Source organism: Streptomyces sp. NPDC090798 (assembly GCF_044768965.1).
Taxonomy (GTDB): domain Bacteria; phylum Actinomycetota; class Actinomycetes; order Streptomycetales; family Streptomycetaceae; genus Streptomyces.
The window spans coordinates 11,489-60,788 of record NZ_JBIVXA010000011.1 but is presented as its reverse complement, the minus strand read 5'-3'; the positions used below and the strand labels follow the sequence as shown (position 1 = coordinate 60,788).

44 protein-coding genes and 3 pseudogenes are annotated in these 49,300 nt (G+C 71.3%); 24 read left to right on the top strand and 23 right to left on the bottom strand.

Annotated elements, in window-relative coordinates; translation table 11 throughout:
• A pseudogene (locus tag ACIQTP_RS24100) lies at positions 1-284 on the top strand (hypothetical protein); the annotation flags it as partial.
• 139 nt (positions 285-423) lie between these two features.
• Positions 424-1,098, top strand: coding sequence for a class F sortase (locus ACIQTP_RS24095; RefSeq protein ID WP_403402880.1), 675 nt, complete (start codon positions 424-426; stop codon positions 1,096-1,098).
• A gap of 18 nt (positions 1,099-1,116) precedes the next feature.
• On the opposite strand, the gene ACIQTP_RS24090 is transcribed toward ACIQTP_RS24095, so the two are convergent.
• The 3 genes from ACIQTP_RS24090 to ACIQTP_RS24080 form a co-directional block, all read right to left on the bottom strand.
• The gene (locus ACIQTP_RS24090) at positions 1,117-1,866 is read right to left on the bottom strand and encodes a polysaccharide deacetylase family protein (RefSeq protein WP_402034384.1); all 750 of its coding nucleotides are present in this window, start codon (positions 1,864-1,866) and stop codon (positions 1,117-1,119) included.
• Positions 1,863-3,374 (bottom strand): glycosyltransferase, encoded by a 1,512-nt coding sequence (locus ACIQTP_RS24085; protein WP_403402877.1) that lies wholly within the window; start codon positions 3,372-3,374, stop codon positions 1,863-1,865. Before ACIQTP_RS24085 ends, ACIQTP_RS24090 begins: the two co-directional genes overlap by 4 nt.
• 164 nt (positions 3,375-3,538) lie before the next feature.
• Positions 3,539-4,375: an undecaprenyl-diphosphate phosphatase gene (locus ACIQTP_RS24080; RefSeq protein ID WP_403402874.1), complete on the bottom strand. Its 837-nt coding sequence runs from the start codon at positions 4,373-4,375 to the stop codon at positions 3,539-3,541.
• A gap of 141 nt (positions 4,376-4,516) precedes the next feature.
• Here ACIQTP_RS24080 and ACIQTP_RS24075 point away from each other — a divergent pair, with 141 nt between their 5' ends.
• From ACIQTP_RS24075 to ACIQTP_RS24060, 4 genes are all read left to right on the top strand, one after another.
• Complete coding sequence (locus ACIQTP_RS24075; RefSeq protein ID WP_360263257.1) at positions 4,517-4,930, top strand: BlaI/MecI/CopY family transcriptional regulator; 414 nt, start codon at positions 4,517-4,519, stop codon at positions 4,928-4,930.
• Between the two features lie 18 nt (positions 4,931-4,948).
• Positions 4,949-5,950 carry a M56 family metallopeptidase gene (locus ACIQTP_RS24070; protein ID WP_403402871.1) on the top strand — a complete coding sequence of 334 codons (1,002 nt, stop codon included), beginning with the start codon at positions 4,949-4,951 and terminating at the stop codon, positions 5,948-5,950.
• Between the two features lie 105 nt (positions 5,951-6,055).
• Positions 6,056-6,829 carry a transglutaminase domain-containing protein gene (locus ACIQTP_RS24065; protein WP_403402868.1) on the top strand — a complete coding sequence of 258 codons (774 nt, stop codon included), beginning with the start codon at positions 6,056-6,058 and terminating at the stop codon, positions 6,827-6,829.
• A 104-nt stretch (positions 6,830-6,933) separates the two neighbouring features.
• Positions 6,934-7,497: a hypothetical protein gene (locus ACIQTP_RS24060; RefSeq protein ID WP_402034377.1), complete on the top strand. Its 564-nt coding sequence runs from the start codon at positions 6,934-6,936 to the stop codon at positions 7,495-7,497.
• 28 nt (positions 7,498-7,525) lie between these two features.
• Here the strand turns inward: ACIQTP_RS24060 and ACIQTP_RS24055 are convergent, their stop codons facing one another.
• Positions 7,526-8,401, bottom strand: coding sequence for a PhzF family phenazine biosynthesis protein (locus tag ACIQTP_RS24055; protein WP_403402866.1), 876 nt, complete (start codon positions 8,399-8,401; stop codon positions 7,526-7,528).
• A gap of 132 nt (positions 8,402-8,533) precedes the next feature.
• Here ACIQTP_RS24055 and ACIQTP_RS24050 point away from each other — a divergent pair, with 132 nt between their 5' ends.
• Entirely contained in the window at positions 8,534-10,519 is a 1,986-nt protein-coding gene (locus ACIQTP_RS24050) for an APC family permease (RefSeq protein ID WP_403403399.1), read from the top strand.
• Between the two features lie 22 nt (positions 10,520-10,541).
• Here ACIQTP_RS24050 and ACIQTP_RS24045 read toward each other — a convergent pair whose 3' ends face one another.
• Positions 10,542-12,077 carry a hypothetical protein gene (locus tag ACIQTP_RS24045; protein ID WP_403402863.1) on the bottom strand — a complete coding sequence of 512 codons (1,536 nt, stop codon included), beginning with the start codon at positions 12,075-12,077 and terminating at the stop codon, positions 10,542-10,544.
• 469 nt (positions 12,078-12,546) lie between these two features.
• Between ACIQTP_RS24045 and ACIQTP_RS24040 the strand changes: the two genes are divergently transcribed.
• The gene (locus tag ACIQTP_RS24040) at positions 12,547-14,514 is read left to right on the top strand and encodes an amino acid transporter (protein WP_403402861.1); all 1,968 of its coding nucleotides are present in this window, start codon (positions 12,547-12,549) and stop codon (positions 14,512-14,514) included.
• 106 nt (positions 14,515-14,620) lie between these two features.
• On the opposite strand, the gene ACIQTP_RS24035 is transcribed toward ACIQTP_RS24040, so the two are convergent.
• From ACIQTP_RS24035 to ACIQTP_RS24020, 4 genes are all read right to left on the bottom strand, one after another.
• Positions 14,621-16,090 carry an ATP-binding protein gene (locus ACIQTP_RS24035; RefSeq protein WP_403402858.1) on the bottom strand — a complete coding sequence of 490 codons (1,470 nt, stop codon included), beginning with the start codon at positions 16,088-16,090 and terminating at the stop codon, positions 14,621-14,623.
• Positions 16,091-16,831, bottom strand: a complete 741-nt coding sequence (locus ACIQTP_RS24030) for a response regulator transcription factor (protein ID WP_403402855.1) — start codon at positions 16,829-16,831, stop codon at positions 16,091-16,093. It abuts the gene before it with no gap.
• 237 nt (positions 16,832-17,068) lie between these two features.
• Positions 17,069-17,746, bottom strand: coding sequence for an FMN reductase (locus ACIQTP_RS24025; protein ID WP_403402854.1), 678 nt, complete (start codon positions 17,744-17,746; stop codon positions 17,069-17,071).
• Positions 17,743-18,828, bottom strand: a complete 1,086-nt coding sequence (locus tag ACIQTP_RS24020) for an LLM class flavin-dependent oxidoreductase (protein ID WP_403402852.1) — start codon at positions 18,826-18,828, stop codon at positions 17,743-17,745. Before ACIQTP_RS24020 ends, ACIQTP_RS24025 begins: the two co-directional genes overlap by 4 nt.
• 117 nt (positions 18,829-18,945) lie before the next feature.
• Here ACIQTP_RS24020 and ACIQTP_RS24015 point away from each other — a divergent pair, with 117 nt between their 5' ends.
• Together ACIQTP_RS24015 and ACIQTP_RS24010 are read left to right on the top strand one after the other, a co-directional pair.
• A complete protein-coding gene (locus ACIQTP_RS24015) occupies positions 18,946-19,764 on the top strand; it encodes a DUF6597 domain-containing transcriptional factor (RefSeq protein WP_403402850.1) in 819 nt (272 codons plus the stop codon).
• Between the two features lie 182 nt (positions 19,765-19,946).
• Complete coding sequence (locus ACIQTP_RS24010) at positions 19,947-20,246, top strand: hypothetical protein (protein ID WP_403402847.1); 300 nt, start codon at positions 19,947-19,949, stop codon at positions 20,244-20,246.
• A 101-nt stretch (positions 20,247-20,347) separates the two neighbouring features.
• On the opposite strand, the gene ACIQTP_RS24005 is transcribed toward ACIQTP_RS24010, so the two are convergent.
• Positions 20,348-21,241 (bottom strand): NADP-dependent oxidoreductase, encoded by an 894-nt coding sequence (locus tag ACIQTP_RS24005; protein WP_403402844.1) that lies wholly within the window; start codon positions 21,239-21,241, stop codon positions 20,348-20,350.
• A 134-nt stretch (positions 21,242-21,375) separates the two neighbouring features.
• Between ACIQTP_RS24005 and ACIQTP_RS24000 the strand changes: the two genes are divergently transcribed.
• Positions 21,376-21,822 carry a winged helix-turn-helix transcriptional regulator gene (locus ACIQTP_RS24000; protein WP_403402842.1) on the top strand — a complete coding sequence of 149 codons (447 nt, stop codon included), beginning with the start codon at positions 21,376-21,378 and terminating at the stop codon, positions 21,820-21,822.
• Between the two features lie 3 nt (positions 21,823-21,825).
• Here ACIQTP_RS24000 and ACIQTP_RS23995 read toward each other — a convergent pair.
• A pseudogene (locus tag ACIQTP_RS23995) lies at positions 21,826-22,044 on the bottom strand (MarR family winged helix-turn-helix transcriptional regulator); the annotation flags it as partial.
• A gap of 75 nt (positions 22,045-22,119) precedes the next feature.
• On the bottom strand, positions 22,120-22,635 hold the full coding sequence (locus ACIQTP_RS23990; RefSeq protein ID WP_402035968.1) for a hypothetical protein: 516 nt from the start codon (positions 22,633-22,635) through the stop codon (positions 22,120-22,122).
• A 143-nt stretch (positions 22,636-22,778) separates the two neighbouring features.
• On the opposite strand from ACIQTP_RS23990, the gene ACIQTP_RS23985 reads away from it, so the two are divergent.
• The 5 genes and pseudogenes from ACIQTP_RS23985 to ACIQTP_RS23965 all read left to right on the top strand — a co-directional run bounded on the left by ACIQTP_RS23985 (position 22,779) and on the right by ACIQTP_RS23965 (position 25,031).
• Complete coding sequence (locus tag ACIQTP_RS23985; RefSeq protein WP_403402839.1) at positions 22,779-23,117, top strand: YnfA family protein; 339 nt, start codon at positions 22,779-22,781, stop codon at positions 23,115-23,117.
• A gap of 92 nt (positions 23,118-23,209) precedes the next feature.
• Positions 23,210-23,986 (top strand): SDR family NAD(P)-dependent oxidoreductase, encoded by a 777-nt coding sequence (locus ACIQTP_RS23980; RefSeq protein ID WP_403402836.1) that lies wholly within the window; start codon positions 23,210-23,212, stop codon positions 23,984-23,986.
• 23 nt (positions 23,987-24,009) lie between these two features.
• Positions 24,010-24,192: a hypothetical protein gene (locus ACIQTP_RS23975; RefSeq protein ID WP_403403396.1), complete on the top strand. Its 183-nt coding sequence runs from the start codon at positions 24,010-24,012 to the stop codon at positions 24,190-24,192.
• A 37-nt stretch (positions 24,193-24,229) separates the two neighbouring features.
• A pseudogene (locus tag ACIQTP_RS23970) lies at positions 24,230-24,319 on the top strand (protein-tyrosine-phosphatase); the annotation flags it as partial.
• A gap of 97 nt (positions 24,320-24,416) precedes the next feature.
• A complete protein-coding gene (locus ACIQTP_RS23965; RefSeq protein ID WP_403402833.1) occupies positions 24,417-25,031 on the top strand; it encodes a tyrosine-protein phosphatase in 615 nt (204 codons plus the stop codon).
• 198 nt (positions 25,032-25,229) lie between these two features.
• Here the strand turns inward: ACIQTP_RS23965 and ACIQTP_RS23960 are convergent, their stop codons facing one another.
• Positions 25,230-26,423, bottom strand: coding sequence for an RtcB family protein (locus ACIQTP_RS23960; RefSeq protein WP_403402830.1), 1,194 nt, complete (start codon positions 26,421-26,423; stop codon positions 25,230-25,232).
• A gap of 223 nt (positions 26,424-26,646) precedes the next feature.
• Here ACIQTP_RS23960 and ACIQTP_RS23955 point away from each other — a divergent pair, with 223 nt between their 5' ends.
• From ACIQTP_RS23955 to ACIQTP_RS23945, 3 genes are all read left to right on the top strand, one after another.
• The gene (locus ACIQTP_RS23955; protein WP_403402827.1) at positions 26,647-27,486 is read left to right on the top strand and encodes a DUF3558 domain-containing protein; all 840 of its coding nucleotides are present in this window, start codon (positions 26,647-26,649) and stop codon (positions 27,484-27,486) included.
• Positions 27,487-27,633: 147 nt separating this feature from the next.
• Positions 27,634-28,524 carry a DUF3558 family protein gene (locus ACIQTP_RS23950; protein WP_403402824.1) on the top strand — a complete coding sequence of 297 codons (891 nt, stop codon included), beginning with the start codon at positions 27,634-27,636 and terminating at the stop codon, positions 28,522-28,524.
• A 203-nt stretch (positions 28,525-28,727) separates the two neighbouring features.
• A complete protein-coding gene (locus ACIQTP_RS23945) occupies positions 28,728-30,065 on the top strand; it encodes a DUF2637 domain-containing protein (protein ID WP_403402821.1) in 1,338 nt (445 codons plus the stop codon).
• Positions 30,066-30,136: 71 nt separating this feature from the next.
• Here ACIQTP_RS23945 and lysS read toward each other — a convergent pair whose 3' ends face one another.
• Complete coding sequence (lysS, locus tag ACIQTP_RS23940; protein ID WP_403403393.1) at positions 30,137-31,879, bottom strand: lysine--tRNA ligase; 1,743 nt, start codon at positions 31,877-31,879, stop codon at positions 30,137-30,139.
• A gap of 146 nt (positions 31,880-32,025) precedes the next feature.
• On the opposite strand from lysS, the gene argS reads away from it, so the two are divergent.
• The 3 genes from argS to ACIQTP_RS23925 all read left to right on the top strand — a co-directional run bounded on the left by argS (position 32,026) and on the right by ACIQTP_RS23925 (position 35,938).
• Positions 32,026-33,795: an arginine--tRNA ligase gene (argS, locus tag ACIQTP_RS23935; RefSeq protein WP_403403390.1), complete on the top strand. Its 1,770-nt coding sequence runs from the start codon at positions 32,026-32,028 to the stop codon at positions 33,793-33,795.
• Positions 33,796-34,253: 458 nt separating this feature from the next.
• A complete protein-coding gene (locus tag ACIQTP_RS23930; protein WP_403402818.1) occupies positions 34,254-34,838 on the top strand; it encodes a lamin tail domain-containing protein in 585 nt (194 codons plus the stop codon).
• 179 nt (positions 34,839-35,017) lie between these two features.
• A complete protein-coding gene (locus ACIQTP_RS23925) occupies positions 35,018-35,938 on the top strand; it encodes a DUF4253 domain-containing protein (protein WP_403402815.1) in 921 nt (306 codons plus the stop codon).
• 13 nt (positions 35,939-35,951) lie between these two features.
• Here ACIQTP_RS23925 and ACIQTP_RS23920 read toward each other — a convergent pair whose 3' ends face one another.
• The 3 genes from ACIQTP_RS23920 to ACIQTP_RS23910 form a co-directional block, all read right to left on the bottom strand.
• Complete coding sequence (locus tag ACIQTP_RS23920; RefSeq protein ID WP_403402812.1) at positions 35,952-37,154, bottom strand: PLP-dependent aminotransferase family protein; 1,203 nt, start codon at positions 37,152-37,154, stop codon at positions 35,952-35,954.
• A gap of 253 nt (positions 37,155-37,407) precedes the next feature.
• Positions 37,408-38,310, bottom strand: a complete 903-nt coding sequence (locus ACIQTP_RS23915) for an SAM-dependent methyltransferase (protein ID WP_403402809.1) — start codon at positions 38,308-38,310, stop codon at positions 37,408-37,410.
• A gap of 81 nt (positions 38,311-38,391) precedes the next feature.
• On the bottom strand, positions 38,392-39,687 hold the full coding sequence (locus ACIQTP_RS23910; RefSeq protein ID WP_403402806.1) for a helix-turn-helix domain-containing protein: 1,296 nt from the start codon (positions 39,685-39,687) through the stop codon (positions 38,392-38,394).
• A gap of 210 nt (positions 39,688-39,897) precedes the next feature.
• Here ACIQTP_RS23910 and ACIQTP_RS23905 point away from each other — a divergent pair, with 210 nt between their 5' ends.
• Complete coding sequence (locus ACIQTP_RS23905; protein WP_403402803.1) at positions 39,898-40,608, top strand: DUF4232 domain-containing protein; 711 nt, start codon at positions 39,898-39,900, stop codon at positions 40,606-40,608.
• 14 nt (positions 40,609-40,622) lie between these two features.
• On the opposite strand, the gene hemB is transcribed toward ACIQTP_RS23905, so the two are convergent.
• From hemB to ACIQTP_RS23875, 6 genes are all read right to left on the bottom strand, one after another.
• On the bottom strand, positions 40,623-41,615 hold the full coding sequence (gene hemB, locus ACIQTP_RS23900; protein ID WP_403402800.1) for a porphobilinogen synthase: 993 nt from the start codon (positions 41,613-41,615) through the stop codon (positions 40,623-40,625).
• Positions 41,616-41,905: 290 nt separating this feature from the next.
• On the bottom strand, positions 41,906-43,627 hold the full coding sequence (locus tag ACIQTP_RS23895; protein ID WP_403402797.1) for a uroporphyrinogen-III synthase: 1,722 nt from the start codon (positions 43,625-43,627) through the stop codon (positions 41,906-41,908).
• The gene (gene hemC, locus ACIQTP_RS23890) at positions 43,624-44,646 is read right to left on the bottom strand and encodes a hydroxymethylbilane synthase (protein ID WP_403402794.1); all 1,023 of its coding nucleotides are present in this window, start codon (positions 44,644-44,646) and stop codon (positions 43,624-43,626) included. The genes ACIQTP_RS23895 and hemC overlap by 4 nt, the downstream gene beginning before the upstream one ends.
• Entirely contained in the window at positions 44,643-46,412 is a 1,770-nt protein-coding gene (locus ACIQTP_RS23885) for a glutamyl-tRNA reductase (RefSeq protein WP_403402791.1), read from the bottom strand. The genes hemC and ACIQTP_RS23885 overlap by 4 nt, the downstream gene beginning before the upstream one ends.
• Complete coding sequence (locus ACIQTP_RS23880; RefSeq protein ID WP_402034308.1) at positions 46,409-47,173, bottom strand: redox-sensing transcriptional repressor Rex; 765 nt, start codon at positions 47,171-47,173, stop codon at positions 46,409-46,411. The genes ACIQTP_RS23885 and ACIQTP_RS23880 overlap by 4 nt, the downstream gene beginning before the upstream one ends.
• 352 nt (positions 47,174-47,525) lie before the next feature.
• The gene (locus ACIQTP_RS23875) at positions 47,526-47,825 is read right to left on the bottom strand and encodes a glutaredoxin family protein (protein WP_075033738.1); all 300 of its coding nucleotides are present in this window, start codon (positions 47,823-47,825) and stop codon (positions 47,526-47,528) included.
• A 128-nt stretch (positions 47,826-47,953) separates the two neighbouring features.
• On the opposite strand from ACIQTP_RS23875, the gene ACIQTP_RS23870 reads away from it, so the two are divergent.
• Complete coding sequence (locus tag ACIQTP_RS23870) at positions 47,954-48,904, top strand: HAD family hydrolase (RefSeq protein ID WP_403402786.1); 951 nt, start codon at positions 47,954-47,956, stop codon at positions 48,902-48,904.
• Positions 48,905-49,300: the final 396 nt, after the last annotated feature.

The window sequence follows — 49,300 nt, the reverse complement described above, 5'->3', positions numbered from 1 at the left end:
GCGCCCTCAGCGCCGTGCGCAGCAGCGGCGACGACTGGAACAAGGACGACGAGAAGTTCAACCCGGAGACCTACAAGGACAAGGGCAACGACGACTCGGGTTCCGGCCGTGGCAAGGACGACTCCTCGGACTCGGAGCGCGACAAGCCCCGCGGCGGCATGCACACGGGTGGCGGTGCGCTCGCCACGCCGGGTACGACGGCCGGTGGGCTGGCGGTCCTGGCTCTCGCCGGTGCGGGCGTCTACGTGGTGCGCCGCAAGCGTGCGGCGAACGGCCTGTCCTGATCCGTGCCTGACGACATAGCAGCCCGGGCCGCCTCCTGCGCACAGCGTGGCGGCCCGGCTGGTTGTCCCCGTGCCGCGCCGGCTCCGCCGCCGTAATCCAGTGAGTTGTTCCGTACGTGTTCCAGTGAGGTGGTGCCCGATGGCATCCCGGTTGTCCTCCCCTGTCGAGCCCCAGTCCGTGACGCCGCTCCAGGGCCCGCGGTCCGGCGTGCCGTTGTTCGTGTGGTGCGCCGGAATCCTGGTCCTGGCGCTGAGCCTGTTCGGCGGCCATGGCAAGCCCTCCGGCCCATTCGACCCCTCGGCCAAGCCCCATGCCGCGGGGCTCGCACCGTCGTCCGCGGCCCGGCCGGCGGGCAAGCATCTGCCGCGGTCCGAGCCGACGCGGCTGCTCATCCCGAAGATCGACGTGGACGCCCCGTTCACCGAACTGGCCGTCGACGCCGAGGGCAAGCTCCAGCCTCCGACGGCCGACGACACGAACCTGGTCGGCTGGTACGCCAAGGGCGTGTCCCCCGGTGAGCCGGGGGCCGCGATCATCGCCGGTCACGTCGACACGACCACTTCCGCGGCCGTCTTCGCCGACCTCAGGGAGCTGGAGCCGGGCGACCGGTTCACCGTGAAGAGGGCCGACGGGCGCAAGGCCACCTTCGTGGTCGACAACGCCGACACGTTCGCGAAGGACGACTTCCCCGACAAGCGCGTGTATGCCGACACCCGCGACGCCGAGGTCCGGCTGATCACCTGCGCCGGCGACTACGACCATTCGGCGAAGGACTACACCGAGAACCTGGTGGTCTTCGCCCACCTCGTCTGACCTGGCGGCCGTGACGTGTCAGAGGCCCGGGACTCCGTGCTCGCGCAGGGGCCCGACGCGCCAGCCGTGCGTCTCGCAGGTGTCGAGGACGCGGGGCAGGGCGGCGAGGGTGGTGCGCCAGGAGTCCGGGGCCGAGGTGCAGTCGGAGTCGTGGAGCAGGATCGTGCCGCCGCCGGACAGATCGCGGGTGACGGTGCGGTGGACGGAGTCCGGGGTGGCCCGTTTGCGCCAGTCCTCGCCCCAGGCCGTCCACAGCGTCGGGGTCAGCCCGAGGCGGCGGCAGGTGAGGTGGGCGGCGGTGTTCATCACCCCGTACGGCGGCCGGAACAGCGTGGGCGGGCGGCCGGTGACGTCGGCGACGGCGTCGCGGGCCCGGGCGAGGTCGTCGTACGTGGCGCGCGGGCCGCGCAGCAGCAGGGGGCGGTGGTGCCAGCCGTGGATGCCGATCTCGTGCCCGGCGGCCGCCATCTCCCTGGCCAGGCCGGGCGAGCGGGCCAGCATCGAGCCCAGCAGGAAGAAGGTCGCCCGGATGCCCCGGGCGTCCAGCAGCCGCAGGAAGTGCGGGGTGGACAGGTGGTCGGGCCCGTCGTCGAAGGTGAGCGCGACATGGTCGGGGCGGCCGCGGCCGGCGAGGCGGGGCATGGCCCGGTTACGCAGCGGACCGAAGGTGGAGATCACCGGCGCGGCGTGCGCGGCGGCGAGCACGGGCAGGGCGGTCGCCCCGGCCCGCCGAACGGTACGGGCCAACCGGCCCGGGCCTGACCTCATCGGTCGTCGTCCTCCAGGTAGTGGGTGAGCGCACCGAAGTGGTGGCCGGGGGACTCCCCGTAGGCGTAGGCGAGCGGGGCGCCGATACCGAGGGAGAGAGTGGCGGCGACGGCGGCGACCATGAGGACCGTACGGCGCCGGGCCTGCCGTGACCTGGCGGCGAGCCGCGCGGCGACGGGGAGGCGCAGCGCGTCGGCCGGTACGGCGGTCAGCGTGTCGGACGGTACGCCGGTCGAAAGTCCGGACGCGTCGAAGGCGACGGCGGGCCGAACGCCGGCCCGGGGCACGGGGGTCCCGGGCCGGCCGTCGGCGGGGCGGCGCCGGGACGGTACGGCGGCGGACGGGTCCGGCGTCCCGGCCGGTACCGCGGTCAAGGAACCCCGACGTCCCGGGCGTACGGCGGACAGCGGGCCGCGGGCCATCGCCGTGACGGCCGGTACGGGACCGGGCGCCGCGGTGAACAGGTTCAGGCCCGCCTCACGCTGCGCCCGGCCGCGCGGACCGTGGAGGAGCTCGGTCAGGACCGGCGCCAACTGGTCCGGCTCGCGGATCCAGGGGGCGAGGCCCGCCTCGTCGAGTGCGGCGGCGTTGGTCTGGCCGTGCCCGGGTATGCAGCGGTAGCTGACGACCGGGAGTCCGCCCGCGAGCGCCTCCAGCGAGGTGAGCCCGCCCGCGTTCTGGACGAGGACGTCGCACGCGTGCATCAGGCCGGGCATGTCGTCCACCCAGCCGTGCACGTGGGCGATGCCGTCCGTACGCAGCCGTTCGGCCAGCGCGTGGTTGCGTCCGCAGACCACGACCGGCAGCGCGACCCCGGTGTCGAGAATCTCGGCGGCGGCCTCCCGGACGGGTCCCACTCCCCACGAGCCCGCGACCAGCAGGGCGAGCGGTGTGTCCTGGGGAAGGCCGAAACGGGCGCGGGCGGCACGCCGTTCGTCCTCGTCGGCGGGGGTGAAGCGCGGGTCGGTCATCGGGCCGGTCACGGTGACGCCCGCCGCGCCCTGCTCGTGCGCCTGAGCGGCGGGGATCGCGTGGGCGGCGAGGTGGGCGTCGATGCCGGGCGCCACCCACAGGGAGTGGACGGAGAAGTCGGTGAGGTAGGTCAGGGCCGGTATCGCGAGCCGGCCACGCAGCCGCAGGGCCCCAAGGACCTGGCTGGCTCCGGGGTAGGTCGAGACGACCGCGCGGGTGTCGGGGGTGACGGTGGCGAGGGTGCGGCGTTCGGCGCCGCGCAGCAGGGCCCGTACGGCGGGGTTGGGGCGTCGTTCGTGCTCGGTGGCGGCGTAGATGCGCTGGTAGCCCGCGGGAGCCCAGGTCAGCAGCCGGAGGTAGGCGCCGGAGAGCAGCTTCCCGACGCGGGCGGGCAGCAGGTCGAGGAAGTCGTGGCGGTCGACGAGGAAGCCCGCCGCCGTGAGGTGACGGGTGAGTTCGGTGGCGGCGCCGTCGTGCCCGGCCCCCATGCTCGCGGAGATGACGGTGATGCGGGTGGGACTGTCGGAGTGGGGCACAGCGGATCAGCCTCCAGAGTGGTGAGGGCATGACGGGGGACGTCACCGACTCGCCGGAACAATGGCGAAGGAACCAAACACAGGGGGACCGGGGTCGCCGCCGCCGGCGTCGGCGACGGCGACCGGCTCGGCGGTCAGGCGGGGAGCACTCGGACGTCGAGCACTCAGGCGTTGAGCGCTCCCGCGCCCAGCAGCCCGAGAAGCAGCACGCCGACGACAATCCTGTAGATGACGAAGGCGTTGAAGGAGTGCTTGGCGACGAACTTCAGCAGCCAGGCGATCGACCCGTAGGCGACGACGAAGGAGACGGCGGTGCCGACGGCCAGCGGTGCGGCGCCCACGCCCGCGCCGACGGCGTCCTTCAGCTCGTACACGCCCGCGCCGGTGAGGGCGGGGATACCGAGGAAGAAGGAGAGCCGGGTGGCGGCGACCCGGTCCAGGTCGAGGACGAGCGCGGTGGACATCGTGGCGCCGGAGCGGGAGAAGCCCGGGAAGAGCAGTGCGAGGATCTGTGAACAGCCCACCAGCATCGCGTCCTTGAAGGACGTGTCGTCCTCACCGCGCTTGTGGCGCCCCATCTGGTCCGCCGCCCACATCGCGCCACTGCCGACGATCAGCGAGACGGCGACCACCCACAGGGAGCCGAGCGCCCCGTCGATGAGCGGCTTGGCGGCGAGGCCCACGATCACGATCGGGATGGTGGCGTAGATGACCCACCACGCGAACTTGTAGTCGTGGTGCTGCCGCTCCTCGCGGTCGCGCAGCCCCCGGCCCCACGCCGAGACGATCCGCACGATGTCCTTGAAGAAGTACACGAGTACGGCGGCGATCGCGCCGACCTGGATGACGGCGGTGAAGCCGACCACGGCCGTGTCGTCGACCGGGATCCCCATCAGCCCTTCGGTGATCTTGAGGTGGCCGGTGGAGGAGACGGGGAGGAACTCGGTCACTCCCTCGACGACTCCGAGTACGACGGCCTGGCCGACGCTGATAGCACTCATGGGATCCATCTCTGCGGTGAACAGGGCGAGCACGTGTCCCCCGGGGCACGGGCGCACGGCAACACATGGCAGACTCGGACCACGGCAGCATTTACACCGCCGTAGAAGCTCAAGTTTTACACGACTGTAGAAGATGGACGGGTGAACGACAAACCCATGGGCCGCGATTCAGGCGATTCACAGGCTCGGGGCTCCAAGCGGGCCAACGGCGAGCGGGAGTCCGAGATCCTCGGCGTACTCCAGCGGGCCGAGGCCGCGCTCACCCCGGGTGAGGTCGCCGAACGGCTCGGGGGCGAGCTGACGTACAGCAGCGTGGTCACGATCCTCACCCGGATGCACACCAAGCAGCTGCTCACCCGCACCCGGCGCGGACGGGCGTACGCCTACGCGCCCGTCACCGACGACCCCGGGTTCGCCGCCCGCCGGATGCGCACCGTGCTCGAGGAGCGCCCCGACCGCGAGGCGGTGCTCGCCCGCTTCGCCGACAGCCTGTCCGACACCGACGCGGACCTGCTGCGCCACCTGCTGGGACCCGACGCGGACCCCGACCGGTAGGACAAGGAGCCCGCCCGGATGCGTATCGCCGTCTATCTGCCGCTGCTGCTGTCCGTGATCGCGCCCCTCGGCGCCCACCCGCTCTCCGAACGCTGCGAACCGCGCCTGGCCACCTGGCTGCTCACCGCCTCCGCGCTGATCCTGGGCGTGGCGACCACCATCTCGCTGGGACTACTGGCGATCACCGGCCTGATAGACGTCCCGTTCCTCGCCGGTCTCGGCCACTGGTCGGCGCGCACCGCGCAGCTCAACGACCCCGCCGAACCGCCGGTCGCGCTCCTCGCCGGCCTCCTGCTGGGCGGCGCGCTGCTGACCGCGGCGCGGATGCTGTGGCGCCGCGCCCGCTCCATCGCCTCCGCCATCTGGGACGCCGCGTGCATGCCCACGCCGGACGGCCTCGTCATCGTCGAGGACGAGGCGCCCGACGCGTACGCGCTGCCGGGGCTGCCCGGACGGGTCGTCGTCTCCACCGGCATGCTGCGCACCCTGGACAAGGCCGAGCACGACATCCTGCTCGCCCACGAGCGCGCTCATCTCGCCGCACACCACTACCTGTTCGTGGCCCTGGCCGGCCTGGGCGCCGCCGCCAACCCCCTCCTGCGGCCCTTCGCCACCGCCGTCACCTACACCGTGGAACGCTGGGCCGACGAGCAGGCCGCCCGCGCCACCGGCGACCGCCGCCGGGTCGCCCGCGCGGTCGGCAAGGCGGCCCTGGCCGCCCACGGCACCCCGGCCCCGCGCCTCTCCACCCTCGGCTTCCGCGGCGTCCTCGGCCGCCGGGGCCCGCTCGCCGGCGCGGGCCCGGTCCCCCGCCGGGTCGCCGCCCTCCTCGCCCCACCCCTCGCCCGCCGTCCCGGACTCGCCCTCGTCACGATGGCGTGCCTGGCCCTCACCATGGTGTCGACCGTCACCGCCACCCACGACCTGCACGACCTCCTCGAGGAGGTCGGCATCGCCCACCACCACGGGCCGCATCACCTCGACCCGGACAGCCGGCACCTCATCGCTTCCGTGGGCTGAGGCTCCGGCCATGAGACGCCTCCCCCCACCGCCCTGCATGCCCTGCTCGAAACTGTGAGGCGTCGAGGCGTAGCCTGAGAGGAAGACGGGGGAAAGGGGCGGGCCATGACCAGTCGTCTGCTGATGCCGTGCCGACGTGCGGGAGGCGACCCGGTCGCCCCGGGGACCGAACCCGTACCCGGCTCCACGCACCCCACCCCGATCCTCGACCGGACCCATCCGAACGTCACCGCCCTCGTCCAGCGGATCCCCACGGACGACACCGCCCGCGACTCACTGCGCGTGGCGCACGGGATCATCGCGCGTGAGGTGCGCCCGGTGTACTCGGTGGACGACCTGCGGAGCGCCTCGCGGACGCTGGCGCTCGGACGGGGCTCGTGCAGTCAGCGGATGGCGGTGCTGGAGGCCGTCGCGCGGGCCATCGCCGTACCCACGCGCGTACGAGGGCTGCTCGTCGACGGGGTCTTCTGGTATCCGCGCTTCCCCCGGTTCAAGCCGCTGGTCCCGGAACGGGTACTGCTCGCGTGGCCCGAGTTCCTGCTGGACGGCGAATGGGTACCGATCGCCGAACTGTTCGCAAGCCCGGACGAGATGAGCGCGGCCTCGGGCGGCTTCACCAACAAGGGCGGCGAGACCCTCTTCGACGCCGTGGCCCGTACGACGGTCGACTGGGACGGCCACGCCGCCGCGAGCTGCGACGGCGGCCCGGGAGCCGTCTGCGACCTGTCCGACCACCTCCGCCTCGACCTCGGCCACTTCACCTCCCGCGACGAACTCTTCGCCCGCCACGGCCAGACCCTGTGCCTCCCGGCCCGCACCCTCGCGGAGCCGGTGCTGGGGCGATGGGCCGCGGGAGGCCGGGCCGCTCGGGCCTCCTAGGCCTGTCGGTGGCCGACGCTTCTTGTCGCATCCTTGACGCCCGAGTCATCAGAGACCCGTCAAGCATGCTGCCCCCGGCCTCCCCGGTCTCTACCGTCAGTCCTATGGAACGCCGCAACCGCCGCGACAACGCGCGCACCGCGGTCGACGCACCCGCCCCACCCTCCGCGGAAGTCGCGCGCGACCACCTCTGGGCCCAGGACGTACGCAGCTCGATCCGCTGCGCGGCCGTGCTCCTCGCCCTTCTCCTTCTCATCGACTGGGGAGTCGGCACCCTCTCCGCGCCGCGCGCCACCCTGTGGGCCGCGCTCGCGGTGCTGCTGTTCCTCGTGCTGTATCCCACCCGGGTCTCCGCGGGCGAGGGCTGGCTGGTCTCACGCGGGCTGCTGCGCGCGCGGCGGGTGCGCACCGACCACCTGGTGTCGGTGCGCTGCCTCGACGGTGTCGGCCAACGGCTCGTGCTGCGGGACACGTTCGGCGCGCGCGTCGAGATCGACCCCCGGGTCCTGGTCGCCAATCCGCCGCTGTGGCGCCGCCTCGACGAGGACGCGCGCCTGTCCGCTCTGCGCTCCACGCTCTCGTGCGGGGAGACCGCGCTGCACCGCGTCTCGGAGCGGATCGACCGCGAGACGGCACTGACGGTCTTCAAGGTGTCGGGGCTGGAGTAGAGCCCGCACCACCGTCCTGGCCGACGCCTCAGCTGATACGAGTTCCCGCGCCGCCGACACGGACGCGCGCGTCTCCCGCGCGCAGTGTCACCGTGAGCTCGCCGGGGCGGCCCAGGTCCTCGCCCTGATGCAGGGTGAGGACGGCGTCCTCGGGGACCAGGCCGAGTTCACGCGCGTACGCACCGAACGCGGCGGCCGCGGCGCCGGTCGCCGGGTCCTCGACGACGCCGCCGACGGGGAAGGGGTCACGGACATGGAAGACGGTGGCCGACTCCCGCCACACCAACTGGATCGTGGTCAGGTCCAAGCGGTGCATCAGGGCTTCGAGGCGCGCGAAGTCGTATGCGAGATCTGCGAGGCGGGCGCGCGTCGCCGCCGCGAGAACGAGATGGCGGGCGCCGGCGAAGGCGATACGGGGCGGGAAGGCGGGGTCGAGATCGGCGTCCGGCCAGCCGAGCGCGGCGAGCGCCTCATCGAGGTCGGCGCCGGTGATCTCCTCGATGTGCGGCTCGACACTGGTCAGCGTGGCCCGGAGCTTCCCGCCCTCCTCGGCCACCTCCACCGGCACGGTGCCCGCGGGTGTCGCGAACACGAGCTGCCCGGGGCCTATCCGATCGGCGAGCGCGACGGCGGTCGCGACGGTGGCGTGCCCGCAGAACGACACCTCGGCCTTGGGGCTGAAGTAGCGGATGCTGTACGCCCGTCCCTCCTGACCGCCGAGGCCCTCAGGAGGCGCGGTCAGGAACGCGGACTCCGAATATCCGAGGTCGGCGGCGATGGCCAGCATGTCGCTGTCGTCCAGGGCAGTGGCGTCCAGAACGACGCCGGCGGGGTTTCCGCCGTCGGGAGCACTGGAGAAGGCGGTGTATCGCAGCACCTCGGGCCTCGGCGTATTCGTCGTCATGCCCGTGACAACGCGGGGCGGGCCAGTGATGTTCCCTGAGTGTCGGGCCCCCTCCCGGCCCCTCCCCCGGCTTACCCTCCGCCCGTGTTCAACGTCACGGGGATCCTCAAGCGGCTGGTGATCGGCCGGGCCATGCGCAGCGAAGAGCTGCACGACACGCTGCTGCCCAAGCGGCTCGCCCTGCCGATCTTCGCCTCGGACCCGCTGTCCTCGGTGGCGTACGCGACCCAGGAGATCCTGCTGGTCCTCACCCTGGGCGGCCTTGCCTACCTGCACTTCACCCCGTGGATCGCGGCCGCGGTCGTGGCGCTGCTGACGGTCGTGGTGCTGTCGTACCGCCAGGTGGTGCACGCCTACCCGAGCGGCGGCGGCTCCTACGAGGTGGTGTCGACGAACCTCGGCCCGACCGCCGGACTGGTCGTCGCCGCCTCGCTGCTCGTCGACTACGTCATGACGGTGGCCGTCTCGGTCGCCTCCGGCGTCGACAACATCATCTCCGCCGTCCCACGCCTCGCCGACCACCGCGTCCTGATGGCGATCGGCTTCGTGGCGGTCCTGACGGCGATGAACCTGCGGGGCGTCCGGGAGTCGGGACGCGCCTTCGCCGCACCGACGTACCTCTTCATCAGCGGTGTGCTCGTCATGGTGGTCACGGGCCTGATCCGCTATGCCCTCGGGGACGCGCCGGTCGCCGAGAGCGCCGGGTACCGCGTCACGCCGGACCCTTCGGACGCGAACCTGACGGGTCTCGCCCTGCTGATGCTGGTGCTGCGCGCGTTCTCCTCCGGCTGTACGGCGCTGACCGGGGTGGAGGCCATCTCCAACGGCGTACCGGCCTTCCGCAAGCCCAAGTCGAGGAACGCGGCCGAGACACTGACCGCGATGGGCGCCCTCGCGATCGTCATGTTCGTGGGCGTCACCGCGCTGGCGCTGATCACCAGGGTGCACATCACGGACGACGCGTGCCGGCTGACGGGACTCCCCGGAGACTGCGGCTCGTACACCCAGCGCACGGTCATCGCGCAGATCGCGGCGGCGGTCTTCGGCGGCGAGCACAGCATCGGCTTCTATGTCATCCAGGCAGCGACCGCGCTCGTTCTGATCCTGGCGGCGAACACGGCCTTCAACGGCTTCCCCCTGCTCTCGTCCATCCTGGCCCAACACCGTTACCTCCCGCACCAGTTGCACAACCGGGGCGACCGGCTCGCCTTCTCCAACGGCATCCTGGCGCTGGCGATCGTCGCGGCTCTGCTGCTGTGGGGCTTCAGGGCGAACGTCACCAGCCTCATCCACCTCTACATCCTGGGCGTGTTCACCGCCTTCACGCTCTCCCAGCTGGGCATGGTCCGGCACTGGAACAGAGAGCTGCGCACGGAACGCGACCCGGCGCCGCGGCGCCGCCACCACACGGCCCGCGTGATCAACGCGGTCGGCTCGGTCGTCACCGGCCTGGTCCTGGTGATCGTGCTGGCCACCAAGTTCACGGAGGGCGCGTGGCTCGCCGTACTCGCGGCGATCGTGCTGTGGGTGATGATGCGCGGCATCCGGCGCCACTACGACGCCACCTCCGCGGAGCTGGCGGTGACCGACCCGAAAATCGAACTCACCCGTCCGTCGAGGGTGTTGGGGATCGTACTGGTCTCCACCCTGCACAAGCCGACCCTCCGCGCCCTCGCCTACGCGCGCGCCTTCCGCCCCGACCGGCTGGAGGCCCTGACGGTCTCCGTCGACCGTGACGAGGCGGCGGCGCTGCTCAGGCGCTGGGAGGAGTACGGCATCGAGGTCCCGCTGAAGATCATCGACTCGCCGTACCGCGAGGTGACCCGGCCGGTCGTGGAGTACGTCCGCTCGATCCGCCGCGAGAGCCCGCGGGACATCGTCGCCGTCTTCATCCCCGAGTACGTCGTCGGACACTGGTGGGAGAACCTTCTGCACAACCAGTCGGCGCTGTGGCTGAAGAACCGGCTCCTGTTCACCCCGGGGGTCATGGTCACGAGCGTGCCGTGGCAGCTGACGTCCTCGGCCCATGCCGACCGGCCCACGGCCAGGGCGCCGGGGTCCTTCCGGCGGGGGGAACCGCAGGGGCCGGCGCCCCGGGCGGGCACCCGGCAGCGGTAACGCGCCCACGGCGGAACCCGGTTCAGCGGAACTCGGCGAGCCTCGGCCGCAGCCCCAGCAGGATCAGCACACCCGCGCCGAGCAGCAGACCGCACGTCCACGGGAGCAGTCCGGTCGCCTCGAAGCGGCCCGCGCGGACCGCCGCCGTGAAGTGCCGCCGGTTGATGTCCGTCACCTGGTCCAGCGCCGTCATCCAGGCCCCGAAGTGGGCGTTGGACGTGCCCCGCTCCCACCCCATGCAGAACGCGACGGCCTCGCGCTCCTTGCCCTGCGCGACCAGGGCCCGGATCCTCCGGTCGTCGCGCTGGTAGACGGCGTACGCGTCCACCGTCCGCTCCGCCGCGGCCCGTTCGCCGGGGAAGGTGAGGTTGGCGAGCTCGCGCGCGAACTCGCCGCCGAATTCGAGGGTGTGGTGGTCGGCGCGGTACTCCTTCCAGGTCGTGGCGAGCCCGAAGTCGTACGAGTCGAGGGTCGCGCCCTTCGTCCCGTACAGCTGCTGCGACTTGGCGAGGAACGCCTGCGCGTACTGCTCGCGGCGCTCGGGGTCCAGCAGGTAGCGGCTCTCGTCGGCGTTCGCGTCGTAGGCGATCGCGCGGGCGCGGGAGAGGGCGACCACGGAGTCGAAGGCGTCACGGCGGGCGCCGTACAGCCGGTCGGCGGAGGCGGCGAGCGCCTGGCCGCCGAGGAGCACGGCGAGCAGCGCGCAGGCGGTGGCGGCCAGCACGCCGGGGTTGACGATCCGGTGGAAGCGGCGGGCCAGGTACCACTGGAGGACGCCGAGGGCGGCGAGCAGCAGCGCGCCGAGCGCGAGGACGGCGGCGAGCTGGGCCGAGAGGACCGAACGGGCCTGGTCGTACTGCCCGTTGAAGGCACTGTCGTTGGAGTCCACCAGCTTCCTCGCGCTCGGCAGAAGCTGGGCCTGGAGGAGATCGGTGGCCTCGCGGTAGTCGACGAGCGCGGCCGGTCTTCCGCCTGCTCGGTCGTCGTTCTCCAGCGCGCGGCCGATCAGCTCCTGGTACTCGGCGAAGTCGTCGGTGAGCGACTCGACGGTGTGCTCGTCGGCGGCGTCGCCCTGGGCGGCGACGGCGAGGGCGCGCAGGTCGTGGCCGATCGCGCGGCGCGCGTCCCCGTAGAAGCCGACCGCCTTCCCGTACGGCGTCGCCAGGCGCCCCTTGCCCCCGTCGCCGCCGGCCAGCAGGAGGTTGGCGGCCTGCGCGTCCATGTCGTTGAGGGCGAGGTTCAGGTCCGCGGCGCTGGTGGTGCGGGGTGCGTCGCGGCCCGCGACGGTGTCCCAGGTGCCGGTGGCGGCGAGTCCGGCCGACCCGAGCAGCAGGGCGAGGGCGACGGTCAGCAGGAGGGTGACGGTCCGCAGCAGCCGCAGTCTCGCGGGCAGGGTCGCCCAGAACCGGCGGTGCAGGGCGGTGGCGGCTCTTCGGTGTGCGAGGCGAAGAGGGCGCCGGGGACTTCGGGGGCGCCTGGGGCGCCGCGGGCGCCTCGGCCGCGACCCTCCGCGCCGTGGCCGAGGGGCGCGCCCACTCCCGGAGGGGGCGGTCGCCACGCGTGGTGGCGCTGCGACGGTCCCGCCTCGCGCCGCGGGACTGTGCGTGGTCCCGGCTCGCGCCGCGGGACTGTGCGTGGTACCGGCCGTGACAGCCACGAGCCCCTCCATCGGCACGCCACGGACGCTCGTCCGTGTCCCCCGTGCCGCGCCCAGTCTGCGGCCGCTTCCGGTCACGCACACCGGACCTTGATGGGCCCCTGATGTCGCCCCGGACGACTTTGACGCGGCCTTGACGCCGTCGGCCGACCACGTGTGCGAAAAGCACGGCATTCTCGTCGGCGGGGGCGGACGAGGGCGCCGGACCGGAGTGCCGGACCGGGGTGCCGGACCGGGGGTTGCCACCCCTGCGACCGCACCACCGTGCCCCGTTCACCGTAATGTCCACCCGCCCTGCCGTTTCCTCCCCCATTGCCCACAATCGGATCACAATGGGCACTACGCCGGGCAGCACGTCAGGAGCACCCCGATGGCCACCACCGACCACGCTCGTACCAGAGGTACGACGGGTACGAGCCGGCTGCGTGCGTGGATGCTCGAGGGACTGTCCGACATGGGCAAGACCCCGCAGGGCCCGCACGCCCTGCCGGAGCCCGTGCACCAGGGGCAGCGCTGGTGGCGGGTGATGTGCCTGACCGGCGTCGACTACTTCTCGACACTGGGCTACCAGCCCGGCATCGCGGCCCTGGCCGCCGGACTCCTCTCGCCCGTCGCGACCATCGTGCTCGTCATCGTCACCCTGGCGGGCGCACTGCCCGTCTACCGGCGGGTGGCCGAGGAGAGCCCGCGCGGCGAGGGCTCGATCGCAATGCTTGAGCGGCTGCTGTCGTTCTGGCAGGGCAAGCTGTTCGTGCTGACCCTGCTGGGCTTCGCCGCCACCGACTTCCTGATCACCATCACCCTGTCGGCGGCCGACGCCTCCACCCACCTGGTCGAGAACCCCCATCTCACCAGCACGCTGCACGACAAACAGATGCTGATCACGCTCATCCTGGTGGCGCTGCTCGGCGCGGTGTTCCTCAAGGGCTTCCTGGAGGCGATCGGCGTCGCCGTCGTCCTGGTGGGGATCTATCTCGCGCTCAACGCCGTGGTCGTGGTCGTGGGCCTGTGGCACGTGGCGACGGCCGAGCATGTGATCACCGACTGGACCAGCGCCCTGACCACCGAACACGGAAACGTTTTTGCCATGGTCGGGGTCGCCCTCCTGGTCTTCCCCAAACTGGCCCTCGGCCTCTCCGGCTTCGAGACCGGCGTGGCCGTCATGCCGCACGTCCAGGGCGACGCCACCGACACCGACGAGAAGCCGGCCGGCCGCATCCGGGACACCAAGAAGCTGCTGACCACCGCCGCCGTGATCATGAGCGTCTTCCTCATCCTCACCAGCTTCATCACCACGCTCCTCATCCCGGAGCAGGAGTTCAAGTCCGGCGGCCAGGCCAACGGCCGCGCCCTCGCCTATCTCGCGCACGAGTACCTCGGCGGCGCCTTCGGCACCATCTACGACGTGTCGACCATCGCCATCCTGTGGTTCGCGGGAGCCTCCGCCATGGCCGGACTGCTCAACCTGATGCCCCGCTATCTCCCCCGCTACGGCATGGCCCCGCACTGGGCACGCGCCGTCCGCCCCATGGTGATCGTCTTCATCCTGGTGGCGTTCCTGGTCACCTGGATCTTCGACGCGGACGTCGACGCGCAGGGCGGCGCCTACGCCACCGGTGTCCTCGTCCTCATCAGCTCCGCCGCGATCGCCGTGACCATCGCCGCGCGCAAGGCCGGCCAGCGCAACTGGACCATCGCCTTCGCCGTCATCTCCGCGGTCTTCCTCTACACGACCGTCGTGAACGTCATCGAACGCCCCGACGGCGTCAAGATCGGCGCCTGCTTCATCGCCGGCATCATCCTCGTCTCGCTGCTCTCCCGGCTGGCCCGCGCCTTCGAACTGCGGGTGACCAGCGTGAGCCTGGACGACATGGCGGAACGGTTCGTACGGGACATAGCCAGCCGCCGGATCCGGTTCATCGCCAACGAACCCGACAACCGCGACAAGGCCGAGTACCGCGAGAAGATCGAGCAGATCCGCGCCGACAACGACCTCCCGGCCCAGGAGGACTTCGTCTTCGTCGAGGTCACCGTCCTGGACCCCTCGGAGTTCGAGGCGGGCCTGACCGTACGCGGCGAGGTGCTCCACGGCCGCTACCGCGTCCTGACCCTGGAGTCCTCCTCCATCCCCAACGCCCTGGCCGCCCTGCTCCTGTACGTCCGCGACCGCACCAACTGCACCCCGCACATCTACTTCGAGTGGACCGAGGGCGACCCCTTCACCAACTTCCTGCGCTTCTTCCTCTTCGGCCAGGGCGAGGTCGCCCCCGTCACCCGGGAGGTCCTGCGCGAGGCCGAACCCGACCGCTCCCGCCGCCCACGCGTGCACGTCGGCTGAGCTCTGAGCCGAAAGTGCGGTACGCCACCCGCGGGTTTGCCGTGGCTGGTCGCGCAGTTCCCCGCGCCCCTTCAGGGCGCTGCCGAACCGCACCGGACTTCGCCCGTCAGTCCTCTTCCGTCGGGTAGTCCGCGCTCACCGTGAACCCGATGACCGCGCCTCCCCCCTCCCGCCGGAAGGCGAACGGCGCTCCGCCGTGGCCGGTGGCCACCTCGCGGACGATGGACAGACCGAGCCCGGAGCCGGGCAGGCTGCGGGCGTCGGCGGCGCGGTAGAAACGGTCGAAGACCCGGACGAGATCGCCCTCGACCACGCCCGGCCCCCGGTCGAGGACCTCGATCCTGACGCTGCCCGGAAGACCGCCGCCCACCCCGCCGCCGGGGCGCACCGGACCGGTGACCGCGATCTCGATCGGCGCCTTGCCCTCGCGGTCGAACTTGGCCGCGTTCTCCACCAGGTTGGATATCGCCCGCTGGAGCGCCGTGGGACGGCCGTCGACCGTCGTGTCACCGCCCACCCGGACGACGATGTCCCGCCCGGAACGACGCCGTGAGGCGATCGCCACGTCCTCGGCCAGATCGGCCAGGTCGATCCGCTGCACGGGTTCGGTGTCGGACCGCCCGGCCGCGAGCGCTACCAGCTCGTTGACGAGGTCGGTCAGCTCACGGGACTCCTGCGCCAGGTCGGCGACCAGCTCCTCGCGGGCGTCGGGCGGCAGCTCGTCGATGCGGCGCAGCATGGAGATGTTCGTACGCAGCGAGGTCAGCGGCGTACGGAGTTCATGGCCCGCGTCCTGGACCAGCCGGCGCTGGTCCTCCTCGGACTGGGCGAGCCGGCCGAGCATCCGGTCGAAGGAACGGCCGAGGCGGGCCACCTCGTCGTATCCGGCCACCGGCACCTGGATGCCGAGCCGTCCGGTGCGCGCCACGTCCTCCGCGGCCCCGGCCAGCCGCACCAGCCGCCGGGTGATGCGCCGGGCCAGCCACCAGCCGAACAGCCCCGACGCGATCACCACCGCCCCCACCAGCAGCACGGTCCGCTGCTGCAGCTCCCGCAGCAGATCCTCCGTGTCGCTGAACTGCTGGGCCACCTGCACCGCGCCCCGCCCGCCGCCGAGCGCGACGGTCGCCACCCGGTAGCGGTCGCCGGCGACGTCGACCTCCCCGTGCTCCACCCACTTGCCCGCGGTGGCGGACGCGGCTGTCCGCCGGTCGGTGGCGGTCACGGGCAGCGCGGGCCGCCCACGGTCGGATATCACCCCACCGCGCCCGAGCACCTGCACATCCGTACGGGCGGGCCGGATGATGTCGTCCAGGGGCCCGTCGTGATCGGGGTCGGACGACGAGAAATCACCCGGGTCCAACGCCGTCTCGCGCACCTGGACCCGCAGGTCCTGCACGACCCCGGAGAAGACGGTCTGCTGGTCCACCCGCACCAGCCGGGCGGCGGCGTCGTAACTCAGGAACCCGACGAGGACGGTGACCACGGCGGCCACGGCGGCGAAGGACAGGGTGAAGGTGGCCCGCAGGGAGGACACCCGCCGGGGGCGCAGCCCCGTGAGCCATCGGGGGGGCACTCAGTCCTCCCTCAGCACATACCCCACGCCCCGGACGGTGTGGATCAGCGCCGGCGCCCCCGGCTCGTCGAGCTTGCGCCGCAGATACCCGACGTACACGGCGAGGTTCTTGGAGCCGGGACCGAAGTCGTAGCCCCAGATGCGGTCGTAGATCGTGGCGTGGTCGAGGACGATGCCCGCGTTGCGGACGAGCAGTTCGAGCAGCTCGAACTCGGTGCGGGTGAGCTCCAGCTCGCGCTGCCCGCGCCAGGCGCGGCGCGCCTGGATGTCCATGCGCAGTCCGGCCGCGGAGATCTGCCCCGGCGACTCCTTCGACGCCGACGCGGACGCGGACGGCGACGCCGCCGGTACGTCGGCGGGGGTGCCGTTCACCGGACCGGTCCGGCGGAGCAGGGCCCGCAGCCGGGCGAAGACCTCCTCCACGTCGAACGGCTTGACCACGTAGTCGTCGGCCCCGGCGTCCAGGCCCGCGATGCGGTCGGCCGTCTCGACCAGTGCGGTGAGCATCAGGATCGGCGTACGGTCCCCCTCCGCGCGCAGCACCCGGCACACCTGCAACCCGTCGATCCCGGGCATCATCACGTCCAGGACGAGAACGTCCGGTGGCGTGCGGTGGGCCTGGGCCAGCGCCTCTACGCCGTCGGCGACGGCCGTCACCGCGTAGCCCTCCAGCGTCAGTGCCCTTTCCAGGGCATGGCGGATGGCACGGTCGTCCTCGGCGAGCAGCACATTCTGGGGCACCCCACCAGTCTGCCAAGCCCCTGGCCGGGTACCACCTGGTGGGCGGTGGTGAGGGTGGGCTTCTTACCGGCCTCTCACCCCTCGTCCCGCGAGCCCCTTACCTCGCCCGGCGAGTCTGTCCCGTATGTCAGGACGGGCCGACCCGCGAATCCCCCGGTAGGGGTCCGGCCGGTGCGCAGGGGGTGGGCCGGAAGCGCACGACGGTGGCGGCCCACCCCCTCTTCCGGCCTTCTCCCGCTATGGCCGCAGCGCGGCGAGCTGCTGCTCGAAGGGGATGACGGTGAACCTGTCGGCCGAGACGCGGGCCCCGTCGAGCGGGCGCGGCGCGATGGCGGCGGCGGTGTCGGTGTCCACGGCCACCGACGCGTCCGCCGCATCGGCCACATCGTCCCCTCGCACAGCCCCCATGCCTTCCATGAGTCTGCCCAGTTCTCCCGCCGCGCGGTCGATCCGCTCGGCCAGGCCTTCCGCACCCCAGTCCTCCGAGGCCGCGTAGACCGCGGTCGGTACGACCACGGCACGCAGGTAGGCGAAGAGGGGGCGCAGGGCGTGTTCGAGGACGAGGGAGTGGCGGGCGGAGCCGCCGGTCGCGGCGATCAGGACCGGCTTGCCGCTGAGCGCGTCCGGGTCCAGTACGTCGAAGAACGACTTGAACAGGCCGCTGTAGGAGGCGGAGAACACCGGTGTGACCACGATCAGCCCGTCCGCCTCCGTCACCGCCTCCAGGGCCGCGGACAGGGCCCGCCCTGGAAAGCCGCTGGTGAAGTTGTGGGCGATGTCCACGGCCAGGTCGCGCAGTTCGACGACCTCGACGTCGACGGACGCGTGCCGGGCGGTGGCGGCGGCCAGCCGGTCGGCCAGCAGCCGGGTCGACGACGGAACGCTCAGCCCCGCCGAGACGACGACGAGCTTCATGCGACGCTCACCTCCTGAGCCTCGAGCAGGGACTGGTGGGTCGGCGCGTCCGGCACATCCGCCGGGCGCCCCTTGGCGAACTCCTCGCGCAGCACCGGCACGACCTCCTCGCCGAGCAGGTCGAGCTGCTCAAGGACCGTCTTCAGCGGCAGTCCGGCGTGGTCCACCAGGAACAGCTGGCGCTGATAGTCACCGGCGTACTCGCGGAAGGCCAGGGTCTTCTCGATGACCTCCTGCGGGGAGCCGACGGTCAGCGGGGTCTGGTCGGTGAACTCCTCCAGGGAGGGACCGTGCCCGTAGACCGGCGCGTTGTCGAAGTAGGGCCGGAACTCGCGCACGGCGTCCTGCGAGTTCTTCCGCATGAACACCTGCCCGCCGAGACCGACGATCGCCTGCTCGGGCGTGCCGTGCCCGTAGTGCGCGTACCGCTCCCGGTACAGCTCGACCATCCGCTTGGTGTGGTCGGCCGGCCAGAAGATGTTGTTGTGGAAGAACCCGTCACCGTAGTACGCGGCCTGCTCGGCTATCTCCGGCGACCGGATCGAGCCGTGCCACACGAACGGGGGCACCCCGTCCAGCGGACGCGGCGTCGAGGTGAACGACTGCAGCGGCGTGCGGAACTTGCCCTCCCACGTCACCACGTCCTCCCGCCACAGCCGGCGCAGCAGCGCGTAGTTCTCCACCGCCAGGTTGATGCCCTGGCGGATGTCCTGCCCGAACCAGGGATAGACCGGCCCGGTGTTCCCCCGCCCCATCATCAGATCCACCCGCCCGTCGGCCAGGTGCTGCAGCATCGCGAAGTCCTCCGCGATCTTCACCGGGTCGTTGGTGGTGATCAGCGTGGTCGACGTCGACAGGATCAGCCGCTCGGTCCGCGCCGCGACATAACCGAGCATCGTGGTCGGCGACGACGGCACGAACGGCGGGTTGTGGTGCTCACCCGTCGCGAACACGTCCAGGCCCACCTCCTCCGCCTTCTGCGCGATCGCGACCATGGCCTTGATCCTCTCGGCCTCGGTCGGCGTACGGCCGGTCGTCGGGTCCGGTGTGACATCGCCGACGCTGAAGATCCCGAACTGCATGGTCGCTCATCCTCCAGGTTGTTTACGATTCAACTATACCCTCCAACGATCCACCCCACCTCGCTATTCCGAACCCTTTCGCTCCCGGCTGTCAGTGCCCCGCCCTACGATCCCGTCATGGCCGCCCCACGCCGTGACACCCGAGGCATCGTCGACGCTGCGGAGCTCTTCGCGCGCGTCCACTTCCGCCGCCGCGAACCGGCCGAGCCGCTCCGCCCCTACCTGGAGCACTACTGGCTGATCGACTGGGACCTGCCCGAGCCGTACGCCTCCCACGTGGTCCCGCACCCGTCCGCGAACGTCGTCTTCCAGAGGTACACGGGTCAGGACCCTCTCGGCTTCGGCGAGGTGGCCGGCATCGGCCTCGGCCTGTTCACACAGAAACTGGAGGGCCGGGGACGGGTGTGCGGGATCCAGTTCCGCCCGGGAGGCTTCCGTCCCTTCGCGCCGGGACGGGCCCTGACGTCACTCACGGGCGAGCGAATCCCACTCCACACGGTGTTTCCCACGGTGGGCGCCGCCACGGTCCCCTCCGTCCTCGACCCCGCCGACGAGGACGCACGCGTGGCCGCGCTCGACGCGTTCCTCCTGGACCTCGGTCCCCGCGACGATCCCCAGGCCGACCTCGCCATGGCCCTGGTGGACCGCATCCGGCGCGACCGCGCCATCCGGCACGTCGGCGACTTCGCACGCGCGGAAGGGATGACCGTACGGGCCCTGCAACGCCTCTTCGCCGCGTACGTCGGCGTCGGCCCGAAGTGGATCATCCTGCGCTACCGGATCCACGAGGCCCTGTCCCGCGCGGAGGCCTCCGGCCCGGTCGACTGGGCCGCCCTCGCCGCCGACCTCGGCTACGCCGACCAGGCCCACCTCGTCCGCGACTTCACAGCGACGGTAGGAGTGCCCCCCACCACCTACGCACCCACCCCCCACTGACCCAATCCATTCGACTGCGGCCCAGCGGGACCCGACCCCACAATCCCCAGGGCGGGCCTTCGCCCCCCATACCCCGCTCACCCGATCCGTCTGACTGCGGCCCGGCGGGGGCTCGGCACGCAGCTCCCCGCACCCCCAGGGCGAGGCTGCGCCCCGCCCACCCGGTCAGTTCGGCTGCGGGCGTGCGGTTCCCTCTGCTGATCGTCGGCCTCGGCATGGGCACGTGCTTCGGTTCGCTGTACGACGTGACCGTCGGCGACATCGCCCCCGCCGAGGCGGGCAGCGCCGGCGGCTCGCTCGGCGCGGTCCAGCAGCTCGCCAACGCGCTCGGAGCCGCCGCCGTCACCAGCGTCTACTTCAGGACCGGCGGCGGTGAGGCCCACGCCACCGCCGTGAGCCTCACCGTGGTCGCCGCGGTCACCCTCCTGTGCGTCCCCCTCGTACGCCTACTGCCGCTCAAGGCACAGGAAGACCAGCACTGAGAACCCATTGAGAACCCACGAGGCCCCCCGAGAACCCAGGACCCCCGAGAGCTCCCGAGAACTCCCGAGGACTCCCGGGAACGCCTGAGCACCCCGCCGGCTCAAGGGATCAGGACCAGCCGCCCCCGCAGCCCGCCCTCGGCGAGCCGCGCGTGCGCCTTCCCCGCCTCCTCCAGCCCGTACGTGTCGGCGACCCGGGTCGTGAGCACCCTCTCGTCGACGAGCGCCACCAGTTCCGCGAGGCGCGCCCCATCGGCGCTCACCTCCACCGAGTCCGTCCGCACCCCCCGCACGGACGCCGGATGCGCCCCCGGGATGACGCCCACGAACACCCCGCCGTCCCGCACCCACTCCAACGCCGCCGCGCCGAGAATCGCCGCGTCCAGCACCCCGTCCACCCCGTCCACGCCGTCCACGCCGCCCGGCGCGAAGTGAGCCGCCCCCAACGACCGTACGAACTCCTCGTCCCTCTCGCGGGCCACCCCCGTCACCACGAGACCCCGGCGGGCGGCGAGTTGGACGGCGTACCCGCCGACCGCCCCCGCCGCACCCGTCACCGCCAGGCTCTGCCCGGGCTCCAGGGCCAGCAGGTCCAGGGCCTGAGCCGCGGTGAGGGCGTTGAGGGGCAGGGTGGCCGCGTGGACGGGGTCCACCGAGCTCGGCGCCCCGGCCACCGCGTCCGCGTCCACGACCACGTAGTCGGCGTGCGCGCCAAGGGACTTGACCGGCCCGTACGACAGCGCCACCACCTCGTCGCCGACCCTCCACCCCGCATCCGCGCCCGCCGCGTCCACCGTCCCGGCCACGTCCCAGCCCAGTCCGAGCTGCCGCCCCGCGCCCCCGAAGCCGCCCGCGCGCACCCCGGCGTCCACCGGATTGAGCGCGGCGGCCGCGACCTTGATCCGTATCTGCCGGGCCCCCGGCTCCGGCACCTCGACCTCCGCGATCTCCACCGCTTCCGGTCCGCCGAACTCCGTCACGACCACTGCCCGCATGTCAACTCTCCCTGTTTTCCCGCACTTACCGTTGATTCGCCCGGGTTTCTCTCCCGTTGCAACAACCTTAGGAAGAGTTACTCTCTTCTGGTAAGTAGGCACCTGAAGGTGCGTACGTCACCCGGAGGTGAGCCATGGCGACCGCGACCGCGGCACAGCGGCGCGCGCAGGCGCGGATCGAGTACGACGCGTTCATCCGCAGCTGCCCCACCAACCAGCTCCTCGACCGCATCAGCGACAAGTGGGTCAGCCTGGTCGTCAGCGCGCTCGCCCAGGCGGACGGGGCCTCGATGCGCTACAGCGACCTGGGCCGCAAGCTCGCGGGGATCAGCCCCAAGATGCTGACGCAGACGCTGCGTTCACTGGAGCGCGACGGCATCCTGATCCGCACGGTGACCCCGTCCGTGCCCGTCCGCGTCGACTACGAACTGACCCCCCTCGGCGCCAGCCTCGCCGGACTGCTCTCCGCCGTGAAGGACTGGGCGGAACTGCACATCGAGGAGGTCAATGAGGCGCGGGAGCGTTACGACGACGACGGCGCCTCGCCCGAAGGCTCCGGACGATCCGCGTCGGCCTCCTGAAGGCCGGTCGACGGCGTCCCGCTGCCGTACGACATAGCCCGCCTTCTCCAGCCGGTCCACCAGCCGCGTCGCCGAACCGGTCGTCAGACCGGTCAGCTCCGCGATCCGGCCGGTCGTCACCGGCCCGCCCTCCAGACTGAGCAGGTTCACGCACTGCATGTCCGTGGGGTGCAGCTTCAGACGGTCGGCGAGGGCCTGGTTGAAGAGCGCGTACGAGGCCATGTAGCGGCGCGAGACGGTGGACGGCGAACCCACCTGGGGGACCGGACGGGTCTTGGGGTACGGGGAACCGGGGTCCTAGAACACGTACGAGTCCCCGGTGTCCAGCGCCAGCACCCGCTGCTCGTCGTTGGCGTGATTGCGGTCGACCGCACCGCCGCCCCACACCGTGTCGATCTCCAGCGTCACCTCCGACGGCTCCCCCCGCAGCCGTACCTTCAGCCGGATCTCGTCCCCCAGCCCGTCCGCCGCCAGCGGCCCCGTACGGCACACCACCACCCGTTCGCCCGAACGCGCGCAGTCGCCCGGCAGCCGCTGCGCATCCGCCAGCGGGGCCGCCCAGCGCAGCCGGACCGTCGCGTCCTCGACGGTGCTCGGGCCGAGGTTCCGCGGGGTCAGCCGCACGTCGACAAGCCCGGCCGCCATGGTCACCGAGCCGTGATAGGCGAGATCGGCCTCCGGAGCGAGGGCGCCGACGGACGACGCCCCGCCCAGCGTCAGGGCCGCCCCCGCACCCACCACACCCATGCCCCGCACCCACGCACCGATCCCCGTCCCCCATCGCCTCCGCAGCCTCATCCGCATCTCCATCATCCGCATGACGTCGCTTCCTCCGCTCGGGGCCCGCACGCACACACGCTCACGTGATCACCCGATGTATGCCACCCCTGACCGCCGACAGGCGCCGTCCATCAGGTGACTGAAGCGGCGGGTGCGGCCCGTGCGAAAGTGACGGCATGCTGATCGTCCGCTCCGCCGCCCTCTTCGTCATCGCCGCGCTCTTCGAGATCGGCGGCGCCTGGCTGGTCTGGCAAGGCGTGCGCGAGCACCGCGGCTGGCTCTGGATCGGCGCGGGCGTCATGGCGCTCGGCGTCTACGGCTTCGTGGCGACACTCCAGCCGGACGCCGAGTTCGGCCGCATCCTCGCCGCGTACGGCGGAGTGTTCGTGGCCGGCTCCCTCGTCTGGGGCATGGTCGCGGACGGCTACCGCCCCGACCGCTGGGACGTGACCGGCGCCCTCATCTGCCTCGCCGGAATGGCCGTGATCATGTACGCGCCGCGCGGCGCCAACTGAGCCCGCGGCCCCGTGGGAGCCGACCGCCTGCCTATCCTGACGAGGAACGACCACACCACGTACGCCAGATAGTCACGCACTAGGAGCAGCCCATGACGTCCGCCGTGCCCTCCGCTTCCTCCCGCATCGCCGTCGTCACCGGCGCGAGCAGCGGTATCGGCGCGGCGACGGCCCGGCAGCTCGCCGCGGCCGGCTACCGCGTCGTGCTGACCGCCCGCCGCAAGGACCGCATCGAAGCGCTGGCCGAGGAGATCAACGCGACGGGCCACCAGGCGACCGCGTACGCGCTGGACGTCACGGACCGCGCGGCGGTCGACGAGTTCGCCGGCGCGTTCAAGACGATCGGCGTCCTGGTCAACAACGCGGGCGGCGCGCTGGGCGCCGACCCGGTCGCGACCGGTGACCCGGCCGAGTGGCGCCAGATGTACGAGACGAACGTCATCGGCACGCTGAACGTCACCCAGGCCCTGCTCCCGGCCCTCACCGCGAGCGGCGACGGCACGGTCGTCGTGCTGTCGTCGACGGCGGGGCACGGCACGTACGAGGGCGGCGGCGGCTATGTCGCCGCCAAGCACGCCGAACACGTCCTCGCCGAGACCCTCCGCCTGGAGATCGTCGGAACGCCGGTCCGGGTCATCGAGATCGCGCCCGGCATGGTCAAGACGGACGAGTTCGCGCTGACCCGCTTCGGCGGCGACACGGACAAGGCGGCCAAGGTCTACGCGGGCGTGGCCGAGCCGCTGACCGCCGACGACGTCGCCGACACCATCACCTGGGCCGTCACCCGCCCCAGCCACGTCAACATCGACCTCCTCGTCGTACGCCCCCGCGCCCAGGCGTCGAACACCAAGGTCCACCGGGAACTTTGATGCCGGACGGGATGCCGTACGGGATGCCGAACGAGGCGTCGGGCGAAAGACCGGGCGAAACGCCGGTCGCGTCCTCCGCGGAACGCCACCACCTGGCCGCGGAGAGAAAGAACCATCGCTACGTCTGGTGGTACCTCGCGTACTTCCTCTTCGGCATCCACATCGTGGCCTTCGTCATGATCTACGCGATATCCCACGCGAAGTGATCGCGGCGGCCGTACGTCCGCCGTACGCTGCCGCGGTGTGAACGGACACGATGCGAACAGACACATACCCTTCGCTCGTCTGCGCAACTTTCGCGACCTGGGCGGATACACCACCGCGGACGGCCGTACGGTCCGCAGCTCCCGCCTGTACCGCGCGGACTCACTCGGCGAACTGACCCCCGGGACGCAGGACTGGGATCCTCTCCCTCGGCATCCGCACGGTCGTGGACCTCCGCTACCCGTGGGAGATCGACGCGAAGGGCCGCGTCCCCGAGCACCCCTCCCTCGCGTACCACAACCAGAGCATCGAGCACCGCCCGTACGACCAGGCCGCACTGCCCCCTTCCGTCGCCCCCGGCCCCTACCTGGCGGCCCGCTACGCGGAGGTCGCCGAGGACGGCACGAAGGAAATCCGCGAGACACTGCAACTGATCGGGGCAGCGGCCGAATCGGACACCCCCCTGGTCTTCCACTGCGCCTCGGGCAAGGACCGCACGGGCCTGGTGGCGGCGCTGGTCCTGTCCCTCCTGGGCGTCCCCGAGCAGACGATCACCGACGACTTCACCCTCACGGAACGCGCCACGCCTCTCCTGGTGGCGGACTGGCGCGCGAGCAACCCCGACCGCGAACTCATGTGGCCGGCGTACGGCACGGCCCCCGCCGAGATCATGACCGGATTTCTGTCGGACCTGAAGTCCCGCTACGGGTCGGTCGAGTCCTACGTCACCGAGACCCTGGGCCTGCCTCCCACCTTCGCCTCGGCCCTCCGCACCCACCTCCTCGAACCCCCCTCCACTGGGCGCGTGGGTCCGGCCGGCGAACATGCGGGTCGCACCTGACCGTCGCCGCTGGATGGCTTGGGAGGACCGCGTGCTGCTGCAACTGAACAACGATGCCGCGGCAGCCAAGGAACTCGGCCGAACCCCAAAGAGCTGCTACGTCCGCCGCTGGCGCCTGCGAACCGGCAAGGTACCCCCGCCTACCGCCAATGACCAGCCGATTGAGGCCCCCGGTTCCCGGCCCGGGGGCCTCGCGCGTCAACCCTTCACACAGATGAACTGCTTCAGCTTGGCCACGACCTCGACGAGATCGCGCTGCTGCTCCATCACCTGCTCGATGTTCTTGTACGCCCCCGGAATCTCATCCACGATGCCCGAGTCCTTACGGCACTCCACACCCCTCGTCTGCTCTTCCAGATCCTTTGTCGTGAAGCGACGCTTGGCCGCGTTGCGGCTCATGCGCCGACCCGCACCGTGCGACGCCGAGTTGAAGGCCTTTTCGTTGCCGAGTCCCTTCACGATGTACGAGCTGGTGCCCATCGAGCCCGGAATGATCCCGTACTCGCCGGAGCCCGCACGGATCGCGCCCTTGCGGGTGACCAGCAGGTCCACGCCCTCGTATCGCTCCTCCGCAACATAGTTGTGGTGACAGGAGATCTCCGGTTCGAAGGCCGGCTTCGCCTTCTTGAACTCCTTGCGGACCACGTCCTTCAGGAGCGCCATCATCAGGGTGCGGTTGTACTTCGCGTACTCCTGCGCCCAGTAGAGATCATTTCGATAGGCAGCCATCTGCGGAGTGTCAGAGACGAATACCGCAAGATCGCGGTCAACCAGGCCTTGGTTGTGCGGGAGTTTCTGAGCGACACCGATGTGATACTCAGCCAGTTCCTTGCCGATGTTGCGCGACCCGGAGTGCAGCATGAGCCACACAGACCCGTCCGAATCGGTACACAATTCGATCATATGATTTCCCGATCCAAGCGTGCCCATCTGCTTGGTCGCACGCTCCTCACGGAACTTGACCGCCTCCGCAACCCCGTCGAACCGCCCCCAGAAGTCATCCCACCCACTCGTCGCCAGCCCATGGAAGCCGCCCGGCTCCACCGGCGAGTCGTGCATCCCCCGCCCCACCGGAATCGCCTCCTCGATCTTCGACCGAAGCCGCGAAAGATCCCCCGGCAGATCATTGGCCGTGAGCGACGTCTTGACGGCAGACATCCCGCAGCCGATGTCGACCCCCACCGCCGCCGGACACACCGCGTCGCGCATGGCGATGACCGACCCGACCGTCGCGCCCTTGCCGTAGTGGACGTCCGGCATGACGGCGAGCCCCTTGATCCACGGGAGCGTGGCCACGTTCTGGAGCTGCCGCAGGGCCACGTCCTCGACCGACGCCGGGTCCGTCCACATGCGGATGGGCACCTTGGCGCCCGGTATCTCTACGTACGACATAACATCCTCATTCCCCCGATAAACGACAAAAGTCATAGAACGCAAAACCTGCGCCAAGGTCGACGTATGGGACAACGGACCGGCGTCCACGGCTGTGCGTGCGATACACATTGTCTGCAGGGGCCGCCCCCACGCGGCAACCGAATAACCAGCGACAATCACAGGACAGCACCACAGAGCATCCCGGCCGCAGGCCCAGGGAGCCGTCGAGAGGAGCCCGACCGTGCAGCGGAAGGCATACGTCCCCGGCATCGCCGCGCTCCTCGGGGCCCTGCTGGCCGGCTGCACCGGAGGTTCGGCAAGCAACGGCACGGCGAGCGACCCCAAGCCGGGCGACGTCAGCGTGAACACCCCGGCCGCCCAGCCGGGCAAGTACCGCACGCTCCCGGAGGCCTGCGCCGCGGTGAGCCACGACAGCCTCGACTCCCTGCTGCCCGGCATCAAACAGATCACCGACCAGGACCAGCGCGACAAGGCGTACGAGGGCCAGGCCACCCTCACCTACGACACCGACCGCCGCGTCGGCTGCGGCTGGAAGGTGGAGTCCACGGACGCCACCGACCATCTCAACGTCGACTTCGAGCGCGTGGTCTCCTACGACAACGCGGTGAGCGACGACTCCCGCGCCCAGGACATCTACGCGACCGAGGAGAGCGCGGCGAACCTCCCCGAGCCCTCCGCCTCGGCCACGCCGTCCGACACCGGCTCCGCCACCGCCACCCCCTCGGCGCCCGCCTCCTCGGCCACCTCCTCCGCCTCGGCCTCGGCCTCGGCCTCGGCCTCGGCCTCGGCCTCCGCCGGCGCGAGCGAGACCCCCGCCGACCTCCAGCCCCGCAAACTCAGCGGCCTGGGCGACGAGGCGTTCCTCAACGACAAGCTCAGCTCCACGTCTTCGACGGCCCAGCAGCGCACCGTGACTGTGGTGTTCCGCACGTCCAACGTGATCGTGAGGATCGAGTACGCCGAGCAGCCGACCGCTTCCACCGGCACCCCGGACAGCAAAGAAATGCAGGACACGGCCCGGAATCTGGCGCAGAAGCTCGTCGACCGGTTCAACGGCTAGCGGGTCCGCCGGGGCGCGGGGGCACCCCACGCGAACCCCGCGAACAGGAACCGCATCGCTGCCTCACCGCGTACCGTGGCCCCTCGGACCCGACCGGTCGCACCTGCCATGTGCGATCGCACCACGAGCGCCACGAGTGAAGGAACCATGCACCGACCAGCACAGCGAGTAGGCCGAGCCCCGCGACTCACCCGCATCCTTGTCAGCGCAGCCGCCGTCCCGGTGGCACTCGCCGCCGCCGGCTGTTCCTCGGACTCCGGCTCCGGCTCGGGATCGGGTTCCAGCGCCGACAACGCCGCCCAGAAGGGCACCGCCGCGACCTCGTCCGCGTCCCCGAGCACCTCCGCGGACGCCGTCAAGCCGGCCGCGTACCCGACGCTGCCGGCCCCCTGCGCGGTGTTCTCGAAGAAGACGCTGGGCGAACTCGTGCCGAAGGGCCTGAAGTCTGCCAAGTCGGGCAAGTCGGACGACGCGAAGGACCGCAGCAGCTGCTCCTGGAACAGCCTCGACAACAAGGGCGTCAAGGGTTCCCAGTTCCGCTGGCTGAACGTCTCCCTGCTGCGTTTCGACTCGGACGCGACCCGCGGTGAGGGCAACCAGCTCGCGCAGACCTACTACGACAAGCAGGTCAAGGACGCGCAGACGGTGCCCGGCGCGACGGGCGTCCGGTCGGAGCCGGTCTCCGGGATCGGCGACGCGTCGACGGCGGTGCGCTACGGCCTGAAGAAGAAGGAAGGCTCCTTCCAGCAGCAGACGGTCGTGACGCGCGTCGAGAACGTCGTCATCACGCTCGACTACAACGGCGCCGGTCTCGCCGGCGACAAGGCCCCCAGCGCGGACGACCTGACGAAGGCCGCGGAGAAGGCCGCCAAGGAGGCGGTGGCCTCGGTGGCTTCCGCGAACCAGGACGGCAGCCGGGCGACCACCGCCCCGTCGCAGTCGGCCTCCCCCTCCAAGTCGGCGAGCCCCTCCAAGCCGGCTTCCCCGTCGGCGTCGGCCAGCTCCAAGCCCTCGGCGTCGGCCAGCAAGAAGAACTGACCTTCGAGAAGTACTGACATTCAACGGGCTTCGGCGCGCAACTCGCCTGCCCAGCAGGGCATTTGACGGAGCCCGGTCGCCTCGCGGGCCGGGCTCCTGCCATACCGGCCGCCCGTGCGCCGTACACATGTGCCACCCTGTTGCGCGCAACAACATGCAAGGGAAGGGGAGTACGGGTGGCCGCGCCAATCCAGCTCACACGAATGCACCGGATTCTCATCGGTGTGGTCGTCGCCGGTGCGCTCGTCATCGCGGGTATCGGCTTCGCCGGTTCGTACGCGGCCGTGCGCGAGCTGGCCCTCAAGAAGGGCTTCGGGAACTTCGCGTACGTGTTCCCGATAGGCATCGACGCGGGCATCTGCGTCCTGCTCGCCCTGGATCTCCTGCTGACCTGGATCCGCATCCCCTTCCCGCTGCTGCGCCAGACGGCGTGGCTGCTGACGGTCGCGACGATCGCCTTCAACGGCGCGGCGGCCTGGCCGGACCCGCTGGGCGTCGGCATGCACGCCGTCATCCCGGTCCTGTTCGTGGTCTCCGTCGAGGCGGCCCGGCACGCGATCGGCCGGATCGCGGACATCACCGCCGACAAGCACATGGAGGGCGTCCGCCTCACCCGCTGGATGCTCTCGCCGGTCCCCACCTTCCTCCTGTGGCGCCGGATGAAGCTGTGGGAGCTGCGCTCCTACGAGCAGGTCATCAAGCTGGAGCAGGAACGTCTCGTCTACCAGGCCCGCCTGCGCTCCCGCTTCGGCCGGGCCTGGCGCCGCAAGGCCCCGGTGGAGTCGTTGATGCCGCTGCGCCTGGCCCGCTACGGCGTGCCGCTCGCCGAGACCGCCCCCTCGGGCCTGGCGGCGGCCGGCATCGAGCCCGCGGTGCTGCCCCCCGCGCCGCAGTTGCGGGTGGCGCGCGAGCCGGAACCGACGGCACCCGTCGTACAGAGCAACGCGGCGCCTGTCCGGGAACAGCTTCCCGCCGCCGGGGCGAACGAGCCCCCCGGGCAGCCGGAGGACTACGGCGAGCCGCAGAGCCAGTGGCTTCAGGCGCGGGACCCCCAGTCCGTCGCGTATCAGGGCGACTACGACCCGACGTACGACCCGGATGTCGCGTACCGGCAGTGGTACGAGGAGCAGCAGCAGGCCGAGCAGTTCGAGGAGCAGCAGTTCCGGGCTCGGCAGCAGTTCGAGGAACAGCAGCGGTTCGAGCAGCAGACGTTTCCGCAGCAGCAGACGTTCCCGCAGCAGCGGTACGAGGAGCAGCCTGCCCCGGAGCCGTCTCCGGAGGACACCGGTACCTTTCCGATCCCGTCCGGCCCGGGCCGTACCCGTGAGCTGGGTGCGGGCGGCGGCTCGGAGCCGACCGAGGAGGACTACTACCTGGTCTTCAAGAAGTCGATAGACGGCAGCTATCCGACCTCGGGCCAGTTCAGGGGCGACGTGGAGGCGACGTACGGCACCACGCTCCCGCAGCGCGAGGCCGACCGCATGGTCAACCGCTTCACCAACCGCCACACGGCGGAGCTCCAGGAAGACCACATCGCGTAGGCACGTCAGCGTGCACGGGAAGGGGGCGCCCGGTGATCACCGGGCGCCCCCTTCCTCGTACAGCCGAACGCCTACGCCGCGAGCAGCGCCCGCACCCGGTCCTGTCCGACCGCGAGCAGCAGCGTGGGCAGGCGCGGACCGGTGTCGCGCCCGACCAGCAGGTGGTACAGCAGCGCGAAGAACGTGCGCTGGGCGACCTTGATCTCCGGCGGGAGCTCCTTGGCGGTGGCGTCGGCGGGGAAGCCGGCCTGGACCTTGGGGACGCCGTAGACGAGGTGGGACAGGCCGTCGAGGGACCAGTTCCGCTCGAGTCCGTCGAGGAGCAGTCGCAGCGACTCGCGGCCCTGGTCGTCGAGCGACTTGAGCAGTTCGACGTCGGGCTCGTCGCGCACGACGGTGCGTTCCTCGGCCGGCACCTGGGTGTTGATCCAGGTCTCGGCCTTGTCGAGGCGGGGCCTGACCTCGTCCAGGGAGGCGAGCGGGTTCTCGGGGTCGAGCTCGCTCAGGATCCGCAGGGTCTGGTCCTCGGCGCCGGCGGTGATGTCGGCGACGGAGGCGAGGGTGCGGTACGGCATCGGGCGGGGGGTCCTGGGCAGCTCCCCGGCGGCGGTGCCGACCGCGCGCGCGTAGGCGGCGGCGTCGGCCGGGAGGACCGAGCCGTCGGTGACCTTGCCCGCGAGCTTGTCCCACTCGTCGTAGAGCCGCTGGATCTCCTGGTCGAAGGCGATCTTGAACGACTGGTTGGGACGGCGGCGGGCGTACAGCCAGCGCAGCAGCTGCGGCTCCATGATCTGGAGCGCGTCGGCCGGAGTGGGCACCCCGCCCTTGCTGCTGGACATCTTGGCCATGCCGGAGATGCCGACGAACGCGTACATGGGCCCGATCGGCTGCTTGCCGCCGAAGATGCCCACGATCTGGCCGCCCACCTGGAAGGAGGACCCCGGAGAGGAGTGGTCGACCCCGCTGGGCTCGAAGATGACGCCCTCGTAGGCCCAGCGCATGGGCCAGTCGACCTTCCAGACCAGCTTGCCGCGGTTGAACTCGCTCAGCCGGACGGTGTCGGAGAAGCCGCAGGCGGAGCAGGTGTACGCCAGCTCGGTGGTCTCGTCGTCGTACGAGGTGACGGTGGTGAGGTCCTTGTCGCACTGCCCGCAGTAGGGCTTGTACGGGTAGTACCCGGCGGCCGAGCTGCCGTCGTCCTCGGCGGCGGCGCCGGAGCCTTCGGCGGCTTCGAGCTCGGCCTCGTCGACCGGCTTCTGGCCCTGCTGCTTCTTCGCGGGGCCCTTCTTGGTCCGGTACTGGTCGAGGATCGCGTCGATGTCACCGCGGTGCTTCATCGCGAACAGCACCTGGTCGCGGTAGACACCGGAGGTGTACTGCTCGGTCTGGCTGATCCCGTCGTACTCGACGCCGAGCTCGGCCAGCGCCTCGACCATGGCGGCCTTGAAGTGCTCGGCCCAGTTCGGGTGCTCGGATCCCTTGGGGGCGGGGACGGAGGTCAGCGGCTTGCCGATGTGCTCGGCCCAGGACTCGTCGATGCCGGGGACGCCGGCCGGGACCTTGCGGTAGCGGTCGTAGTCGTCCCAGGAGAGCAGGTGGCGCACGGTGTACCCGCGGCGGCGGATCTCGTCGGCGACCAGGTGCGGGGTCATCACCTCGCGGAGGTTGCCGAGGTGGATCGGGCCGGAGGGGGAGAGCCCGGACGCGACGACCACAGGTTTGCCCGGGGCCCGACGCTCCGATTCCTCGATGACCTCATCCGCGAAACGGGAGACCCAGTCGGTGGTCTCGGTGCTCTGAGCCACGATCGGCACGTCCTTCTTTCTCATACGCCAGTACGGCTGACCGCACCATTCTCCCAGCTCGGGCCTGAACCGCGAAAACGGCTTTTCACCGCATGGGATACTGGCTTTCCTGTACTCAGAAACTCCCGGAACCCGAGCAGAACGGCAGCCACTCCATGGCCTCGGTCACGTCCCTCACCGCCTCCGTCCACCAGCGCCTCGCGGACGCCCTCTCGGCAGCCCTGCCGGAGGCCGGTTCCGCGGACCCGCTGCTGCGACGAAGCGACCGGGCCGACTTCCAGGCCAACGGGATCCTGGCCCTCGCGAAGAAGGCGAAGGCGAACCCGAGGGAGCTGGCGACGCAGGTCGTGGCGCGGGTCGAGTCGGGTGACGTGATCAAGGACATCGAGGTCTCGGGGCCCGGTTTCCTGAACATCACGATCACCGACCAGGCCATCACCGAGAACCTGGCGGCGCGGTACGAGGACGGCGAGCGCCTCGGCGTGCCGCTCGCGGAGAACCCGGGCACCACGGTCATCGACTACGCGCAGCCGAACGTGGCGAAGGAGATGCACGTCGGTCACCTGCGGTCGGCGGTCATCGGCGACGCGGTGGTCCAGATCCTGGAGTTCACCGGCGAGAGTGTGGTCCGGCGCCATCACATCGGCGACTGGGGCACCCAGTTCGGCATGCTCATCCAGTACCTGATCGAGCACCCGCACGAGCTGGACCACAAGGGCGAGGCGGAGGTCTCCGGCGAGGAGGCCATGTCGAACCTGAACCGGCTCTACAAGGCGGCGCGGACGCTCTTCGACTCCGACGAGGAGTTCAAGACGCGGGCGCGGCGCCGGGTGGTCGACCTCCAGGCGGGCGAGCCCGAGACCCTCGCCATGTGGCAGAAGTTCGTGGACGAGTCGAAGATCTACTTCTACTCGGTCTTCGACAAGCTGGACATGGAGATCCGGGACCCGGACGTGGTCGGCGAGTCGGGCTACAACGACATGCTGGACGAGACCTGCCGCCTCCTGGAGGAGTCGGGCGTGGCGGTCCGCTCCGACGGTGCGCTCTGTGTGTTCTTCGACGACGTGAAGGGCCCGGACGGCAACCCGGTCCCGCTGATCGTGAAGAAGTCGGACGGTGGCTACGGCTACGCGGCGACCGACCTCTCGGCGATCAGGGACCGTGTCTTCAACCTGAAGGCGAACACCCTCGTCTACGTGGTCGACGCCCGTCAGTCCCTGCACTTCAAGATGGTCTTCGAGACCGCGCGCAGGGCGGGCTGGCTGAGCGACGACGTGCGGGCGCAGCAGCTGGCCTTCGGCACGGTGCTGGGCAAGGACGGCAAGCCGTTCAAGACGCGTGAGGGCGAGACGGTCCGGCTGGTGGATCTGCTGGACGAGGCGATCGAGCGGGCCACGGCGGTCGTGCGGGAGAAGGACACCCTGGGGCAGCTGTCGGAGGAGGAGATCTCCGAGCGCGGCACGCAGGTGGGTATCGGCGCGGTCAAGTACGCCGACCTGTCGACGTCGGCGAACCGCGACTACAAGTTCGACCTGGACCAGATGGTGTCGCTCAACGGCGACACGTCCGTGTACCTCCAGTACGCGTACGCCCGTATCCAGTCGATCCTGCGCAAGGCGGGCGAGGTCCGCCCGGCGGCTCACCCGGATCTGGAACTGGCCGCGGCCGAGCGTGAGTTGGGCCTGCACCTGGACCGCTTCGCGGAGACGATCGCGGAGGTCGCCGGCGAGTACGCCCCGCACAAGCTGGCGGCGTACCTGTACCAGCTGGCGTCCCTGTACACGACGTTCTACTCGGAGTGCCCGGTCCTGAAGGCGGACACCCCGGCGCAGGTCGAGAACCGCCTGTTCCTGTGCGACCTCACGGCCCGCACTCTGCACCAGGGCATGGCCCTGCTGGGCATCAGGACACCCGAGCGTCTCTGATCTCCCGCGGGTCGCCGAGCCCGGCGTACCCCACCCTGTAGTACCTGATCCCGTAGGCCGCTGACGCGCCTGCGGGATCAGGCGTTTCCGCACCCGAACACGCGGACGCACGACCACCCGAGCGGGTACCCCTGCCCGCTCTGGACTGTTACTCACTTTCGGGTGACGGCGGAGGTCGCGGACGGGTGGCGCGGCATGGCGAAGAAGTGGCGCAGGCCAGTACTGATGCGGCCACACCCCCCGAAGAGGCGTCAACCCGACACACCTTCACAAAACGTGCACACTACAGGCGACTATCACGGCAATGTCGTTGATCGGCAACGCCCCCCGATTCCCGGACGTAGCGGAGCACTTCAGTCGGCAAGCTATGCGGTGTCCGGCCAGCAGGCCGGGTGCACGAACAGCGGGCCGACGGCGATCCTGTCGTCAGGGCCCGCCAGTACCCCAAGGGGGCACCCATGACCGCTTCGCAGACCTTCACGGCCCGTCGCCTGGCCGCCGCCGCTCTGTCCGCCGCCGCGCTGGTGGGGGCAGCCGCCCTGCCGGCGGCGGCCAACGGAACCGCGCCGCGCGGTTCGCAGGTGGAGATCAGCAAGGTCCAGTACGACGCCCCGGGGCACGGCTCCAGGTCCAACCGCTCGCTGAACGAGGAGTGGGTGCAGATCACCAACAGCGGGCGCGACAGCGTGAACCTGGACGACTGGACGCTGTCCAACCGGGAGGGCCGCGTCTACACGTTCCACCACCTGCGCCTGAACAGCCACTCCAGCGTCCGCGTCCACACCGGCGTCGGCCGTGACACCTACCGCGACGTCTACCAGGACCGCCGCAACTTCGTCTGGGACGACCGCAAGGACACCGCCACGCTCCGCAACGACCACCGTCGTGTGGTCGACACCATCTCCTGGGACGCCAGGCACCACGGCAACGACCGCAGCCACGGCGACGACCACGGCCGCGGTCCGGGCCACGGCGACGACCACGGCCGTGGTCCGGGCCACGGCGACGACCACGGCCGCGGTCCGGGCCACGGCCACCGCTGACCCCCGGCGGGTCGGGACCGGCGTACGGACTGCGCCGCCCTCGACCCGCGCCTGACCCTCTTCGCGCGGCGTGCCACGAACCACCTGTGGCACGCCGCGCATGTGTGCCCCGGCCGCTCCAGGACCTGGTGGGCGGACCCCGAGGTGCGTTGTCAGTGACGGGCCCTAAAGTCACCGGCATGGCGACACTTCCGAACCCGCTGCCCTCGCTGGCGGCAGATCCGAGCGGGCGCGCGCTCGGCCTCGAACTCCCGCCCGGGAAACTGATCGACACTGGGGGTACCTCCCACGCCCTTGAGGCAGCGGGGGAGGACGACGGCCCCTGGCACGCGCCGTTGCTGTGGCACACCGAGGCACCGGCCGCCCCCGGAGACTGGGCCACGCTGGGTTCCGCCCCGCGCACGGCCGGCCTGCTCCCCCTCCTCATAGACGTCGGCGGCAGCCAGGGCGGCCCGCAGGAGTGGGAGTTGATGCCCGAGGAGATGTCGTATCCGGGGGATCACGACGCCGACGAGGTACTGGCGGGGTACTGGGAGGAGTACGCGGAGGACGAGCTCGAGCTCGACGCCGACGTGGACTACCCCGGCAAGGAAGCGGTCACCGAACTCTTCGGTGAGGCCGAGGAGTTCGCCGAGACGATCGCGCCGCACGGCGTGCAGTGGCCCGGCCTGGCACCGGCCACCGCGCCCGAGGCGGACGCGGACGACCGGGCCGCCGAGGTCGCCGACTCCCTCGCGGGCGGCGGCTCCTGGCTGAAGGAGCCGCGCCTCGCCCTGGTTCCGGCGCGCCGCAGCGCGGACATCCCGGCGGCGATCGGCTGGTCCGGTCCGCTGAACTACGAGGGCGACGTGGGCCGCCTCTGCGCGGTCCTGCGCTCCTGGGAGGACCGCTTCGGCATACGGGTCGTGGCCCTCACCTTCGACCAGCTGGTCCTGTCGGTGGCGGCCCCGCCCACGACGGCGGCCGAGGCAGAGGCGGTGGCCGCCGAGCACTTCGCCTTCTGCCCGGACAACATCACGCAGGGCGGGAGCGAGACGCTGCGCGCGTACGCGGCGGACGAGGTGCTCGGCAGGCGGGTGTGGTCCTTCTGGTGGGACTGACCGGCTCCCTTGGCTACCGAAGCCCCTTCGCCAACCGCCGCAGCCCCTCACCGATCTCGTCCGGGGTCTGGGTGACGAAGCACAGGCGCAGCGTCGCGGCGTCGGGCTCCCCGGCGTAGAAGGGCGCGCCCGGCACGTACGCCACTCCCTGCTCCACCACTCCCCGGAGCAGGGCCGTGGTGTCGTACGACTCCGCCAGCCGTGCCCAGAGGAACATGCCGCCCTCGGGCCGGGTCCACGTGGACCCGGCCGGAAGGGCGTCGGCGATACCCGCCAGCATGGCGTCGCGCCGCTCGCGGTACACGCCCGCGACCCGTGCCACATGGGCGTCGAGGTCCCGGTCGGCGAGATAACGCGCGGCGGCGAGCTGGTTGACGGTCGGGGTGTGCAGATCGGCGGCCTGCTTGGCGACGGCGCACGCCCGCAGCAGTGCGGCGGGGGCCCGCAGCCAGCCGAGCCTGAGGCCGGGTGCCATGACCTTGGAGAAGGAGCCGAGCAGTACAGTCCGGTCCTGGGCGCCGTCGTACGAGGCGATCCACGGCACCCGCTCGCCCTCGAAACGGAGCTCGCCGTACGGGTCGTCCTCGACGATCCACACCCCGCGCCGGGCGGCTACGGACGCGACGGCGGCCCGGCGCTCACCCGCCATGGTCCGGCCGGTCGGGTTCTGAAAGGTCGGCACGGTGTAGAGCAGCTTGGGCCGCTCGCGAGTGACAAGCTCGTCGAGCGCGTCCGGGTCGATCCCGCCCCCGTCCGCATCCACCGGCACCGCGACCACCCGCGCCCCGGCGAACGCGAACGCCTGGAGTGCCGCCAGATAACAGGGGCTTTCGACGAGCACGGTGGCACCGGGCTCGAGCAGGACGGTGGCGAGCAGCGAGAGCGCCTGCTGCGATCCGGTGGTGACCAGTACGTCGTCGGCGTCCGTCGGCAGCCCGCGTGCGGTGGTCCGCTCCGCGAGGGCCGCCCGCAGCACGGGCTCGCCCTCGGTGGTCGAGTACTGCAGCGCACGCTCGGGCTCGTGGGCGAGCACGTCACGGAACGCGGCGGCGATCCCCTCCGCGTCGAACAGTTCCGGTGCCGGCAGCCCGCCCGCGAAGTTGATCACTTCCGGCCGCGCGGTCACCGCGAGGATCTCCCGTACCGGCGACCCACCGATCGCGGTGGCCCGCGCGGCGAGCGGTGGCACGGCTTGAGCAATCCCGAGACCGGTCACAAGACGACTCCTTCTCCTACGGCTCCCACAACCCCTGGTCCGCCACCCTAAGGAGGCACCTGTGCCCTACACCGACCAATTCCGCGATACGGACACGAAGAACTTCCCTCGCTGAAGACTCAGGCCGGCCGGAGTCTTCAGGGGCGCGGGGAACTGCGCGCTCAGCCCCCACCCACCGGCGGGCGGCGAACGCAGCCGGGGGCTGGGGGCGGAGCCCCCGGGATGGGGCAGGCAGGGGCGGCGGGGGCGGGTGTCAGGGCTTGATGGCCGTCACGCCGTACACATTGATGTCCGCGTCCGTCACATCGTTGATGTCGCGGTAGCGGACCTTCTCGATGTCGTCGAGGGTGGCAAGGTACGCGGGATCCACCTTTTCGGGCAGCGGAGCCGCCCCGTCCGGCCGCCACCGGTGCACGGGCACGACACCCGGCTCCTCCACCTCGAGCCCGTTCTCCGTGAAGAACCGCTCCACCTCGGCCCTGGACCGCAGCACGAACGTGAACCCCCGCTCGGTGAACGTCCGTTGAACCGCCCGAATGTTCTCCGCGTTGAGATCCTCGGTGAGATGGCTGAGCACGAGCCGGCTGCCCGAAGGCAACGCCTCCACCAGCTCACGCACGATCGGATAGGCCTGCTCGTCCTCTATGAAGTGCAGGATCGCCACCAGCACGAGCGCGATCGGCTGCTCGAAGTCGAGAGTCTTCGCGGCCTCTTGGAGAATCCGCGCGGGCTCCTCGAGGTCCGCGTCGATGTAGTCCGTCTGCCCCTCGGGCCCACTGGTGAGCAACGCACGCGCGTGAGCGAGCACAACGGGGTCGTTGTCGACGTACACGACGCGCGACTGCGGAGTGATCCGCTGCGCGATCTGGTGGACGTTCTCCTGCGTCGGCAACCCCGTACCGATGTCCAGGAACTGGCGGATCCCCGCTTCCTGGGTCAGCGTGGTGACCGCCCTCCGCAGGAAGTCCCGGTTGTGCCGGACGTCGAGGTAGCCCCGCGGATTGGCCACGATCGCCGCGGCGGCCGCGGACCGGTCGACCGGGTAGTTGTCCTTGCCCCCGAGGAAGACGTCGTAGACGCGCGCCGGGTGCGCCTTGGTGGTGTCAATCCTCCTTCTCAGCTCGGCGGGGTCCTGGCTGAGAGCATCACCGGGCATAAAGCCTCTCCCTGGAGAGTCGCGTCATTCACTGGGCAACAACGTAACTCCTAGGGGGACTTGATAGTGCCCCTCCCCTGACTAACCCGTCGCGGCCGTGCCCCACTCGCTGCCGCCCAGCGGATAGTCGTACGCGGGCCGCCCCACATTCCCGCTCGTCCGGAACGGCTTCCCGTCGTCGTCGATACGCACCGTGCCACCGCGCGCCCCACTGGACCAGTCGAGCTCCAGGTACCAGCTCACGTCGTGCGCCCGCGCGTCCGCGAAGACATAGAAGACCTCGGGATCGGACTCGCTGACCTTGTAGGGGAAGTCCCGCTGCCCGGCCTTGGGCGTGGTCACGGGCCGTCCGGCGTCGAGATCCACGGCGAACGACTTCGTCGCCACGCCGCCGCCGCAGCCGACGCCCATCGCATAGTCGTTCCAGGCGAGCGGCGCGTCCTTCCCCACCACCCGCACGTGCAGCCCCTCCAGGACCACGGTGGCCTTCCCGGTCCCCTGCACGGTCAGCGCGAGCATCTGCTCCTGAGCGGCCACTCCGCCGAGCGCCGTGACCCACCCGCGCGCGTCCGACTCGTTCGGCGGCGGGGGCACCAGCTCGGCCTTCCGGTTCAACAGGTAGTGCTGGCTGCACGGGCCCTCCCACTTGTACGGGTTGACGGCCACGACGGGCGCGGTGGCGCCGTCGGCGACGTTCTGGCCCGTACTGCCACCCGGAGCCGCCGTCGAGACGGACACCTCGGGCCCACCACCGTGCGAGGCGGAGACGGAGGCGCTGACCGAGGCGGACGGCTTCCGGGGCTTGCCGTCGGCTGACGCCGTCCCGCGCGAACCCTCCCGGGGACCGGACGACGCGGCGGCGCCCAAGACCTCCCGCCCCCCGCTCCCGTCACCCTTGCCGTCCGGTACGAACCGCACCGCGAGCGCGGCGGACGCGAGCACCGCGGCGACGGCGGCCGAGGCGAGGAGGACCGTACGCCGTCGCCGCCGTCCGCTCGAAGCCTCACCCGAGGGCGCGCCGGCAACCTCGGCATCCGCAGCAGCAGCCGGCTCCCCCGAGGAACCCTCCCCCTCCACCGGGGTCACGGACTCCACGGACTCCACATCCGTCACGGGCGCCGCGGACACCACCTTCTGCCCCCGCAGCACATCCGCCCGCACCCACCGCCGATGCAGCTCCACCAGTTCCTCGGGACTCGCCCCGCACGCGCGCGCGAGCCGCTCCACGGGTGCGTAGTCCGTGGGTACGGCGTCCCCGTTGACGTACCGATGCAGCGTGGACGTACTCACGTGCAGCCGCTTCGCGAGCACCCCGTAGCTGAGTCCGGACCGCTCCTTCAGCTCCCGCAGCAGCCCCGCGAACTCGTCCCCGTCCACTGTTCCTCCACCCCCCGCGTCCCGGTCCGCGTTCCAGGGGGACGGTATTCCCCCTGGTCAGACCCGATACGACCGTTCCGGCGTCCCGTATCCCCCGGCAACCGTGGCGGCCGGGACGGATCAGCCGACAAGCTGTGGTCATCCAAGCACGCCGCTCCGCTCGACCGGTCGAGCGGCTGCCAACCAGCCACACCCACAGGGGGATCACCCATGTCCGCACGCACCGCCCGCACCCGCCTCCTCGCCGCCACGACGGTCGCGCTCGCCGCGTTCGCCCTCACGGCGTGCGACAACGGAAAGGGCGTACGTGACGAGGGTCCGTCCGCATCGTCCAAGTCCTCGGCGCAGCCGACCGGGTCCACGGCCGGCGGCGGTACGAAGGCGAAGCCGGCGGGCGGGACGGGGGGCTCGACGGCCGCCCCGAAGAGCACCACCACGGCGGGCACCACCACTGCGGGCACCAGCGGCGGCTCCGGTTCCTCCGGCAAGAACGGCGCAGGAACCACGAGCACCCGCAACCCCGCCTGCAACGGCGCCAACACCAAGACCACCGCGACCGAGGTCTCCCGCCCCCTCAACCACCTGCTCCTCACCGTCACCAACACCGGTGCGAAGAACTGCGATCTGACCGGCTACCCGATCGCCCGCCTCGGCGAGGCCCAGTCGGTCCCGCCGGTCGCCGAGTCGACCCACCCGCAGGCGGTCGTCACGCTGGCCCCGGGCGAGTCCGGCTACGCGGGCGTCCTGCTCTCGGCCGCCGACGGCAGCGGCGGCAACGGCTACACGGCCAAGACCCTCGTCGTCGGCTTCGCCAAGGGCCGCAGCGCCACCCCGGCGCTCCCGGCGAAGGGCGTGTACGTGGACGACAAGCTCACGGTGACGTACTGGCAGCAGAGCCTGGACGACGCGCTGGCCTACTGAGCGGCTGCCAGGCCCTAGCGGAGCTTCTGGGCGACCTCGGTGGCCCAGTAGGTGAGGATGTTCTGGGCGCCGGCCCGCTTGATGCCGGTCAGCGTCTCCAGGATCGCCTTGTCGCGGTCGATCCAGCCCTTCTCGGCCGCCGCCTCGATCATCGAGTACTCGCCGGAGATCTGGTAGGCGGCCACGGGCACGTCGACGGAGTCCGCGACCCGCGCCAGGATGTCCAGATACGGCCCCGCCGGTTTCACCATCACCATGTCGGCCCCCTCCTCCAGATCGAGGGCCAGCTCCCGCAGGGACTCCCGCGCGTTGGCGGGGTCCTGCTGGTACGTCTTGCGGTCGCCCTTCAGCGAGGAGGCGACGGCCTCCCGGAAGGGCCCGTAGAAGGCGGAGGAGTACTTCGCGGTGTAGGCGAGGATGGCGACGTCCTCGCGCCCGATCTGGTCCAGGGCGTCCCGGACGACCCCGATCTGCCCGTCCATCATCCCGCTGGGCCCCACCACGTGGGCCCCGGCGTCGGCCTGGACCTGGGCCATCTCGGCGTACCGCTCCAGGGTCGCGTCGTTGTCGACGCGGCCTTCCGCGTCGAGCACTCCGCAGTGCCCGTGGTCGGTGGTCTCGTCGAGACACAGATCGGACATGACGAGCAGTTCGTCGCCGACCTCGGCGCGCACGTCGCGGAGGGCGACCTGCAGAATCCCGTCCGGGTCGGTCCCGGGAGTCCCGACGGCGTCCTTCTTCGCGTCCTCCGGCACACCGAAGAGCATGATGCCGGAGATCCCGGCCTCCACGGCCTCCAGCGCGGCCTTCTTCAGGCTGTCGCGCGTGTGCTGCACGACGCCGGGCATCGTCGCGACGGGAACCGGCTCGCTCACGCCCTCCCGTACGAACGCGGGGAGGATGAAGTCGGCGGGGTGCAGCCGGGTCTCGGCGACCATGCGCCGCATGACCGGCGTCGTACGCAGCCGCCGCGGCCGCGTACCGGGGAAGGATCCGTACTTCGTCATGCCCCCTACGCTACGCCCGCCCCTCGACCCCCCTTGCCGACACCTTGCCGGTACGGCCCCGGATGCCAGGGGTCCCTGTTCGACTGACGACCGGTGGAGGCTTGGCGCGCAGTTCTTCGCACCCCGTCAGGGGCGCGGGGAACTGCGCGACCGGCCCCCACTCGCCCGCAGCCGAAGAACCCACCCGGGGGTCTGGGGGCGGAGCCCCCAGGTAGGGATGGGACGGGTAGGGGCGGCGGGGGCGGAAAACCCTTGGTCCGCCCCGACCGCCCCACACCCCCCACACACGCCTACGTCGTGCGACGCCTCCGCGCCCCCGGCCGACGCTCACTCGGCCGAGTAACCGGATCCCCCGCCTCCGCGGCGGCAGCCCTCCGTCGGAGACCGAAGTCCGCCAACGCCTCAGCCAGCTTGTGCACGGACGGCTCCGGAGCCATGACATCGACCCGCAGCCCGTGCTCCTCCGCCGTCTTGGCGGTGGCCGGACCGATGCAGGCGATCACCGTCACGTTGTGCGGCTTGCCCGCGATGCCCACGAGATTGCGCACGGTCGAGGACGACGTGAAGAGCACGGCGTCGAAACCGCCCCCCTTGATCGCCTCCCGCGTATCCGCCGGCGGCGGCGAGGCCCGTACGGTCCGGTAGGCCGTGACGTCGTCGACCTCCCAGCCCAGGTCGATGAGCCCCGCGACCAGCGTCTCGGTGGCGATGTCGGCCCGCGGCAGGAACACCCGGTCGATCGGGTCGAACACCGGGTCGTACGGCGGCCAGTCCTCCAGAAGCCCCGCGGCCGACTGCTCACCGCTCGGCACGAGATCCGGCTTCACGCCGAAGGCGACCAGCGCCTTCGCCGTCTGCTCACCCACCGCCGCGACCTTGATCCCGGCGAAGGCCCGCGCGTCGAGCCCGTACTCCTCGAACTTCTCCCGCACGGCCTTGACCGCGTTCAGGGAGGTGAAGGCGATCCACTCGTAGCGGCCCGTCACCAGGCCCTTGACCGCGCGCTCCATCTGCTGCGGCGTCCGCGGCGGCTCGACGGCGATCGTCGGCACCTCGTGCGGCACGGCGCCGTAGGAGCGCAGCTGGTCGGAGAGCGAGGCCGCCTGCTCCTTCGTCCGCGGCACGAGCACCTTCCAGCCGAACAGCGGCTTGGACTCGAACCACGAGAGCTGCTCACGCTGAGCCGCGGCGGAACGCTCACCGACCACGGCTATCACCGGGCGCCCACCGTCCGGGGACGGCAGCACCTTCGCCTGCTTCAGGGTCTGGGCGATCGTCCCGAGCGTGGCCGCCCAGGTCCGCTGACGGGTGGTCGTACCGGCGATCGTCACCGTCATCGGCGTGTCCGGCTTGCGACCGGCCGCGACCAGCTCGCCCGCGGCGGCGGCCACGGAGTCCAGTGTCGACGAGACCACGACCGTCCCGTCCGACGCCCCGACCTCGGTCCAGCACCGGTCGGAGGCCGTACGCGCGTCGACGAACCGCACGTCGGCGCCCTGCGCGTCGCGCAGCGGCACACCGGCGTACGCGGGCACGCCCACGGCCGCGGCGACACCCGGCACGACCTCGAACGGCACGCCCGCGGCGGCACAGGCCAGCATCTCCTCGGCGGCGTACGTGTCGAGCCCGGGGTCACCGGACACCGCACGCACGACCCGCTTGCCGCCCCGCGCGGCCTCCATGACAAGATTGGCAGCGTCCCTCAACGCGGGGTCACCAGCGGTCGTTGACACGGCGTCAACAACCGCTAGTTGAGGCGTGCCTGTGCCCGGATACGTACTGGAAGACGTGCCCAAAGGCGTCCCCCCGTCCGTATTCGTACTCAGTACGGCGACGCCTTGTCTGGCATGGACGCGGACCATGTCGAGTACCTCGTACTCGGCGACGAGAACATCCGCGTTCGCCAGCGCCTCGACGGCGCGCAGTGTCAGTAGTCCCGGATCTCCGGGTCCGGCACCGAGGAAGGTGACGTGCCCGTGTTCGGGACCGGCGGGAAGGTTGGTGGGGCTCAATGTGCTCGCTCCCCCATCAGACCGGCCGCGCCCTTGGCAAGCATCTCGGCGGCGAGTTCACGGCCGAGCGCCATTGCTTGGTCATGTGTCTCGGGCACGGGACCGGTGGTGGACAGCTGCACCAGCGTCGTGCCGTCGGTCGTGCCGACGACGCCGCGCAGGCGCATCTCCTTGACAATCTGCCCGTCGGCCAAAAGGTCGGCGAGAGCACCCACGGGTGCGCTGCAGCCGGCCTCCAGGGCGGCGAGCAGGGACCGCTCTGCGGTCACGGCGGCCCGGGTGAACGGGTCGTCGAGTTCGCCGAGCGCGGCGACGAGATCCGCGTTGTCCGCGGCACACTCGATCGCCAGGGCCCCCTGGCCGGGGGCGGGCAAAACGGTGTCGACGGACAGGAAGTCCGTCACGTCCTCTATCCGCCCCAGGCGGCCGAGGCCGGCGGCGGCGAGCACGACGGCGTCGAGCTCCCCGCTGCGTACGTATCCGATCCGCGTGTCGACGTTCCCACGGATCGCGACCGTCTCGATCGTCATCCCGTGGTTGCGGGCGTACGCGTTCAGCTGGGCCATCCGGCGCGGCGATCCGGTGCCGACGCGCGCGCCGTCCGGGAGCTCCTCGAAGCGCAGCCCGTCGCGGGCGACGAGCACGTCGCGCGGGTCCTCGCGCAGCGGCACGGCGGCCAGCGCGAGCTCGTCGGGCTGCCCGGTCGGCAGGTCCTTCAGGGAGTGCACGGCGAAGTCGACCTCGCCGAGCAGCAGCGCCTCGCGCAGCGCGGTCACGAAGACGCCCGTGCCGCCGATCTGGGCGAGGTGCTCACGGGAGGTGTCGCCGTACGTCGTGATCTCCACGAACTCGACGGGCCTGCCGGTCACCTGGCTCACGGCCTGCGCCACCAGCCCGGACTGGGCCATGGCGAGCTTGCTGCGCCTGGTCCCCAGCCTCAGTGCCGCCTTCTCATCTGGTCGCCCTTGGGGCGCTCCAGCCTGCCCCTGCGGCGCACGTGGCTCACGTGGCTCACTCATGCTCGCCCTCGGTTCTTGGCGTTCTCGTTGTTGTTCTCGGCCCGCGAGACGGAGGCGACCGTCTCGGGGTCCAGGTCGAACAGGGTTCGCAGCGCGTCCGCGTACCCGGCGCCGCCGGGTTCGGCGGCGAGTTGCTTGACCCGTACGGTCGGCGCGTGCAGCAGCTTGTCGACGACGCGCCGCACGGTCTGCGTGATCTCGCCCCGCTCCTTGTCGTCGAGGTCCGGCAGCCGCCCGTCGAGCCGCGCGATCTCGCTCGCGACGAGGTCGGCGGCCATGGTGCGCAGCGCCACGACGGTGGGGGTGATGTGGGCGGCCCGCTGGGCGGCGCTGAAGGCAGCCACCTCGTCGGAAACGATCCTCCGCACCTGGTCCACGTCCGCCGCCATCGGCGCGTCCGCGGACGCCTCGGCCAGCGACTCGATGTCGACGAGCCGCACGCCGAGCAGCCGGTGCACGGCCGCGTCGATGTCACGGGGCATGGCCAGGTCCAGCAACGCGAGCACGGGCGCGGGCCGGGGCGCCTCGGCGACCGGCTCGGGCCTGCGGCGCTCGGGCACCCGGCCGACGGTGGCGACGGCCAGCACCAGCGCGGCGATGGCGTCGGCGTCGGCCTCCGGGTCGAGTACGGCCGCCCCGCGCGGGGCACGGGCCGCGACATCGCCCTTGTCCACCCAGGCCGCGTGCTGCTCCAGCTCGGCGGCGGCCATTCCGGCGACGGCGGCCTCGCCGAGCACGGAGAAGCCGGCCGTGCCCTGCACGGCGGACAGGTCGAGCGGGCAGTCGTCGTCGGTGCCGGCACTGGTGGGGGCGGGCCGCGCCTGGTCGTCCACGGCCGCGGGCGACGCCGTACGAGCGGAGCCGGCACCGCGCACGGCGGGCTTCGCCGCCGACTCGGCCGTGACCACGGACTCTCCCGTACGTCCTTCCACGGCCGCCGCGACCGACTCGGCCGTCAGGACGAGCCCGGTGGCGCCGGTGCAGGAGATGGCGATGTCGGCACGTGTCAGCTCGAGCGGCACCGAATCCATCGGGACCGCGCGGGCCAGCACGTGCGTGTCGCCGCCCTCGTTCTCGTTGAGGATCTGCGCGAGCCGCTCAGAGCGGTCCGGCGTGCGGTTGGCGATGACGATCTCGGAGACTCCGGCGCGCGCGAGCGTCGCCGCGGCCAGCGAGGACATCGAGCCCGCGCCGATGACGAGGGCCTTCTTGCCCTTGGCCCAGGCGTCGACGGCGGTGCCGGCCGACAGCTGCTGGAGGCCGAAGGTGACGAGGGACTGCCCGGCGCGGTCGATGCCGGTCTCGGAGTGCGCGCGCTTGCCGACCCGCAGCGACTGCTGGAACAGGTCGTTCAGCAGCCGGCCCGCGGAGTGCAGCTCCTGCGCGGTGGCGAGCGCGTCCTTGATCTGGCCGAGGATCTGGCCCTCGCCCACGACCATCGAGTCGAGCCCGCAGGCCACCGAGAAGAGGTGGTGGACGGCCCGGTCCTCGTAGTGCACGTAGAGGTGGGGGGTGAGCTCGTCGAGACCGACCCCGCTGTGCTGGGCGAGCAGCGTGGACAGCTCGGCGACGCCCGCGTGGAACTTGTCCACGTCGGCGTACAGCTCGATGCGGTTGCAGGTGGCGAGCAGCGTGGCCTCGGCGGCCGGTTCGGCGGCGACCGTGTCCTGCAGCAGCTTGATCTGGGCGTCCGCGTTCAGCGTGGCCCGCTCCAGGACGCTGACCGGGGCGCTGCGGTGGCTCAGCCCGACGACGAGGAGACTCATGCCGGCATCACGGCGGGGACGTCCCCGTCAGGACCTTTGCCGTTGTCCTTCTGGGCGGCCTGGGCCACGGCGGCGGCACCGGCCTGGGCCTCGGCCTCCTCGCCGGCCTTGCGCTGCTCGTGGAAGGCGAGGATCTGCAGCTCGATCGAGAGATCGACCTTGCGCACGTCGACGCCGTCCGGGACGGACAGGACGGTCGGCGCGAAGTTGAGGATGGAGGTGACTCCGGCCGCGACCAGGCGGTCGCAGACCTGCTGGGCCACGCCCGGCGGGGTGGTGATGACGCCGATGGAGACGCCGTTCTCGTCGATGATCTTCTCGAGGCCGTCGCTGTGCTGCACGGCGATCCCGGCGACCTGCTTTCCGGCCATCTCCGGATCGGCGTCGATCAGCGCGGCGACCCGGAAACCACGGGAGGCGAACCCGCCGTAGTTGGCCAGCGCGGCGCCGAGGTTACCGATACCGACGATCACTACCGGCCAGTCCTGGGTCAGGCCCAGCTCACGGGAGATCTGGTACACGAGATACTCAACGTCGTACCCGACACCACGCGTCCCGTAGGAGCCGAGGTAGGAGAAGTCCTTGCGCAGCTTCGCGGAGTTGACCCCGGCCGCGGCCGCGAGCTCCTCGGAGGAGACCGTGGGTACCGAGCGCTCCGACAGTGCGGTGAGGGCTCGGAGGTACAGCGGAAGCCGGGCGACGGTGGCCTCGGGAATCCCTCGGCTGCGGGTCGCCGGTCGGTGAGTTCGGCCAGTTGCCACGGTGCTCCTGCGGGTAGCGCGGGGCTGCAGACGGTCACACGTACCTAGACCGCCCCGTCGAATGCAGGCTATGTCTTTGTGAACGCGTGCACAAAGATGGTGTCCGATTTGCCCGGGCAACGTGACGGGGGTCACGCACTCCCGGCGCGCCCGTATGGAACCGGCCCGCGCACAGCTTCGTTCCGCACCTGAAGGGGGCAAAACCGCACACTCTCCTCAACGAATCCCGCCCCCGAGACCAATCGCCGTCGATCCTAGGCGACTTTCCGGACCCGTTGGACTCACCGGTCAGGACGGGGTCCGGACCCGATCACGGCACAATCCGGACGGAACGCCGCGCCGGGCGGCGCCGCTACGGAGCGAGGGCTTTGCGCAGCCGCGCCTCGTCCACACGCCAGAACGTGTGCTGCGCCCCGTCCACCAGCACCACGGGGATCTGCTCCCAGTAGGCACGGTGCAGCTCTTCATCCTCGGTGATGTCCTTGTGCTCCCAGGGGACCCCGAGATCCCCACACACCTTCTCCACCACTTCTTGTGCGTCATCACACAGATGACAACCGGGTTTCCTGATGAGCGTGACCAGCCGCTCCGAGGGTGCCTTCTGCGTCGTACGGCGCCCACCGCGCCGGAACATGGAACTCATACGGGTCATTCTCCCGCCACCCGCGCGGCCCGGACATGCCGGTCGGACGACTTCTTTAACGGCTCGGTCGCGGAGAGTTCACAGCCTCGCATCCTCTCGACTCCGGAAGCTCCGAACAAACTGGCTATGCTCACGACATGGCCGCTCTCGGATGGCTCACTCCCCGTAGGCGCTCCGCCACCGCGCGGAGCGTGTTGGCAGGCGAGGCCTCGGCGGAGGCAGCGCGCAAGTCCTCCCAGGAACTGGAGGATCTAGCCCACGACGCCGCGCCCGACGCCGACGCGCCCGACCAGGAACCTGAGTTCCCGGTCCTCGGTGACGAGAAGGCCGCGGCCTTCTTCGACCTCGACAACACCGTGATGCAAGGCGCCGCGCTCTTCCACTTCGGGCGGGGCCTGTACAAACGGAAGTTCTTCGAGACCCGCGACCTCGCCCGATTCGCCTGGCAGCAGGCGTGGTTCAGGCTGGCCGGCGTCGAGGACCCGGAACACATGCAGGACGCCCGTGACTCGGCGCTCTCGATCGTCAAGGGTCACCGGGTCGCGGAGCTGATGTCGATCGGCGAGGAGATCTACGACGAGTACATGGCCGAACGCATCTGGCCCGGTACGCGCGCCCTCGCCCAGGCCCACCTGGACGCGGGCCAGAAGGTCTGGCTGGTCACGGCGGCCCCCGTGGAGATCGCCACGGTGATCGCCCGCCGGCTGGGCCTGACCGGTGCGCTGGGCACGGTCGCGGAGTCGGTGGACGGCGTCTACACGGGCAAGCTGGTGGGCGAGCCCCTGCACGGCCCGGCGAAGGCGGAGGCGGTCCGCGCGCTGGCCGCCGCGGAGGGTCTGGACCTCTCCCGCTGCGCCGCCTACAGCGACTCCCACAACGACATCCCCATGCTGTCCCTGGTCGGCCACCCCTACGCGATCAACCCGGACACGAAGCTCCGCAAACACGCTCGTACGTTCGAGTGGCGTCTGCGCGACTACCGCACGGCCCGCAAGGCCGCGAAGGTCGGTATCCCCGCCGCGGCCGGCGTCGGCGCGGTGGCCGGCGGCACAGCAGCCGCCATCGCCCTCCACCGCCGCCGCCGCTGACACCCCCGGGGCCGCGCCCCGCATCCCCCGCCCGCCCAACGTTCTTCGACTACCGGCCGGTGGGGGCTGGTCGCGCAGTTCCCCGCGCCCCTAAGGCGGGGCCACGCCCCGGACCCCCCGCCCCGCCCAACGTTCTTCGGCCACCGGCCGGTGGGGGCTCGGCGCGCAGTTCCCCGCGCCCCTGAAAGCCTCCGGCCCGTCCGGCGTGCGAGGACAAGGCCACTCAGGCCGATGGGGCGCCGGGGCACTGGGGCGCAGCCCCGTGCCCCAGGGGCGCGGGGAACTGCGCGGCCGGGCGGCCCCCCCCCCCCCCCCCCCCACCCCCCCCCCCCCGGGGGGGGGGGGGCCCCCCCCCCCCCCCCCCCCCCCCCGCCCCCCCGCCCCCCCCCCCGCGGC

Bases quoted from the DNA above. Each gene is read 5' to 3' on its own strand.
- ACIQTP_RS24095 (WP_403402880.1), top strand. From the start codon at position 424: ATGGCATCCCGGTTGTCCTCCCCTGTCGAGCCCCAGTCCGTGACGCCG.
- ACIQTP_RS24090 (WP_402034384.1), bottom strand. From the start codon at position 1,866: ATGAGGTCAGGCCCGGGCCGGTTGGCCCGTACCGTTCGGCGGGCCGGG.
- ACIQTP_RS24080 (WP_403402874.1), bottom strand. From the start codon at position 4,375: ATGAGTGCTATCAGCGTCGGCCAGGCCGTCGTACTCGGAGTCGTCGAG.
- ACIQTP_RS24070 (WP_403402871.1), top strand. From the start codon at position 4,949: ATGCGTATCGCCGTCTATCTGCCGCTGCTGCTGTCCGTGATCGCGCCC.
- ACIQTP_RS24065 (WP_403402868.1), top strand. From the start codon at position 6,056: ATGACCAGTCGTCTGCTGATGCCGTGCCGACGTGCGGGAGGCGACCCG.
- ACIQTP_RS24060 (WP_402034377.1), top strand. From the start codon at position 6,934: ATGGAACGCCGCAACCGCCGCGACAACGCGCGCACCGCGGTCGACGCA.
- ACIQTP_RS24055 (WP_403402866.1), bottom strand. From the start codon at position 8,401: ATGACGACGAATACGCCGAGGCCCGAGGTGCTGCGATACACCGCCTTC.
- ACIQTP_RS24050 (WP_403403399.1), top strand. From the start codon at position 8,534: ATGCGCAGCGAAGAGCTGCACGACACGCTGCTGCCCAAGCGGCTCGCC.
- ACIQTP_RS24040 (WP_403402861.1), top strand. From the start codon at position 12,547: ATGGCCACCACCGACCACGCTCGTACCAGAGGTACGACGGGTACGAGC.
- ACIQTP_RS24025 (WP_403402854.1), bottom strand. From the start codon at position 17,746: ATGAAGCTCGTCGTCGTCTCGGCGGGGCTGAGCGTTCCGTCGTCGACC.
- ACIQTP_RS24020 (WP_403402852.1), bottom strand. From the start codon at position 18,828: ATGCAGTTCGGGATCTTCAGCGTCGGCGATGTCACACCGGACCCGACG.
- ACIQTP_RS24015 (WP_403402850.1), top strand. From the start codon at position 18,946: ATGGCCGCCCCACGCCGTGACACCCGAGGCATCGTCGACGCTGCGGAG.
- ACIQTP_RS24005 (WP_403402844.1), bottom strand. From the start codon at position 21,241: ATGCGGGCAGTGGTCGTGACGGAGTTCGGCGGACCGGAAGCGGTGGAG.
- ACIQTP_RS24000 (WP_403402842.1), top strand. From the start codon at position 21,376: ATGGCGACCGCGACCGCGGCACAGCGGCGCGCGCAGGCGCGGATCGAG.
- ACIQTP_RS23990 (WP_402035968.1), bottom strand. From the start codon at position 22,635: ATGATGGAGATGCGGATGAGGCTGCGGAGGCGATGGGGGACGGGGATC.
- ACIQTP_RS23985 (WP_403402839.1), top strand. From the start codon at position 22,779: ATGCTGATCGTCCGCTCCGCCGCCCTCTTCGTCATCGCCGCGCTCTTC.
- ACIQTP_RS23980 (WP_403402836.1), top strand. From the start codon at position 23,210: ATGACGTCCGCCGTGCCCTCCGCTTCCTCCCGCATCGCCGTCGTCACC.
- ACIQTP_RS23975 (WP_403403396.1), top strand. From the start codon at position 24,010: ATGCCGAACGAGGCGTCGGGCGAAAGACCGGGCGAAACGCCGGTCGCG.
- ACIQTP_RS23960 (WP_403402830.1), bottom strand. From the start codon at position 26,423: ATGTCGTACGTAGAGATACCGGGCGCCAAGGTGCCCATCCGCATGTGG.
- ACIQTP_RS23950 (WP_403402824.1), top strand. From the start codon at position 27,634: ATGCACCGACCAGCACAGCGAGTAGGCCGAGCCCCGCGACTCACCCGC.
- ACIQTP_RS23945 (WP_403402821.1), top strand. From the start codon at position 28,728: ATGCACCGGATTCTCATCGGTGTGGTCGTCGCCGGTGCGCTCGTCATC.
- argS (WP_403403390.1), top strand. From the start codon at position 32,026: ATGGCCTCGGTCACGTCCCTCACCGCCTCCGTCCACCAGCGCCTCGCG.
- ACIQTP_RS23930 (WP_403402818.1), top strand. From the start codon at position 34,254: ATGACCGCTTCGCAGACCTTCACGGCCCGTCGCCTGGCCGCCGCCGCT.
- ACIQTP_RS23925 (WP_403402815.1), top strand. From the start codon at position 35,018: ATGGCGACACTTCCGAACCCGCTGCCCTCGCTGGCGGCAGATCCGAGC.
- ACIQTP_RS23915 (WP_403402809.1), bottom strand. From the start codon at position 38,310: ATGCCCGGTGATGCTCTCAGCCAGGACCCCGCCGAGCTGAGAAGGAGG.
- ACIQTP_RS23905 (WP_403402803.1), top strand. From the start codon at position 39,898: ATGTCCGCACGCACCGCCCGCACCCGCCTCCTCGCCGCCACGACGGTC.
- hemB (WP_403402800.1), bottom strand. From the start codon at position 41,615: ATGACGAAGTACGGATCCTTCCCCGGTACGCGGCCGCGGCGGCTGCGT.
- hemC (WP_403402794.1), bottom strand. From the start codon at position 44,646: ATGAGTGAGCCACGTGAGCCACGTGCGCCGCAGGGGCAGGCTGGAGCG.
- ACIQTP_RS23885 (WP_403402791.1), bottom strand. From the start codon at position 46,412: ATGAGTCTCCTCGTCGTCGGGCTGAGCCACCGCAGCGCCCCGGTCAGC.
- ACIQTP_RS23875 (WP_075033738.1), bottom strand. From the start codon at position 47,825: ATGACCCGTATGAGTTCCATGTTCCGGCGCGGTGGGCGCCGTACGACG.
- ACIQTP_RS23870 (WP_403402786.1), top strand. From the start codon at position 47,954: ATGGCCGCTCTCGGATGGCTCACTCCCCGTAGGCGCTCCGCCACCGCG.